We start from the raw sequence: 57,671 nt of genomic DNA on the forward strand, positions 1-57,671 counted from the left end.
ACAGCGACCTCAACGCTGCGCGTCTACCAATTCCGCCACGACCGCATATGTTAGTCAGCAAAACCCTTGAGGTAATTAAGTGGGCTTGCCTTGGTGCGGAAAGGGAGATAGCAAATTGGTATCCCCTGATCAAGGGCTCATTTCACTTATTTGACAGGAAAAATGCAAAGCAACGCCCCAACCGCGCAAATCCCCGAGTGGCGCACCACCTCGGAGTTGGTTTCCTACCCCGAAGCCCTTGCAGAAATGGAAGCCCGCGCAGAGGCCATTCATGCTGGCGAAGCCCATGAACTTGTTTGGTTTCTTGAACATCCGCCACTTTATACGGCCGGCACCAGTGCCCATGCCGAGGACCTTGTGGATCCGGATCGCTTTCCGGTCTATGACGCGGGCCGCGGCGGGCAATATACCTATCACGGACCGGGTCAGCGCACGGTTTATCTAATGCTCGACCTTAAGAATCGCGGTCGCGATGTCCGGGTCTATGTCCATAATCTCGAAGAATGGGTGATTCGCACCCTCGCCCTGCTGGGCGTTAAAGGCGAACGGCGCGATGGCCGTGTTGGCATATGGGTGGTGCGCGATGATGGCCGCGAAGACAAGATCGCCGCCATTGGCGTCCGGGTGCGCCGCTGGGTGACGTTCCATGGTATCGCGATCAATGTCGCCCCGGACCTGACGCATTTCGGTGGAATCGTGCCGTGTGGCATTTCCGACCATGGGGTCACCAGCCTGAAAGATCTGGGCGTCGATATTCCTATGGCGGAGCTTGATCGCCTGTTACAACAGACCTTTGGCGAAATCTTCTCGTAACCCCAATCCGGGCCTTCCGAATGAGTGACAAGTCGCAACCGGCCAAGGCAGACACCCTGCCAGCTAAAGGCAGATCCAAGGGCCATAAAATGCCCGAAAGCATTGCCGATGGCGGGATGGCCGATGCCGAACGCGACATTCTTGCCGAACTTGAAAAGGCGCTGGGCGAACATATCGCCCTTTTGCTGCGCTGGAACCGCAAGCTGGTTCTGGGGGATTCGCAGGCGTCATCTGACGCCGACGAAGACGATCATGATTGTGATTTCGGGGCGTGGTACGCGCTTAATCGCCATAACCGCCTGATTGACCAGCCCGCCATGCGCGCCCTGGCAACAACCCATCAGCAACTTCACGAGTCGGCGAAGCGGCTTTTAAGCGCACATGATGTCGATCACGAAGTCGATTCGGCCGAGTTCGACATGATGGCCCTGCGCGCAGAATCATTCTTTGCCCAGTTGCGCCGGCTTGAACGTGCGTTCCGAACCGCGCGATCAGATGTTGATCCACTGACAGGCACCTATAACCGTCAGACCATGATGGGCGATCTGAATGCCGAACGCGAACGTGCGATCCGCACCGGGGTCCCCACCGCGATCGCGCTGGTCGACCTTGATCACTTCAAATCGGTTAACGACACCTATGGCCATCAGGCCGGTGATCTCGTTTTGCAATCAGTCGCTGGCATCCTGCAATCGCATGTCCGCCCGTTTGACAAGGTGTATCGCTATGGCGGTGAGGAATTCCTCGTCTGCCTGCCCAATGCCGACATGAAGCAATGCGCACGCGTTCTCGAACGCCTGCGTCGCGTGATCGAGGCATCCCCGGTTGCCATCTCGGACGAAACGATATTGCCGGTCACCGCTTCCATCGGGGCGGCCCCGATGACCAAGAACCGCACGACCGAGCAAATCATCGAGAAAGCCGACAAGGCCCTATACGCCGCCAAGGAAGGCGGTCGCAACCGCGTGCGCGTCTGGCGCAATCCGGATGGCAAGACCGCGTCCGCGGCTACAAAACCCGGCAAGAACGCGACCTGAGGCGATCTGCGCCCGGGCACCAAAGGCGAAAGTGCCTCTACCCGCCGCAAGCCAGCCCAAATCAGGAAAAATTTTCCACAAATTCTTCCGCAGCGCAGCAACGATAATAGCCACCTGTTTTCAGATTGTTACGCCGCCAAAGTGCTTTTGTTCACTGCCAAGAACAAAAAATTCCGCATAAGCGAAATCTTGTCTTCACAAGTTGGCAACATATCTGCAAACTATAATAAGAAAAGGCAGCAGGGCTTTGCCTCCGCTCAAGACCGAGAGAGCAAGGCCAAGAGATAATCGCTGCCGACTTGGGAGGGAATTCGTTTAGACCCGAACGGAGGCCCATGAATGTCCAGTTCTATGGATTTCGCGCCTGGCGACCCGACCTTGATGCTGACCGTACTGCGCAGCGCCGAGGCAAATCTTGATCGCAGCATGTTGCTGCGCCGTGTCCTGTCCCTTTTCTGTACCGATGATTATGGCAATCAGGTTGCCATCCAAGACGGCCCTGACTTGCAGCGCCGCATCGACAATGCCATCGCCAATCTTCAACTGGCTGGCTTGATCCGCATGACGGCTGGCGAAGAATTGTCGATCACTTCGCTTGGCACCGCCATGATGATGGCCTACCCGCTTGGCATCGATGATGGTGTTCTGTGTTCGCTGCCGGCATTTCGCAACAACCTTTATGAAACCCATGCGCCGGTGGTTCAGGAACGCCACCTGCCGAACTCGGCCTATGGTTCCGGTTTCTCGGCCGGGATCGACGCCCACCGCCTGACCGAAAACCCCTATCCGTCTGATTGCCGCGATCATGAAGACTGGTTGATGGGATGGGATGAAGCCCTTGATCAGGCCAAACGCGAAGCGGAAACGCTGCTGAACTGATCGCCATGATCTGTTCACATTGCGCCTGAAGACTTGCGACCGGCAGACGGAATGCAATTTCCGATGCCGCGATTTGAATACCCGGCACTGCCGGTGATGCCGTGCTGCCTTGTGCAACGGCCGACACCTGCCCGTTTGATCCGCAACGATGGCAACACGCCATTGTCACTGCACATCACACACGGGCAACGGCTCCCTGCCCCCTGATCACAACCGTCCCCGATCACAACCGACAGACCAGCAAAGCACGACACGCGGTTTATCCGCATGGGATCGGCATCGGTATCGTCTTGTTTACTTAAATGATTGGGCCGCTATTTGACTTCGCTGTTGGACGGTTCATCAGATGCGAAGATTGAAACCACGTTATTTTCGCTGACCTCGGGGGCTTGGTCTTGCTCACCACTGATCGGCTTTTCACGCTTGTGTCCGTCATGCTGTTTGTCGGCGTTCTGACGTTCATGTTCAGTCAAGGTGCGTTCACCTCGCGTGCGCCCGTGCAGCAAGCGGTTCTGATCAGCCTTGCGGGCCTTTTCGTCGCGTTGCTTGCGTTTGCGTGCCTGCCGCAGATTTACCAGATCGCCCATATCAGCCTTCTGTTTTCTGGCTTCTGTTTTTCCGGCTGACCGGATCAGGCGAAATAGCCCGACCCGGCATGACCCGAAATAAAAAACGGGTGCTTCGATCTCCCGAAGCACCCGCTAGCCGTTCTTAAAATCCGTAGGTGTCCGACAGGACTTAGCGCACGAAGACGTGCACCTCGTTTGCCGAGACAGATGCGCTGGTCGCATCAGAAGCACGCACGCGCGAGCTTGGCATGCCCATATCGGTCAGCGACCGAAGAACTGCCTGCGCGTTGCGCTTGGATTTATTGGCATTCAGCGCAACCTGCGCCGGGGTACCACGATTCGGTGTCACCGCAACCACATCAAAGCTTGCCTGCGGGCGACGTTCAAGAACGCGGTTCACCGCGTTATACAACGCCTGCTCGTACTTGACGCTCGCCGTATCAAAACGGATCACGACAAGCGGACGGTCGCTTGGTGCGGCTGCCATACGCTGACCGCTTGATGCCGGTGCAGCCTGCGACTGGAAGACACGTTTGGAAAGGGAATCCCCGAAGATCTCGCCATTCTTGACAGCCAGGGCCAGCGCATTGAGGTTCGCGCGTTCTGTGCTGACATAAGACGTCTGACGGGCAAGGCTTTCGCTGATTTCGTTCAGAAGACGATCAATCAGCACCGTGGTGCGGTTGGTTTCGTCTTCAAGCAGGGCCAGCTGACGGTGGTCTTCGTCAACAGCGCCTGAAACCTGATAGGCCGAACGAACCGACTCAAGCAGGAAGGTCGACAGCGTGCTGTCGGCAGCAACCTTGTTGGCCAGCGAGTTCAGCGCGGCAATGTCATCATTCACACGATCCAGTTCGGACTGTGCGGTGTTCCACTGCTGCACCAGAACCGGGTTGCCCGGCGTGGTGCCGACCTGCAGACGGGCACTGATCGCGGCAACCGTGCCGTGATAGGCCTGCGAGTGCGCGACGGTCTGTCCACGCAGCTGCTGCAGTTCGTTGCTATGATTGCTCAAAGCGGATTTGAGACGGTTCAGCTCCTGCTGCATGTTCTCGACCTTGGTACCAACAAAGGTTCCGGTCTGAGATACCCCAGTCAGCGGTTCCGTGCTTGCAGCAACGTCATAGCTGGTGATGGCATCGGCACCAACAGGCTGATTGGCAACGACGTTTTGCTGCGTCGTTTCCTCTTCACCGGCAAGTGTCGGCCACAGGGCCTCAGAAGAAAAAGAACATCCCCCCAGCATCAGGGCGGTGCCGATTACGGCGAGGTAGGTTTTACGAACGGCCATTTCGATCTATTACCTAAGTAGAAATATGCGAATCTCCCTGGGCCTGCCTTTTTATCTAGGTGAAACAAGCCCCTGCTCCCCCGGGATTGAAAGCATCTTAGTCTACGACCACTTATGGAACAAGACGCATTTGCCCCTTTTTTGCCGAGTCTTGTCCTTATTCACTTCAAAGCGGACAAAGCCGGGCAAAACAGGGGCGTAGCAGTCAGGTAAACCGCGCCTTCGGAAAAAATGGCAAAAATTCAAATTTACTGCTTGCAATGGCATGCTCGTTTGCATAAGTTCCGCTCCGCCGACGGGGAGCAGTCCTTTGCAAACCGCCGGAAATTAAGGCAAGCGCCCGTAGCTCAGCTGGATAGAGCATCTGACTACGAATCAGAAGGCCGGAGGTTCGAATCCTTCCGGGCGCGCCAGTGAAAGGCTCGACGTCACCGCGTCGGGCCTTTACCATTTATACAAGCGTAAAAGCGCCCGTAGCTCAGCTGGATAGAGCATCTGACTACGAATCAGAAGGCCGGAGGTTCGAATCCTTCCGGGCGCGCCAGTCAAAGGCCCGACGTTACTGCGTCGGGCCTTTGTTCTTTCGCCCACCTGCTTTGCGCTTGCTTGGTCTGGCGCACAATCTTCAAACAAGCCCGATCAGAAAAAAGCCCGGCACACATTTGCACCGGGCTTCGTATCTTACATCGGGTATTTTATGTCGGTGTTTGCGGGCTTACATGCCCGGCATGATCACGGTATCGATCACGTGAATAACACCGTTGTCAGCCTCGATATCGGCATTGACCACAGTGGCTTCATCGACCATGACACCGTTCATGGCATTCACATCGATGCTGTCACCCTGGACACTGGCCACCATCATTTCCTTGCCTGCGATGTCACCCGACATCACTTTGCCCGGCACCACATGATAGGTCAGGATGGAAACAAGCTTGTCCTTGTTTTCCGGCTTCAGAAGGTCTTCAACGGTGCCTGCCGGCAGTTTGGCAAAGGCTTCGTCGGTCGGCGCAAAGACCGTAAACGGACCTTCGCCTTTAAGCGTATCGACAAGTCCGGCGGCCTGCACGGCCGCTACAAGCGTGTTGAACGAACCGGCGGCAACGGCGGTATCAACGATATCAGCTGCTTTGGCGGACATGGCGCCAAAGGTCAGGCTGGCAGCGGTCGCAACGGCAATGAGAGACGATTTGATCGCAGACATGGTCCTATCTCCTGTTAACCAACGTGGAATTTCAACGTCGAATTGTTGCTGTCACACGAAGGCATACGGCCCATCATCGCGTATCAGTTCAATCATATGATTGTGATAACAAAGGCGCATCCAATCACCTTTGCACAACGTACTACACCCTTGGCGCGTAGCCATCCGGTCGACAAAATCACTGCATCTTGTATCGCTGCGGTGTTATGGTCAGCTGATCACAAGGGCAAAGCCCGATAAGGGACCTAGGACGGAGCGCAACAATGAATGCCAACACCCGGATCACCATTTCCTGCGATGACCGCGTCGGTTTGATTTCCGATATCACCGGACGACTGTTTGATATCGGCACAAACCTTGGCCCAACCTCCTTTTCGCTCGACGGCGATGTTGCGAAGTTCGAAACCACTTGCGAACTTCCCGACGAATGCCCGATATCCGAATGCGAGGCTGTGCTGCGCGGACTTTCCCTTGGCAATGCCGACATCACCGTCGAAGCCATTGCCGCCACCCCGGAAATGACCACGGCACCGGGTGCCACCCATCTGATCGAATGTTCGGGGATTGATCAGCCGGGCCTGATCGCGCGCCTGTCGGAAATCTTTATCGAATATAACGCCAACATCGTCCGTCTGGCGGCATCGGCAACCGATGAAAAGGATGCACGGATTTACACCCTGCGCTTTGCCGTCGCCATTCCACCGGAACGCGCCGCCAACTGTCTGGCAACCCTCGCCAACACGGCAGGCTCGATGCGGCTTGTCTTCAAGTTTGACGAGCTTTAAATCACCACGCGATTACGGCCGGATTGCTTTGCCTGATAAAGCTTCTGGTCGGCACTTTTAAGGACTGCCCACGGGTCGGTGGTATCCTCATCGCGTTCGCACACCCCAACCGAGATGGTAACGGAAACGGATTTGTTTTTTTCCGGCGGAGTGATCTTGTTCTCTGCAATCCGTTTGCGCAGCGCATCAAGCGGCTCTGCTGCACGTTCGGCACTGCGTCCGGCAAACAGCACAGCAAATTCTTCGCCGCCATAACGGTATGCCTTCCCACCACCGCCGACGCGCGCAAGCTCCCGCGCCACCTTTTTCAAAACGATATCGCCAACATCATGACCATAGGTGTCGTTGAACTTCTTGAAGTGATCAACATCAAGCATCGCAATCGCATATTGATTGCCAAGTTCCGCCATCGCATGGCCCAGCGCGCGCCGCCCCGGCAGCCCGGTCAGATCATCGACAAACGCCATCCGCCAGGCTTCCTGCGCAAGCCCCGCCAGAACCACACCGGTTGCTGCCAGATATCCATATTGAATAATCCCGCTGCCCATCACGGTTGCCACATCAATGGCGATGATCGCCGCCGCAAAGCTGGTTTCAAGCGGCTTGTGCCGGATCAAAAGCAGGACCACCGCGATGACGGATATGATCATCGCCGGATGGGGCATTGCGCCCAAAATACCGGTGCTGACAAAAAAGCGCGTATCAAGCACGCGATGCAGGGCTGACCCGACATCGGGCTGCCCCGCCAGCATCAGCATGACAAAGATCTGCAATCCCAGAACCAGCATCCGGGCAATGCCCCGCGGGTTCAAAACACCGCGCTCGGCCGTAAAGCCCAGTAAAAGCAAATTGATCGGGATCAGATAAAGTGTGGCGATCCGCAGGAACGCCAATCCCTCGGCCGAAATGCCGGCCCCGTTACCCACCAAAAGCCAATAGCAAACCAGCAGCAACAACATGACAAAAACCGCGCGCCCGCGGTTAAACCACCAGCCAATCGCCCCGCCCAGAACGGCAAGCAAAAACGGCCCATATCGCACCAATCCCGAAAGTTCGGCTGGCACCAGTGTCGGTGAAACGGCCAGCACCAGGCACGCACCCAGAATGAGCGCAGGTGCCAGACCGGCAGAAACAACAATGGAATAAGCGCGACGCATGGGGCGTTCGATACTACCTGCTGATAGGGTCTAAGGGCCCGCAACCGATGGCGTTCCCGGTATCGCCGGTAATCTAACGACAGTCCGGTTAAGGGGCTATTGCTTTATCCGGCTTATCTCGAGTTTTTCTGATTTACGGGCCGCGTGCGCCAAAAGCACTAGAGACATAAGTGTTTTAAAACTTGCCACCATTCGCATCCGCACCCTAAATTACCCACAGGTTTACTGCGACGCACAATGATCGCAGACCACATAACTGTCACGGCGGCCACGGTACGATCCCGAAAACGGGACGCAAGAATACGCCACATGCTTCGCGCGATGATCAATTGATGATCCATCGCCTGCGACGCACTGATTGAAATGACAGGTTCTGGAGAAACGTTACCATGAGCTTCACCACACCGACCCCGGCCCCGGCACGCCTGAACCGGTCCGAACTTGCCGTTCCCGGCAGCCGGATCGAACTGTTTGAAAAGGCCGCGAAATCCAAGGCCGATGCCATTTTCCTTGATCTGGAAGACGCCGTTGCGCCCAGCGACAAGGAACAGGCCCGCAAAAACATCATCGAGGCCATCAACGATATCGACTGGGGCGACAAGGTCCTGTCGGTGCGCATCAACGGTCTTGATACCCATTACATGTATCGTGACGTCGTCGATGTTCTCGAACAGGCCGGTGACCGGCTTGACCTGATCATGATCCCCAAGGTCGGAACTGCTGCCGACGTTTACGCCCTTGATATGATGGCAACCCAGATCGAAACGGCCAAGGGCCGCAAAAAGCGCATCGGGTTTGAGCTGATCATTGAAACTGCCCTTGGCATGCAAAACATCCACGAAATTGCCGCGGGCTCCCCGCGCAATGAAAGCCTGCATTTCGGTGTCGCCGATTACGCCGCCTCGACCAAGGCGATGACAACCGGCATTGGCGGCCCGAACCCGCATTACGGCGTTTTGACCGACAAGGATGGCGACAATCCGCGCGATTATCACTGGGGTGACATGTGGCACTATGCCATTGCCCGCATGGTGGTCGCGGCCCGCGCCAATGGTCTGCGCCCGATTGATGGTCCGTTTGGGGATTTCTCTGATCCGGACGGCTATCGCGCGCAAGCCGCCCGCGCCATGGTTCTGGGCTGTGAGGGCAAATGGGCGATCCACCCAAGCCAGATCACCCTCGCCAACGAAGTCTATTCACCTTCTGATGCCGAAGTCACCAAGGCCAAACGCATCCTTGAAGCGATGGAAAAGGCCCAGTCCGAAGGGGCCGGTGCCGTGGCCCTTGATGGTCGTCTGATTGATATCGCATCCATCAAACAGGCCGAGGTTATGGTCCGTCAGGCCGAAGCCATCGCCGCGCGCGACGCGGGCTAAACGCCTTATATTCAGATCACATCAAAAGGGCCGGGATTTTCCCCGGCCCTTTTCACTATTATCTAGGATGCCAGTCGGCGTGATTGCCTGACCTGCCCGTGCAGGATTTCTTGGGGATCGCCATCACGCACCAGATGCATGTTGATGCCATCCGACCCACCACCGAGTTCCGGTTTCAGGCGCTGCTTGCCATCATAATGGCCACCATTTTGGGTGCGGTACGGGATTGGATCATCGGTGAACAAACCGGCAAGGCGTTGCTTGAACGCGGCCTCGATTTCTGCCCAGCCGTCTTCATCCATGCGATCGGTGCTGTAAACCGGAAATGGCGGCATGACGTCCATACCGGGATAGAAAAGCGCACCATGCTGGATCGGCCACAACACATTATCGATGCTGCCATTAACACCGCGGTCACTGTAATGCGGCAAATGTCCACCAATCGGCACAATCAACATCGCGCGGCGTCCGGCAAGCGTGCCCTCGCCATAGCGATCGCCCCAATGCGTCTCACTATGTTCGCCCACACCATAGGCAAAGCCATAGGCAAACACCCGATCAAACCAGCCTTTCAGGATGGCGGGCATGCCAAACCACCACATCGGAAAGCTGAACAACACCGCATCCGCCCACAAAAGCTTATCCTGTTCGGCGGCGATATCCGCCGTCTGAAAGCCGGACGCATAGGCATTTTTGGACTCTGCCACATAGATCAGCCGATCAGGATCGCGACGTTCGGTGAAATCGTGCGCATCAGCCAACGGTTTCCAACCCATGGCATAAAGATCAGAAACCTTTACGGCGTGGCCGTCAGCACGCAGCGTTTCAACCGCGACATCCTTTAATGCACTGGTCAGGGATGCGGGTTCGGGATGGGCATGGACAATCAAGACATTCGACATTGGGCCGTCCTTTCCAAAGGGGATCACGTTCGATGCGTGATCATGGCCTGATGTTCTGCTATCTTTGAAATTCAATAATTTTTGATCTGGTATAAATATGACAGATATCAGCAAGCTTGACCTGAACCTGCTGGTCACACTCGACACGCTGCTGGCCGAACGCAATGTTACGCATGCGGCAAGGCGCCTGAACCTTAGCCAGCCAGCGATTTCAACACGGCTGACGCGCCTGCGTGATTTGCTGGGCGATCCGTTATTGCTGCCCGCACAGCGCGGCATGATCCCGACCGAACGCGCACTGGAACTCCAGGAACCGCTGCATCAGGCACTGGAAAGCGTTCGCCGGGTCGTTGCCGAAAACAGTCCGTTTGATCCATCAACAGTCACCGCCACCATCGCCATTGCCGCCAGTGACTATGTGCAATACGCGATCCTGATGCCGCTTCTCGAAGTCTTGCGGCGTGATGCGCCGGGGATCAAGGTCGCCTGGCGCACGATCAACACATCCATGCTCGATACCCAGATGGCGCGCGGTGATGTCAGCCTGGCACTCTCAACCCCTGAAACCGCGCCCGAAACACTTCGAATGCGCAAAATCTATCGCGAGGAATATGTCGCAATCGCCAGATGCGATCATCCGGCAATCAGCAAGCCACTTGATCTCGACAGCTTTTGCGCACTTGACCATGTCGTCGTGTCCCCCGAAGGCGGCGGATTTAAGGGGCCAGCCGATGATGCCATTGCGGCACTTGGACGCAAACGCAACGTTGCCCTGTCTGCGCCGGGTTTTCTAGTTGTTCCCGAAATCGTCGCACGCAGCGATATGATCGCCCTTGTGCCCAGGCGGGTTGCCCACGGTCGCAGCGGTCAGATCCAGATATTTGATCCCCCGATGCCTGTTACCGGTTTTGACATGGCGCTAATCTGGCATGACCGCACCACCACCCATCCCCTGTATCGCTGGCTCCGCGATCAGATCACAGCATTGATCGCAGATGCCTCCGGAGATTAACCACCAGATCCCGACAATAAAAAAGGCTGGCCCGCGACATTCCCGCGGGCCAGCCCTTAATTCAGATGCCTGTTATTCTATGGCACTGCAATCAGTCGGCAATGCCGTCAAAGATGATCTTGCCAATGGCCTTGCCACTTTCCAGCAACGCATGCGCTTTCTGCAGGCTTTCCGGTGAAAGCGCGCCAAAGCTTTCATTCGCCGTATTGGTAATGGTGCCCTCATCAACCAACTGGGCCACCGTCGCCAGAAGCTTGTGCTGTGCAATCATGTCAGCCGTCTGGAACATCGAACGGGTAAACATGAACTCGTAGGAGAAGCTGGCAGACTTGGCTTTCAGAAGATCCACATTGTGATTTTCCTGGGCCTCGGTGATCGTCACGATCCGGCCCTGCGGCGCAATGACAGTCGCCATCACATCAAAATACTGATCGGTTTCCGACGTGCAGAAAATGTAATCGACATTGGCAACATCAATCGTCGCCAGTTCTTCATCCAGCGGATTGCGATGGTTGATCACCTGATCCGCGCCAAGCTTTTTGACCCACGCCGTGGTTTCCGGGCGCGATGCGGTCGTGATGACTTTCAGACCGGCAAGCTTGGCCAACTGAATGGCAATCGATCCAACACCACCGGCCCCGCCAATGATCAGGATCGTTTTATTTGCATTGGCGTCAACCGCCTTGCGATCAATCATAAGACGATCAAACATCGCTTCCCACGCTGTAATCGTCGTCAATGGCAGGGCGGCTGCGGCGGCGAAATCAAGTGACTTCGGCTTGGGCGCGACAATGCGTTCATCAACAAGTTGCAGCTGGGCATTGGACCCCGAACGGGTCACATCCCCGGCATACCAGACTTCATCGCCCGGACGGAACAGGGTGACGTCTTCGCCAACAGCCTCGACAACACCGGCCGCATCCCAACCAAGCACCTTGAAGGCACCGTCATCCTGCTTGCCCTTGCGGACTTTGAAATCGACCGGGTTCACCGCAACGCCCTTTACCCGAACAAGGATATCATGACCCTCGGCAACCGGGGCGTCGGTTTCGATCTGGGTGAACAGGCCGTCGGTTTCGACCGGGGCAGATTTATAAATACCAATGGCTTTCATCTTTGGCATTTCCTTCCATCAAAGGTTTGATTTGTGAATGGCCAAGTTTTAACGCATAATCCTCTTTGAAATAAGTACGCACAATTTCAGCATATAGTATCAATTTGTATACTATTGCGGATTTCCGGGAATTACAGACACATTCCCTGAACCGGTCCTTGCTGATTTGGAGGTTAAAGATGAATAGCTGCCCACCCAACAGAAGCCCAGGCTGCCCGGTTGAAGGTGCGCTTGATATGATTGGCGGCAAGTGGAAAGGCGTTGTGATGTTCCATCTGCTTGATGGCACGAAACGCTTTAACGAGCTGCGCCGTCTGATGCCCGGCGTCACCCAGCGCATGCTGACCCGCCAGCTCCGCGAACTTGAAACCGATGGGCTTGTACATCGTGAAGTCTATGCCGAAGTTCCGCCGCGCGTTGAATACAGCCTGACCCAAAAGGGTGAAACGCTGCGCGGCATTATTCTGGCCCTCAAGGACTGGGGCGAAACCCATGTTCCGTATTATGCGATGTCAAAACGCCCGATGCCCGAAAGTGAACCCGCCTGATCAGATTTGCCGCAAGTCACGTGCCATTTTCCAGAATGTCGTTCTGTCATATCCGTCATGAACACCTTCGCCGGCAATCACAAACCCGCGTGATTTGAAAAACCCGATATTGTCTTCAAGTTCGATACGAACACTAAGCCGCATATGCTGCTTGCCGCGATCACGCGCAAACGCACAGGCGGCCTCGACCAATGCCTTGCCGATACCAGATCCCTTGACCGCCGGGTCAACCGAAAGCTTGTAAAGATAGGCGTCCTTGCCGACATCCTCGATCCAGATTTGGCCGATGATGTTGCCATTGCCATCCCGGGCGACAAACAGTGTGTCGCGCGCAAAACGCCATTGCAGTTCGGAAACCGAAACCGACTTGGCCGAGCTTGGCGGATCGACAATATCGTCCTGAAAGGCAAAGGCCGCCAAAAGAATTTCAACAAGCCGCTCGAACGAAACGTCGTCCGGGGCGTTGATGTGTGTGATCTCGATACTGGACGTCATGGGGTTCCACGTGCAAACTATCAGACGTAATGAATGTATGAACACTACGCCATAATTATTACGTAAACGGAAAATATGGACTGTTCATAGCTCCGCCCTTGACGTGGCGGGTCGATATACTATGTTCCGCCCCATTGTTTCCCAGTCGGATATGATGCCCTGATGCATAACTTCCTCGATTTTGAAAAGCCGATCGCCGAACTTGAAGGCAAGATCGAAGAGCTCCGTCATTTGACGGGCAGTGACGAAGTCAACATCGCAGACGAGGTTTCCCGCCTGCAGGAAAAGCTGACCAAGCTTTTGCAAGGCACCTATGGCAAGCTGACCCCCTGGCAGAAAACCCAGGTGGCGCGCCATCCTGATCGTCCGCATTTCACCGACTATATCGCCAACCTGTTTGACGATTTCACCCCGCTTTCCGGTGACCGCCAGTTTGGCGAAGACGCCGCAATCATCGGTGGTTTCGGTCGTTTGCAGGGCCGCACGGTGATGGTGATCGGCCATGAAAAAGGCCGCGATACCGAAACCCGTGTGAAACACAATTTCGGCTCCGCCCGCCCCGAAGGCTATCGCAAGGCGATCCGCCTGATGCGCATGGCCGAGCGTTTCAACATTCCGGTTGTCACCCTTGTTGATACTGCTGGCGCCTTCCCGGGTGCCGATGCCGAGGCGCGCGGCCAGTCCGAAGCCATCGCACGGTCGATCGAAGCCTGCCTTGATATCAAAGTGCCGCTGGTATCGGTCATCATCGGCGAAGGTGGATCGGGTGGTGCGATTGCGCTTGCGGTTGCCAACAACGTTCTGATGCTTGAAAACTCGATTTATTCGGTGATCTCGCCAGAAGGTTGCGCATCCATTCTGTGGCGTTCTGGCGACGAAGCCAAAACTGCCGCCGAGGCGCTCCGTCTTACCGCACAGGATCTGTTGCAGCTTGGCGTGATTGACGAAATCGTGCCAGAGCCGCTTGGTGGCGCACAGCGCGATGCCAAGGAAGCCTGCAAACGGGTTGGCAAAGCGATCATCAAGGCACTTGAAAGCATGGATGACGTCGAAGGTGGCGTGCTCAAGGCGCGCCGTCGTGACAAGTTCCTTGAAATGGGCCGCAAGGGCCTGAACTGATTTTCCATTCAGGGCGCAGACCATCATCAATGATGCTGCGCCCTGTTGTCATTTTCCGGCGCAGTCTGTCCGTCGGTTATATCCGGCAAAATGAAGCGCCCTTTTCCGGCCTGGTCGGGAGGCACCATGAATTTTCTTCGCCGGATCGTTGAATCCAATCGATTTCAAAATTTCATCACCGCCGTCATTGCGATTAACGCCATCATCCTCGGGCTTGAAACATCCCCGACCGTGATGAATGCGGCGGGGTCGGTGCTGCATGTGCTCGATCAGGTGGCGGTGGCGATTTTTGTCATCGAACTGGTGATGAAACTTGCGCTCTATCGACTGGCCTTTTTCAAGCGCGCCTGGAATGTCTTTGATTTCACGATTGTTGCCATCACCCTGATGCCGGCAGGCCAGGGCGTCTCGGTCCTGCGTGCGCTGCGTATCCTGCGTGCCTTCCGCCTGATTTCGACCGTGCCGTCCATGCGCAAGGTGGTCGAAGCCCTGATGCGCGCCATTCCCGGCATGATTTCCGTCCTGACACTTCTGTCGCTGGTGTTTTATGTCTCGGCCGTGATGGCGACCAAGCTGTTTGGCGAAGGCTTCCCCGACTGGTTTGGCACGATTGGTGAATCACTTTATTCGCTGTTCCAGATCATGACGCTGGAAAGCTGGTCGATGGGCATTGTCCGCCCGGTGATGGAGTCTTACCCGCTGGCGTGGCTTTTCTTCGTGCCGTTCATTCTGGTAACGACATTTGCCGTCCTGAACCTGTTTATCGCAATTGTGGTTGATGCGATGTCGACACATGTCGATGTTGAAGAAACCCAGACCCGTGATGTGATCGAACTCGATCATCAGGAAATCATGACCGAACTGCGCGCTCTGCGTAGTGAAATGAGCAAACTTGCCAACGCCCGGAACGACCATCCACAAGACGTCCCATCCGATCAAAACAAGACATCGACACCATCCTGAACAGTCGGTCAGGCCAGGCTTGCCGGGAAAATTGAGCGGTTACTCATAAAAAGGGGGTGGTTAAACGCCCCGAACCTCGTCTAATCTTTCGACAAATATCGGGAGATCGGGGAATGAAGCTAACGTTTGCGGGGACAGGATCGGCCTTTTGTATGGCCGCTGACAATTTTCAGAGCAACATGGTTCTGGAAACGACCCCGTCGGGCAATGACCAACCACAGCGCCTGCTGATTGACTGCGGTTCAGACGCGCGCCACTCGCTGCGCAACATTGGTCATATGCCAAACGACATTCATGGTGTCTATGTCAGCCATCTGCATTCGGACCATATCGGTGGGCTCGAATGGATGGCGCTTGCCAATTATTTCGTCTTCGAAGGGCACCGGGCGGAACTGTTTGCGGTCGACGAACTGCTGGAACCGCTGTGGGAGCACTCATTGCGCGGCGGCCTTGAAATCAGCGATCACGGAAACAGCAAACTGTCGTCCTATTTCGATGTGGTCCCGCTTTCCACCAAGAACGGATTTGACTGGCATGGCATGCATTTCGATGTCATCCCGGTTGCCCATGTCGTGACACCGGAAAGCACGATGTATTCCTATGCCCTGTTTGGTCACGGCCAGAACAAGTCCTTCTTCCTGACAACAGATGCGATTTTCAATCCCGAAGATCATATGCCGTTCTACAAAAAGGCCGACATCATCTTTCAGGATTGCGAACTCGGCCCCCGTCATTCCGGGGTCCATGCCCATTACGACCAACTTGTGACCCTGCCTGCCGAGATCAAGGCGAAGATGTGGCTCTATCACTATCAGGCTTATGATAAACCCGACGCCGTGGCGGACGGTTTCTGCGGGTTCATTGAACCGGAACAAAGTTTTGATCTTGGTTGATCAGACAACCGGCGCATAACCTGCACACTGGGATCAGGATCTATGGGCCCTGACCCTGCCCAAATATAAAAACGAGCAAACGGAACAAAAAATGTTCCACAACCACAAAACGGGACGTGCGAATGCCCAAATCGGTTTTTGCCTATATATGGCGTCATAGCCGCCTCCAGCAGATCATGCTGACATTGGTCACGCTGGCCTCTTTCCCGTTTCTTTATTACTCGCTTGATCTGCCCAAGCAGATCGTCAACGAGGCCATCGGTGGTGCCGGTGCGCCCTATGACATCCTTGGCATCGATCTGACCCAGATCGAGTATCTGTTCGCCCTCTCGGGCATTTTTCTGGCCCTCGTCTTCGTTAATGGCGGCTTCAAATACTTCATCAACGTCTATCAGGGCGTGATGGCAGAACGCATGCTGCGTCGCATGCGCTACGAGCTTTTTGATCGTGTTCTGCGCTTCCCACTGCCGCATTTCCGCAAAACCAGCCAGGGCGAAATCGTTTCCATGATCACCGCCGAAGCCGAACCGCTCGGCGGCTTCTTTGGCGAGGCCTATGCCCTGCCGCTTTATCAGGGCGGCATTCTGATCACGATTTCGGCCTTTATCTTTATTCAGGACCCTTTGATGGGGCTGGCAGCGATCGCGTTTTATCCGTTGCAGGGCTATCTGATCCCGAAACTGCAACGCCGCGTTAACCTGCTTGGCAAACAGCGCGTTCAGAACGTGCGCCGCATGTCCGAACATATCGGCGAGACGGTTGGTGGTGCGACCGATATCCGCGCCAATGAAACACAAGGGTTCGAACTGACCCACTTCACCCAGCGACTTGGCCGGATCTTCGAGATCCGCAAGGAAATCTATTTCCGCAAATTCTTCATCAAGTTCCTCAATAACTTCATCGCCCAGATCACCCCGTTCTTCTTCTACTCCATCGGTGGCTATCTGGTGATTACCGGTGACCTGAGCTTCGGTGCGCTGGTCGCGGCCCTTGCCGCCTACAAGGACATGTCGGCACCGTGGAAAGAGCTTCTTGCCTATTATCAGCGCCTTGCCGATGCCAACATCAAATACGAACAGCTGCACGAACAGTTCGAGCTGCCTGATCTTGCACCGGAACACGAACTGATTGCACCGGTTTCGCCAAAACTGGCCGGCCCGCTGGATGTCAGTGCCCTGTCATGGACGGATGAAGACGGCACCCGTGTGGTGGAAAATGTTTCGTTTAACATGGGATTGCCGGGCAAGGCCCTTTTGACCGGCGCATCAGACAGTGGCAAATCGCAACTTGCCCGTCTGATTGCCCACATCATGACCCCGACGGGCGGGCGCATTCAGTTTGCCGATTTTGATGCCACCACCCTTCCGGCTGCGGTGGTCGGGCAACGTCTGGCCTATGTCGGGGCAGATGCGTATCTGTTTAATGGCAGTATTTCCGATAACCTGTTCTATGGCCTGAAACACCGCCCCGTCCTTCTGGAACAGGATAACGATAATCCCGCACCTGACAGCGATGCGGACGCCAAAGCCTATCCCGATCCCAAATTTGTCGATGTCGTCGAACTTGCCGATCCCGCCGACCTGCCCTGGAAGCTGACGCGCGAAATGTATGACGAGATCAAGATGTCGGGCAACATCCCCTATGATCCGTCTGCCGAGTGGATCGATTATGTCGGACCGGGATTTGAATCGCGCGAAGACATGCAAAAGGAACTGATGCGCCTGCTTGAGGTGGTCGGCCTTGATCGTGATATTTATCGCATTGGCCTGTTGCGCCGCATCAGCCCTGAAGAACGCCCGAACCTTGTTCAATCGGTACTCGATGTCCGTCCGCGCCTTAAGGAAATTCTGGCCGAACGTCAGCTGTCCGACCTTGTCGAACCGTATGATTTCGACAAATACAACGACAACGCGCCGGTCGGCGTGAACATCCTGTTCGGCACACCATCGCGCACCGAATTCAAGCGGATGGACTTCCTGTCGCATCCCTATATCCAGAAAAGCCTGCGCGAAAGTGGCCTGTATGAAAAGATGATCAAGATGGGGCGTGAAACGCTTGATCTGATGATCGAACTGTTTACCGGCCTGCCCCCGGGGCATGAATTCTTTGACCGTTACAGCTTTGTCTCGGCCGATGAAATGCCCGAGGTGAAAAACATCCTGAAACGCACCGACGGTGTGCGTGTCGATGACATGCGCAAAGAGGACCAGTTGCGTCTTCTCGACGTTGCCATGCAACTGACCCCGGCCCGCCACCGCCTGCGCGTGATCGATGATGATTTCCGCGAACTTGTTCTTCAGGCCCGGCCCAAGTTCCGCGAAAACATGCCCGATGATCTGGCAGGCTATATCGACTTCTTCGAGGCGGATGGCTACGCATCAGCAGCACCGATCCTTGATAACTTGCTGTTTGGTCGCTTTGCCTATGGCCGTGCAAATTCCGAGGAACGCGTTGGCGAGGTCCTGTTTGAAATCGCCCATGAAGGTGGCCTTTACGAAGGACTGGTGTCACTTGGCCTTGAAAGCCAGGTCGGCGTTGGCGGCAGCCGCATGTCCCAGACATTGCGTCAGAAAATCGCCCTTGTCCGTGCGCTGATCAAGAACCCGGACCTTCTGGTCGTCGACGAAGGTCTTTCGGCGCTGGACCGCGAAACCCGCGAAAGCATCATCAACTACCTGACGGGTGAAAGTGACCATACCAGTCTGGTTTGGGTCGATGACGATGACCATGCCGGCGAAAAATTCGATACCTTGCTCTATATGTCGAACGGCAAACTGGTCAAACGCAAAAGCGTTGCCGATGACAGTGAAACAACAACCGAAGAAACCGAAGACGAAGCCGCAGCCGCACTGGCCGCAGGCGACATCGATCAGGAAGTCCGGTTGCTGCGCACGATCCCGCTATTCGCCGGCCTCGATCCCAGTGTCGTCAAGCTGCTGGCCTTTACCAGCCCGCGCCTGACCTTCAAACACGGCGAGGTTCTCGTCAAACAGGGGGATCCGGGTGATGCCGCCTTTATCGTCATTTCCGGGCGCGGTGAAATCTGGCTGACCACCGATGAACACCAGACGCTCAAATTGCGTGACGTTCATGCCAAGGAAGTCATTGGCGAAATCGCCCTGCTTGTCGATGCACCGCGTTCGGCAACCATCCGTGCGGTCGAAGACATGACGGTTCTGAAACTCGACAAGACCGAATTCCTTGGTCTTGTCCGACAGGACCAGGCTGTTTCCAATCAGTTGATCCGTGTTCTTGCCCAACGGCTTGATCAAACCACCAAACAGCTGACCAACCGCAACAACGACAAGAACTGACAAAGCGAACGGACGGAGCTTCCCCATGGGGCTCCGTCCATCCTTCTTTTGCCTGACCTTATGAACTGCGCCTTATGAACAAAATCGCCTCCATACTTCTTGCCGTATTGCTTGGCGTCATCATGCTGGGCGGCTTTATCGCCCTTGTCGGCGGCAGTGTTATCGGCGCACTGGCCTTTGTCATTGGCATCCCGGTCGCCTTCCCGATGACGACAAGCGTCGTGATCTTGTTTTTTGCCGCCATCATCATCCGAACCCTTATTGAAAAGCGCCGCCAGAAACGCGAAATGCGTAAATATCTCGATCAGTCAGAAGACTGATTTTCTGCGCGTTTTGGCGCTCAGCAGAAAAAACATTCGCTTTTTGCCACTCCGCGCCAAAAAAAACGCATCAAATGGCGCCGAGTTCGGTCACCTCCTCTGATCGCCTGTTGATACCTTCCTCTCAGTTCAATGACATGCTTCGCGCAAACCGCGCCAAGCTTAAGGAAGGAGGCCACCATGACGGCACAATCAAAGGAACAGCGTTGCGTTTCGCTCAGCCAGCTTTCCGATCTGCGTTTGCTGCGCGAACATGCCTATATTGATGGTCGCTGGTGCTCGGCTGACAACCTTCAGGTGATCGAAGTCACCAACCCGTTCGATGGCAGCTTCATCGGCACCGTTCCGAACATGGGTGTTCACGAAACCCGCAAGGCCATCGCGGCTGCCCGCGAAGCCTTCCCGGCATGGGCCGCCCTTCTGCCCCAGGAACGCAGTGCCGCTTTGCGTCGCTGGCATGATCTTCTGATTGAAAACAAGGAAGACCTCGCCCTTCTGATGACCCTTGAACAGGGCAAGCCGATCAACGAAGCCCGCGGCGAGATCGATTACGCCGCAAGCTTCATCGAATTTTACGCCGAAGAAGCCAAGCGGGTGAATGTTGAAAACATCACATCCCACCTGCCGGGCCGCAACATGACCATCAAGCGTGAGCCGATTGGCGTCACCGCTGCGGTCACACCATGGAACTTCCCGTGTGCGATGATCACGCGCAAGGCCGCCGCCGCCCTGGCAGCCGGTTGCACCATGATCGTCCGTCCGGCCACCGAAACACCGTTTTCGGCAACCGCACTGGCCGAACTGGCTGAACGTGCGGGCATCCCGGCGGGCGTGTTTAACATCGTTACTGGCGATCCGAACCCGGTCGTGGGCGAGCTGTGCGGTCATCACGATGTGCGCGCACTGTCCTTTACCGGCTCGACCGAGGTTGGCCGCCTTCTGCTGTCGCAAGGCGCTCAGACGATCAAGAAAATGTCGATGGAACTCGGCGGCCATGCCCCGTTCATCGTCTTTGATGATGTCGACCTGGACGAGGCAGTTGCCCACGCGGTGAACGCCAAATTCGCCACCAGTGGTCAGGACTGCCTGGCGGCCAACCGCATCTTTGTTCAGCGCGACATCTATGACGACTTCCTTGATAAATATGCCAAGGCCATCGCCGATCTGCGGGTTGGCAACGGCATCGAGGAATATGTCGAAATCGGGCCGCTGATGCATGACCGTGCGGTTGCCAAATGCGAAGAACATGTTGCCGATGCGCGCGCCAAGGGTGCCCGTGTTGTGACCGGTGGCAAGAAAATGGGCGGGCTGTTCTTTGCCCCGACCCTGCTTGCCGATGTCACCGAAGACATGAAGATCTTTTCCGAAGAAACCTTCGGCCCGGTGGCACCCGTCATGGCGTTCGATACCGAAGACGAAGTCGTCGCCAAGGCCAATGACAGCGAATACGGCCTTGCCGCCTATCTGCTGACCAAGGACAACGACCGTGCCGCACGTGTTTCGAACGCCCTTGAATACGGCATGGTTGCGCTGAACTGCGTGAAAATCACCGGTGCACCGATCCCGTTTGGCGGCGTCAAGCAATCTGGCCTCGGCCGCGAAGGATCGCGCCACGGCCTCGAAGAATTTACCGAACTGAAATACGTCTGCGCTGCTTACAAAGCCTAGGTTTTAACCTTGGTGCGCGCAAAAGACATCAACCGCATTCACATGGGAGAATTCAAATGAATGTCATCAAAAACACCACTGCTGACCTGCAGGAAATGGATCGGGCGCATTTCATGCACCCCTCGACCCACATGCGTCAGCACGCCGCCGGTGAAACCCCCAACCGCATCATCAATGGCGGCAAGGGCATCTATATCCACGACACCGAAGGCCGCGAAAGCCTTGATGCGTTCGCCGGTCTGTATTGTGTAAACGTTGGTTATGGCCGCACCGAAATTGCCGATGCGATCTATGCGCAGGCAAAGGAACTGGCCTATTACCACACCTATGTCGGGCACGGGAACGAGCCGGTCATTCGTCTGTCGGATCGCATCATCAAAAGCGCGCCCGAAGGCATGCAGCGCGTCTATTACGGCATGTCCGGATCGGACGCGAACGAAACCAACATCAAACTGATCTGGTACTACAACAACATCCGCGGCCTGCCGCAGAAAAAGAAAATCATCTCGCGTTGGCGTGGCTATCACGGCTCGGGCATCATGACCGGCAGCCTGACCGGCCTTGCTGCCTTCCACAACGCATTTGATCTGCCGCGTGCACCTATTCTGCACACCACCTGCCCGCACCATTACTGGAATGCAGAGGCCGGTGAAACCGAGGCAGAGTTCGCCAAACGCTGCGCCAATGATCTGGAAAAAATGATCCTGCGCGAAGGTCCGGAAACCGTTGCCGCCTTCATCGGCGAGCCGGTCATGGGCACGGGCGGCATCATTACCCCACCAGTTGGCTATTGGGAAGCCATCCAGGCTGTCCTGAACAAGTATGATGTTCTGCTGGTTGCCGACGAAGTCGTAACCGCCTTTGGCCGTACCGGGTCCTATTTCGGATCGCTTCACTATGGCATCAAGCCGGACCTGATCACGATTGCCAAGGGCGTCTCATCTGGCTACCTGCCGCTGTCAGGTGTGATCATTGGCGAACGCGTTTGGAAAGTGCTGGAACAGGGTTCCGATCAGATGGGCCCGATCGGCCATGGCTGGACCTATTCCGCCCATCCTGTTTGCGCGGCGGCTGCCAACGCAAACCTTGATATTGTCGATGGTGAAAACCTGACCGGCAACTCGGCGGAAACCGGTGGCTACTTCCAGCAGCGCATGCATGAAACCTTTGACAACCATCCGCTGGTTGGCGAGGCGCGTGGCGTTGGCCTGATGGCCGCACTTGAGTTTGTCGCGGATAAAACCAAGAAGGAACGTTTCGATCCGAATGCGAAAATCGGTCCGCGCGTATCAGCCGCCTGCCTTGAGCGTGGCATGATTGCACGTGCCATGCCGCACGGTGACATCCTTGGCTTTGCTCCGCCGCTTTGCATCACCAAGGCCGAAGTCGACAAAGTCATCGACATCGCCAAACAGGCTGTTGATGCGGTCGCAGACGAAGTTGCTGCTGGCAAATAAGCCAGACTGATATCACTGCGACATCACAAATACCCGCCGCGTCAAACCTTCTTCCCGACGCGGCGGTGCACAGGGGCCGGGCCCATGACCGGCCCCCGTTTTATTTCCACGCGACGGTGATCTCACTGCCACGATCTCACTGCCACCGGGCGCAAACCCTTGGTTACTGGCAGGTCGTCGCAAACTTCCCGGCAGTATCTTTCTTGGACGTCACCGTGCAAGCAGCGGTGACGCTGCCCGATGCATTTATGATCTGAAGTTGGATCTCGGCATTGCCGCCATCTGCTGACGGCCACCAGATCGAACCGGCACCGTCAGAACCAAACAGGTTCAGATAAGGTGCCGCACCCGCATTGGTCACACCGGCAACAACCGTGGCATTTCCGGAATTACTCAGCGCATCCTTTACCGTCACCTTGGCTGAGTCAGGGGATGTTTCGGCCCATTCACTCGACGAGATCGGCACGCCATTGGGATTGTAAACCTCCGCCTTTGGCGACGACACAAGCGTTCCGAGCGCCATCACGGCAAACATGATTGCCGGGAAGATCGCGTCACGGACAGTTTGAAGCAGGTTGAGCATATTCACAGCCAGTTCCTTTCACGTCAGTTTCATCACCACAGTCCGCTTATCGGAAAGGGCACGTATGAGACGCAGAAACGCTGATGTTGTGAGCATCACCGGGATCACAGACCGACCGTTCAAGACAAACAAAAACCCCCGCAAGCAGCGCCTGCGGGGGTTTGCGATATCTTATGAAATCGGGAAGTCCCGATTACATGTCGGTACCAAACTCTTCACGAAGCGAGTTCAGCACTTCTTCGGTGTCACCACCGACTTCCTCAACAAGGCTTGCGCCAACGCCTTTGGAAGCTTCCTTGAAGACCGAACGCTGTTCGTCATTCAGACGGATCACTTCGATTTCCGGCTTGGCTTCCTTGATGCGTGCCAGGGCTTCGTCATTGGCCTTTTTCTGGGCTTCATAGATGAAGTCATCCAGTTCGGCCTTTACTTCCGCCAGCATCTCTTTGCGTTCATCCGACAGACCGTCATAGAACGCCGCGTTTGAAACCACGGTGGTGGTGTATTGCTGCTGACCGGCATAGATCAGATGGTCGGTCACTTCGTAGAATTTGGCACTTTCAACGAAGAAGATCGGGTTGACCTGTGCATCAATCACGCTGGTCTGAAGACCGGAATAAACTTCACCCCACGGCAGCGCGACCGGATCAGCACCGAAAGATTCATAAGTTTCGATCAGGATCGGCGAGGTCATGACACGGAATTTCACACCATCGAAATCAGCCGGTTTTTCGACCGGTTTCTTGGTGGTCCAGACCATTTCGCCTTCCGGGTACATGGTATAAAGCTTCAGCCCCTTGGACTCGAAGTCCTTGGACAGACCTTCGTAAATGGTCGGGCTCGAAGACAGAACCTTCTTGTTCACCTCGTTATCCTGCGACAGCAGGTAGGGAACACCAAAGACCTGAATTTCCGGAACGAAAGTCCCCAGGTGACCCGGCGATGCGTTCGAAAACTGAACAGCACCGGCTGCGGTCAGCTCGGTAATGTCGTTCTCGGTGCCAAGCTGGCCATAGGTGTAAATGGTCACATTTACGTCGCCATCGGTCTTTTCTTCGACCAGGCGTTTGAATTCCTGAGCGTAAAGGTCCTGAACATCACCCGGGCTTTCTTCGTGGGCGAATTTCCATTCCTCGGCGTGGGCAGCGGTCCCTGCGACGGCAAACAGTGCAGCCGCCGATAGGGTCGCTTTAAGGAGTTTGTTCAGACTCATATCGAAGTCTCCCGTGTTATCGCGCTCAACGATCGGCGCCAACGCTTGTGAAGGCACTCGGATCGGAACGCTTAATTTCAACATCACTGTGATGAACGCCCAAAGTTTTGAAATGTTCCTACATCAGGTCAATGTTAGTTTTGTCTCATGACAAATTAGTCTGAACACCTACACAGAACAGGTCCGCCATGTTACGCTGGCCAAAACATCAGGGTGGAAAGACAATCATGTGGTTACCTGACATCGACCTCAGCGGCGAAACAGGCCCGAAATACAAGGCACTGGTCGAAGCAATCATTACCGATATTGAATCAGGCAGATTGCGCCACGATGTCCGCATGCCAACACACCGTGAACTGGCCTATCGCCTGAAAGTCAGCGTCCAGACCGTAAGCGCCGCCTACAAGGAAGTCGAACGACAGGGCTATTTGCGCTCCGAACGACGCCGCGGCACCTTCGTGCAGGCCCGCCTGACCGACCGGGCATCGTCCTTTATCCTCGATAGTCGCCAACCCGATCTGGTTGATCTTTCGATTGTGCGTGCGGCCTATACCGATTTTCACAATGACCTGTCGCGCCAAATGCACGCCAAACTGGCCGAAGAACCCCACCACGGCTGGATGGAAAGCTGCCGGCCGGTTGCCGGGTTTGATTATCACCGCGACATCGGACGCAACTGGCTTTCCGGCATGGGGGTCGATGTTGAAATCCCCAACCTTCTGATTACCAATGGCGCGGCACAAGGCGTCTTTACCGCCCTTTCAACCGTCATTCAGCCCGATGACGTCGTCCTGACCGAAAGCCTGACCGATCACGGCGTGATCGGCTCGGCCAGCATCCTGCGCTTCAAGCTGGGCGCGCTGCCGACCGATGATGAAGGCATCCTGCCCGATGCGTTTGAGCAAGAATGCCGCACGCGTCAAATCCGGGCCCTTGTCGTCACCCCGATCTTTACCAACCCGACCAACTGCCTGATGGGGTTGGAACGGCGCAAACGCATCGCCGAAATTGCCGAACATTACGGCGTCTACGTCATCGAGGACGATGTCTATCGCCCGCTGCTCGAAGAAAACCTGCCGCCAATCACAAGCTTTTTGCCCAAGCTTGGCTTTCATGTCTCAAGCCTGACCAAGGCGGTCATGCCGGGCCTTCGAACCGGCTTTCTGGCTGTTCCCGCGCATTTGTCGATTCGTGCCAGCAGCGTTTTACGCGTCACCGGATGGATGGGGACTCCATTGATGGCAGAGATCGGCGCACGCTGGATTGCCGATGGCACCGTCGATCAGGCGGTAACCGTCCAACGTGCGCTGATGCGCGAACGCCAGGCACTGGTGGCCGATATTCTCGGCGATGCGGTTGTGCGCCATCACCCGACATCGCTGTCGGCCTGGGTGCGCATTCCCGAACATTGGCAGGAAGAATGGTTTGCCTCCGAACTGCGCAAAAACGGCGTAGCTGTCACGATTTCCGACCCGTTCATGACCGTCAAGGTCCCCAGGCCAAACGCCATGCGGATCTGTCTTGGCGGCGCCCCGGATACGCCAACGGTTCAGCATGCCCTGATGCAAATTCGCCATACCATGGATCAGATGCCCGGCGTTCACGCCTTCGACGTGATGTATTGATTTTGTGTCATGACAAAAATCTGATTGAACCATCACAAAGCGTTTTTATTCTGACTGAACCGGCGTGAAGCGAACGACAATCCGTGTGGGAGGGAACCAACATCCGCACACAGCGTTCCACAAAAATGTCTCGCACACGCATCAAGGAGGTTCTATGTCAGGTGCAAACGGGGAGGCCCCCGCTCCGAGTGGCGGGGCGTTGGGGATTTTAAGAAAACTCGACCACGGCTTGTCCGTCGTCGAACGACAGCTCCTCGGATGGAGCATCATCATCATGGCGGTGAACACCGTCGCCAATGTGATCATGCGCCTGGGGTTCAGTTCGAGCATCTTCTTTTCCGAAGAGCTCAATCAGTTTCTGATCATTCTTGTGACATTTGTCGGCATCAGCGAGGCCGCCCGCATGGGGCGCCATATCCGCATGTCGGCCTTTACCGATATGCTCGGCCCGCGCGCCAGCAAGGTCATGATGATCTTCATTACGCTTGGCACGGCCTCTTTGCTGTTCCTTCTGGCCTGGTATTCGGTTGATTATGTTTCGTCGCTGATCACATCGAACCGGCTGACCCCGGCCTTGCGCATCCCCTATTACCTGACCGTTCTGATCGTGCCGTTTGGCCTGTGCGTAACCGGCATCCAGTTTGTTCTGGCAGCGTTGACCAACATCCTCAAACCGGGGACGCACCTGTCCTATCAGGTCGAGGATACGTTTGACGACGCCGACGAGCATCATCTGTAAGGGGGAATGGAAAAATGGATTTAGGAACAACAATCCTTCTGGTGATGCTGGGGCTTCTGGTGCTGGGCTTCCCGATGATGGTGCCGCTTGCAACCGCCAGCGTGGTTGCCTTCCTGTTTTACATGCCCATTCCCGAACGCATCCTCATACAGCAGATGGTCACGGGCATCTCGCCGGTCGCCCTGATCGCGGTGCCGATGTTTATCTTTGCCGCCGATATCGTGACAAAGGGCCATACGGCCAACCGGCTGATTGACCTTGCCATGACCTTTGTCGGCCATGTGCGCGGTGGCCTTGCGGTTACCACCGCGCTTGGTTGCACCATGTTTGGTGCGGTGTCGGGCTCGACACAGGCCACCGTGGTTGCCATGGGCGGTCCGCTGCGTCCCAAGATGCTCAAGGCCGGCTACGAAGACAAATTCGCCATGGCGCTGATCATCAATGCCAGTGACATCGCGTTTCTGATCCCGCCATCGATTGGCATGATCGTGTTTGGTGTGGTTGGCAAAGTCTCGATCGGCGAACTGTTCCTGGCTGGTATCGGCCCGGGCATTCTCATTCTGATCATGTTCTCGCTGTACTGCATGTACTACGCCAAAAAGAACGACATCCCGACCATCCCGCGCATGACCTGGGCTGAACGCGGCAAGGCCGTAATCAATGCCGGTCCGGCCATCATGTTCCCGGTTCTGATCGTCGGTGGCATTTATCTGGGCTGGGTCAGCCCGACCGAGGTTGCGGCTGTTGCGGTCGTCTATGCCATCATCCTTGAAGTGCTGATCTTCAAGTCGGTCAAATGGTCCGAGTTGCTGGCGATTGCCCGTTCAACCGGTCTGATCACGGCGGTCGTGTTCATTCTGGTCGGTGCAGGCACGACATTCTCGTTCGTGATTTCCTTTGCCCAGATCCCGCAACACGTGATTGGCGCATTGGGGCTTGAAGGGGCGAACTCCTATGTCATTCTGGCCGCGATCTGCATTGCCTTCTTTATCGGCTGCATGTTCGTTGACCCGATTGTTGTCATTCTGGTTCTGACCCCGATCTTCATGCCGCTTGTCAACGCGGCGGGGCTGGACCCGGTGCTTGTCGGTACGCTGGTGACGCTTCAGGTTGCCATTGGCTCTGCCACGCCACCGTTCGGGTGTGACATCTTTACAGCCATCGCAATCTTCAGGCGACCTTATGCCGAGGTGATCAGTGGAACACCGCCCTTCATCATCATGCTGCTGCTTGCGGCCGTGATCCTGATCTTTGTTCCGCAGATCGCCCTGTTCCTGCCAGAGCTTGCCTTCCGCTGATCAAGTTCTGGCCCGTAAATTCCGGCTGCGACCGGAAGCATATTTGAAAATTTGAAACTGGGTCGTCCTGATTAAATCGGGACGACCCGCTTCTGGAGTTCAGGATGATTTCCGTATCCCGTGCGGTTACGCCAGAGCCGGCAGACGTGCCCTATTCCCCTGATCCGGTCGGACCGGCAGGGCGGATTGGCCTGATCACGCTGGCAACAGACTTTAATAGCGAGGATGACCTGCGCGCCATCCTGCCAGGCGACGTGCGCCTGTTCACCACGCGCATCGAAAACGCCAACCCGGTCACGGTCGCAAACCTGCAATCGATGGCGGCTGACCTGCCACGCGCGGCCAAAACGCTGTTGCCGGGATATGGCGTTGATGTTGCCATTTTCGGCTGCACGTCTGGCACCGCCGTGACCGGGTCGGACAAAATCGCCGAACTGATCAATCAAGGCATGCCCGGCACCAAGGTCACCAATCCGCTTTTGGCCAGTGAATTGGCCCTGCGTGCGGTCGGTGCACAAAAAATTGCCATCCTGACCCCGTATCTTGCCGATGTAACCCAGTCGGTTGCCGACGGTTTTCAAGAACGTGGGTTTGATGTTACCCGTGTGATGGGCTTTGGTCTTGATAACGACTTTGACATGACCGCCCTGCCGCCCAAGGCACTGCTGGAAGGTGCCCTTAAGGTCGACACGCCTGATGCCGATGCGGTGTTTATTTCCTGCACCGCGATCCGGTCGGCTGAAATCATTGCTGAGGCCGAACACCGTCTCAAAAAGCCGGTCATCACCAGCAATCAGGCCCTGATCTGGCATGCCTTGAACCTGATTGGGTACAAAAATCCGATCACAGGGTTCGGAACCCTGTTTGATCATGCCCCGCAACCAACGAACCAAGTCGAGGTCCCATGAAAGACCCCATCACATTTGCTGATGTTCTTTCTGCCCGCAAAACCATTGCGGGTCATGTGATCCACACACCCTTGCGCCCGTCCGCCGCCCTGTCTGATCGCATCGGAAGCCCCGTCTGGCTGAAATGCGAACAACAACAATATACCGGCAGCTTCAAGCTGCGCGGTGCCGCCAACGCGGTGCTGCGCCTCCGTGACGAGGAAAAGGCCAAGGGTGTCGTTGGCGTATCAACAGGCAACTATGGTCGTGCACTGGCCTTTGCCGCGCGCAATGCCGGGGTGCGATCGATCATTTGCATGTCCGAACTGGTGCCGCAAAACAAGGTTGATGGCATCCGGGCACTCGGTGCCGAAGTCCGCATCATTGGCCAGTCACAGGACGAAGCCCAGCGCGAAGTCGACCGGCTGGTCGAACAGGATGGCATGATCATGCTGCCGCCCTTTGACCATGCCGATGTCATTGCCGGCCAAGGCACCCTTGGCCTTGAAATCGTCGAAGCCCTTCCCGACGTGGATACCTTGCTGGTTCCCCTGTCGGGCGGCGGGTTGCTGGCCGGTGTGGCCCTGGTCGCCAAATCGGTCAATCCGATGATCCGGGTTGTTGGCATTACTATGGAACGTGGCTGTGCCATGATCACAAGCCTTCAGGAAGGCAAACCGACGTCGGTCAAGGAATTGCCGACACTGGCCGACAGCCTCGGCGGTGGCATTGGTGAAAACAACCAGTACACGTTCGATATGTGCGGCGATCTGACCGACGATTTCGTTCTGGTCAACGAAGCCCAGATCGCCGATGGCATCCGTGCGGCCTACCATGATGACCAACAAGTTGTCGAAGGGGCCGGTGCCGTGGGCATTGCCGCCCTGCGTGCCGGTCTGGTCGACAATCCCGGCCGCACCGTGGTGCTGACGACGGGGTGCAATATCGACATGGACCTGCACAAACGCATTGTTGGCGGCGAAGACGTCGACCTGATGGCGGAGTAACAAACCATGCCGACAATCAGAATTCTGACCGAAACAGACCTGCGCAAGGTCATTGATCTCGATATGGATGCCATCAACTGTGTCGAAGGTGCGTTCAAGGCGCTTGCCACGAAAGACGTCCGCATGCCGCCGATCCTGCGTCTGGATATCGATGAGTTTAATGGCGAGGTCGATGTCAAAACCGCCTATGTGCCGGGCATCGACAGCTTCGCCATCAAAATCAGCCCGGGCTTCTTTGACAATCCCAAACTCGGCCTGCCATCGGTCAACGGATTGATGAACCTGTTTTCATCCAAAACCGGCCTGCTGGAGGCCGTCTTGCTTGATAACGGCTATCTGACCGATGTGCGCACCGCGGCCGCTGGTGGCGTGGCGGCCAAACATCTGGCCCGCGAAGACGCCAAACATGCCGCCATCTTTGGTGCCGGCGTGCAGGCCCACTTGCAGCTTAAGGCACTGACACTCGTGCGCGATATCACCTCGGCGACGATCTGGGCACGCGACATCACCAAGGCCGAGGCGTGCGCGAAAAAGGCATCGCTTGAACTGGGCATTCCGGTTACCGCGACGACCGATGGCAAGGACGCCGCAAGCACGGCGGACATCATCGTCACAACGACCCCTGCACGCGAACCGGTTCTGATGGCCGATTGGGTCAAACCCGGAACGCATGTGACCGCGATGGGGTCCGATGCCGAACACAAAAACGAAATTGATCCTGCCCTGATCGGGCAGGCCGACCTTTATGTCAGCGACAGTCAGGCACAGACACGCATTCTTGGCGAACTGCATCACGCCATTGATGCCGGTGTGGTGTCCTCTGACGCGACATTCCCCGAACTCGGCCAAATCATTGCCCAATCCTTGACCGGCAGGACAAGTGCGGGTCAGACTACGGTCTGTGATTTGACCGGAACCGGTGTGCAAGACACCGCAATCGCCACCCTCGCCCGCAGCCGCTGCGAAGCAGCATCTGCCGGAACCGAGGTCATCTCGTAACAACAAAAGGAAAATGGGTCAGGTAGCTGAAACCCCGCCTTTATCTGGAGGCCTGCGATGAGCCAGGTAGAATTGAATTTCACGCGTGAGGAATATGCCGAGCGCCTGGAGAAAACCAAAAAAGCCATGGTGGAAAAGGGGCTCGATCTTTTGATCGTGACCGATCCGTCAAATATGGCCTGGCTAACCGGCTATGACGGCTGGTCGTTCTATGTCCATCAATGCGTACTGGTTCCAATCGAAGACGACCCGATCTGGTTCGGGCGTTCGCAGGATGCCAACGGGGCAAAACGCACGGTCTATATGCCGCATGACCGCATCATTCCCTATGCGGATTACTATGTGCAATCGACCACCCATCACCCGATGGACTACCTTGCCGAGGTGATCGAATATCGCGGCTGGGCATCGCGCCGCATTGGTGTGGAAATGGACAACTACTATTTCTCCGCCAAGGCCTTCCTGCAACTCCAGACCCATCTGCCAAATGCCAAGTTTTCCGATGCCACGGCCCTTGTGAACTGGCAGCGCGCGGTCAAATCCGAGACCGAGATTTTCTATATGCGGCAAGCCGCCCGCATTGTTGAAAACATGCATGAACGCATCTTCGAGATCGTCGAACCGGGCATGAAAAAGAACGAACTGGTCGCGGAAATCTTCCGTACCGGGATCGCCGGTGTTGACGGCATTGGGGGCGACTATCCGGCGATTGTACCGCTTCTGCCATCGGGCGCAGATGCCGGTGCGCCGCATCTGACCTGGGATGAAAAACCCGTTCCGGGCAATGCCGGGACTTTCTTTGAAATTGCCGGCTGTTACCGCCGCTATCATGCGCCGCTGTCGCGAACGATTTTCCTTGGTGAACCCGATCAACGTTTCCTTGATGCTGAAAGCGCCCTGATCGAAGGCCTTCAGGCCGGGCTTGAAGCCGCCAAACCGGGCAATGTCTGCGAAGACATCGCGATTGCCTTCTTTGGGGTCTTGCAGAAATTCGGCATCGAAAAAGACAGCCGCTGTGGCTATCCGATCGGGCTTTCCTATCCGCCGGACTGGGGCGAACGCACCATGAGCCTGCGTCCCGGTGACCGCACGGTTCTTGAACCGGGCATGACCTTCCACTTCATGCCGGGCCTGTGGTTCGATGACTGGGGGATCGAGATCACCGAAAGCATGATGATCACCGAAACCGGGTCAAAAACCCTGACCAGCTATCCACGACAGCTGTTTGTCAAAAACTGACCCTGAAAAACCGTTCCGCACGCCATGACATCGCGACATTTGCGCGGGTCATGGTGTGCGCGACCCGACGCCACAGCCTGACGACGACGGTCGCGAAGTCAGGCTTTTTAAGGATACGACCATGACAAAACCATCGCCCATCAGCCCGACGATCCCGCTTGATCAGGATGGCATTCACCACGGTTTTTTAAAGCTTCCCTATTCGCGTGATGATTCCGCGTGGGGGGCCGTGATGATCCCGATCACCGTGGTCCGCAATGGCAATGGCCCCACCGCCCTTCTGACCGGCGGCAACCATGGCGACGAATATGAAGGCCTTGTATCGCTGTTCAAACTGGCAGAATCCCTCTCCGCTGGTGAAATAACCGGTCGGGTGATCATTCTGCCGGCCATGAACTATCCGGCATTTCGCAGTGCATCGCGGACATCCCCGATTGATGCGGGCAACATGAACCGCTCCTTCCCGGGCAAACCCGATGGCACGGTCACCCAAAAGATCGCCGATTATATCTTCCGTTATCTCGTGCCCGAGGCCGATATCGTTCTTGATATCCATTCCGGCGGCAAGACGCTTGATTTCATCCCGTTCGCAGCCGCCCACGTCCTGCCCGACAAGGAACAGGAAGCACGCTGTGTCGCGGCCATGAAGGCATTCGGTGCGCCCTATTCGATGATGATGCTCGAACTTGATGCGGTTGGCATGTTTGACACCGTGGTCGAAGAAGCTGGCAAAACCTTTGTCACCACCGAACTGGGTGGCGGCGGTTCAACCACGGCCGAACGTGTCGCGATTGCGGACCGTGGTGTGCGCAACATCCTTATTCATGCCGGTATCCTCAAGGGTGAAATTGAACCGAGCCCGACCGGAACAACCATGCTTGATATGCCAGATGACCGTTGCTTTGTCGCATCCGAGGCATCCGGCCTGTATGAGCCGTGTGTTGATCTGGGCGACATGGTCAAGGAAGGCGATCTGATCGCGCGTATTTATGATGTCGAACGCACCGGCACCCCGCCGCGCGAATATTATGCCCCACGCGCGGGCATCGTTTCGTGCCGCCATTTCCAGGGCCTGATCAAAACGGGTGACTGTTTGATTGTGATTGCCGAGGTACTCTGACCATGGTCCGGCTTGATGAGCTCGATCTGAAAATCCTCAAAACCCTGCAACGCGAAGGGCGCATCACCAAGGTCAAACTGGCCGAGGCGGTGAACCTTTCGCCAAGCCCGTGCTGGGAACGGCTTAAACGCCTCGAAGACCTTGGGGTTATTTCGGGGTATCACGCCCATATCAATCTGGAAAAACTGGTCAAACCGACACTGGTCCTGACCGAAGTCACCCTGCGTCATCACCAGCATGATGATTTCCAGATTTTCGAACGCGCCGTGCAAGACATCCCCGAAATCGTCGAATGCTATGCGCTTGGCGGCGGGGTGGATTACATGCTCAAGGTGCTGTGTCATGACGTTGATGCCTATCAACGCCTGATCGACCAGCTTTTGGTGTCCAATATCGGGATCGACCGCTATTTCACCTATATCGTCACCAAAAAGGTCAAAACCACCTCAATCACCCCGATTGAAAATCTGGTCGAGCCCCCCGAACGCAAATAAAACCGGACCAGTGGGCAGGATCGCATTCCTGCCCCGTCTGCGTCCGCGCTCCGAAAAAACGGTATGATTGTTCATATTAACAATTAACGTTTAAGGCGAATTCGCGGCTAATTGCGGACCAATTCGCCGTAATTACCGATAAAATCGCCGTAAATTTGCCCGCACGTCTGCGTAACCTTTCTGTCAAAATACACGGAGGTTATGCGTGCCTGATACTGGTCAATACGAAGAGTCCAACACCACCAATACCGGTGATCGCCTGTTTCTCACAGCTTCTGTGATCGGAATTGCCGCGATCAGCTTTGGGCTTGGCGCGTTTGTGGTACTGGCGGAAGTCCCGCCCTACCAATCTCTGAAAAATGCCTGGCGTGCCGGAACAGCACTTTGGGAACAACGTACCAAATATACCGATGTCGAACGGCTTGATTTCTGGTCACCGGCCCGCACCGATGAAGTCGGTGTCACCATCCACGACCAGGACAAGGCACAGGATGGCCTGACACTTTATTCATCGGGCGATGGGCCGCATGCGGTTCTGATCGATATGGATGGCAACATTGTCCATGAATGGCGGATGCCGTTCAGCGCCATTCACGATGAAACATCGCCGATCCCCAATCCGCAAAAAGATGAATTCATGCATTGGCATACGGCCAAGATGGCGCCGGATGGCAATCTGATTGTCCAATATACCGCGGCTGGTGACACGCCCTATGGCTATGGCATGGCCAAGATTGATCGCAATTCAAAACCGATCTGGAAATATCTTGGCACCGCGCATCATGATTTTTCCATCGCTGATGATGGCCGTGTCTATGCGCTGACACAGGAATTCCGCTTCAACACCTATCCCAACCGCAAACAACTCAGGCCGCCGCGCCTTGATGATTTTGCCGTGATCCTGTCGCCTGACGGCAAGGAGATCAAGCGCGTCTCGATCCTTGATGCGTTGATCAAGTCCAACTATGCCAACATGGTTGATTTCGCCCCCTATTTCGCCAATGAAGACATCCTTCATACCAACACGATCCAGTTGATCGACGACAAAACGGCCGCCAACTTTGCCTATGGCAAGGCGGGTGATGTTGTTCTGTCCTTCCGCGATCTTGGCATCATTGCCGTGCTGGATATGGATGCCGAAAAGATCACCTGGGCCACCCGTGGGCCGTGGCTGGGCCAACATGACCCGGATGTTCTGCCCAATGGCGAAATCCTTTTGTTCGATAATCAGGGACAGTTTGCCGATCCCGATGCCGGGTTCTCGCGCATTCTGCAAATCGATCCGCAGACAAATGCCATCACCTGGCAATACAAGGGCAACGCCGATCAGAAGTTTGACAGCAACATTCGCGCTGATCAGCAACGTCTGGCCAATGGCAATACACTGATTACGGAATCAAGTGGCGGTCGTCTGCTGGAAGTCACTGACAGCGGCGAAATCGTTTGGGAATTCCACAACCCGATCCGCCGCGATGATCCCGACAATCCCGGCAAGAAACTCGTCCCCGTCGTTTCACAGGCCGAACGCATCAGCGATGCGCGTGCCGACCTGTTTCGCACTACCGCCCCCGCCTCAAATACAGGCACCTCCAACGCAGGAGAAGCACAATGAAACCGCAAATGAACAGCTCGATAATTCCGGCATCTAAAGCCAACAAATCCCAGACGTTTCTGACCATTGGCACTGTAACGCTTGCGGGCGCGATGATGCTGATTGCCTTTCCCGCCCAGGCTTATGTCGGGCCGGGTGCCGGACTTAGCCTGCTATCCGCCTTGTGGGCGGTTTTGGCGGCAATCGTCGTTGCAGTCGGTTTTGTTTTGATGTGGCCGCTTCGCAAGATGATGCGCAAACGCAAGGCCAACCGCGCGGCAAAGCCTGCGACCGCCAACGCCTCAGAACATCAAAATTCCTGATTGGGCAGGCAGATGAACTCATACCGGATGATCCGCCATGGGACTATTTGCCATGGGAATATTTGATTGGCCCGCCCCGGCATTTGCCGCCCTTGATGACCTGATGGCCACGGCCATCGGTCCATTTGGCCGGGTGCTGATCTGGGCGTTGATCTGTGCGGGCGTTTCCATGGTTTTATATCGCCTGATCTCGCCGCAAACCCGCATCAAGCAGGTAAAGGCCGAAGTCAAGGCAGCCCAGCGCGCCATGTCCGATGACGACGGCGAGGATTTCGGACAAGGCATGCAACTTGCCAAGGCACAGCTTGCCAAATCCTTCAAACTGGTCGGCTTTGTCATTGGCCCGGCGGTTGTGGCATCCCTTCCCGCCCTTGCCCTGATTGTCTGGCTGGACGGGCAATACGGATATAGCTGCCCGCCGCCCGGCGAACCGGTTCAGATCGATGTAGAACCCAAGGATACCGAGATCGAACAGATCGGCGGCAATCCTGATGCGGTCACCGGCGCCTGCCCGATTGTCCAGATCCCCGGACATATCGAAGGACACAGCCATATCGTCGAGGCAGCAGCCCCCATTCCGGTCATGCATCACAAAGTCTGGTGGAACAGCCTGATCGGCAATCCGGCAGGTTATTTGCCCGATGACACCCCGGTCACACAGCTTCGCTTTGCCCTGCAAAGTCAGGAAATCCTATCTGCCGGTCCGGACTGGGCCCGCGGGTGGGAACTGACATTCTTCGTAAGCCTGTTGCTGGGGTCACTTGCCATCAAGAAAGGGTTTCGGATCGAATGACCAATGCGACCGCGAAACAGGCATCAAACAGCAATGCGTTTCATGTCTCTGGCTGGGATCACTGGCTAAGCGGGCTGGTATCGCGCCACCCGCAACACTGGATCCGGCTGGGCAATTTCGAAACCAAGCTGGCCGCCGACGCCATCGAAGATATCAAGATCGAAAAGCCGATCTTTGTCGCCGGCCTTGCCCGATCGGGCAGCACCATTTTGCTCGAAACACTGGCCGGTCACGCGGATGCGGCAACCCATCGCTATCGCGATTACCCGCCTGTTTTCACGCCCTGGCTGTGGAACCGCTTTGTCGATCTGGCACCCGGCAAGAAAAATGTCGCGGTCGAACGCACCCATGCAGATGGCATCAATGTCACCCCCGAAAGCCCCGAAGCGTTCGAGGAAATGATCTGGATGGCCTTTTTCAACAATCTGCATGAAATCGGCAAAAGCAACGTTCTTGATGGCCATATCAGCAACCCGGCCTTTGAACAGTTTTACCGCGATCACATTCGCAAACTGATCCATGTGCGGGGTGGCCAACGTTATGTTTCCAAGGCCAATTATCTGGTCACACGCATGGAATATCTGCTGTCGATTTTTCCCGATGCCCGGTTTGTCTTACCGGTGCGCGATCCGGTTTGGCATATCGCATCCCTGATAAAACAGCATAAACTGTTCTGCGCGGGCGAAGCCGACAACCCGCGCGCCATCGCCCATATGCAGCGCGTCGGGCATTACGAATTCGGGCTGGACCGCCGCCCGATCAATACCGGCGATTTGCACGAAACCTTCGCGATCATGAAGCTCTGGACCAATGGCGATGAAATCGAAGGCTGGGCGCGGTACTGGTCCAACCTGCATCATTATCTGGCCGACCGGATGATCGTGAACAAGGATCTGGCAAAGGCGACACTGGTCGTGCGCTATGAAGATCTGGTCGCCGACCCTGCCAAACAACTCGCATCCCTGTTTGACCATGTCGAACTGAATGATGCCGGGCCCCTGATTGATCGCGTCGCGCCGACCATCCATGCGCCGGACTATTACCGGCCGAAATTCGATGATGCTGAAATTGCCCTGATCCGCGACATCACAAAGATCGCCGCCAAACGCTTTGGCTATGAATAGGTATCTGTCTGATACCGCCTGACCCGGCCCGCGCGAACGCCGACAAATAAAAAAGCGGGACAGGATCATCATCATCCTGTCCCGCAAGTTTGCTTGCATCTTCAGGGGTTCTCCCCGTCAGATCAGTGTTTGTCTTCCTTGTTGCCCATGGCGACATGCCACATATCCCACCCGGCAAGACCCACCGTCAGTGCTACGATCAACGCAAGGTCAAAGCGGGTGACATAGCCCACAAGAATGCCGACAAATCCGACAAGCACAGCAAAGGACAGAAGTGCCATGGCACGGTTCAAAAGACTGTTTTCCATTATGCGTTCTCCTGACTGCTGAGATGTGATTTCAACCAGTTGGCGGTCCGCATCAAACGCGCATCATCGCCAATGCGACCAACAAGCTGCACGCCCATCGGCATCCCGCCTTCTGACCACAAAAGCGGGATGGTCACGGCAGGCGTTCCGCAGAACGTCCACAACCCGTTAAAGATCGGGTTGCCGGTGGTCTGATGGTTGGCCGGTGCCGGGCCCGTGGCCGCAGGCGTGATGATCGCATCACAGCGATTGAACACTTCGTCTAGCCCGGCATTCAGGACCTTGCGCCAGTCAAGGGCCGCCAGATAATCGCGCGCCTTGACGTCATTGCCCTTGTCGATGGCCTCGAGGATTTCCGGCGACAGGTGATCACGGCCACGCTTTTCATAACCGTAATAATCCTTGGCCATTTCGGCAAAGTTGATCCGGGCCCGCAGGGCATTTGCATCTTCAAATGCCTTGGGCAACGGGGCCTCGAAACATTGATCGCCCAGCATTTCGGTAATTTCGCGAAACGCCATGATGGTTTCCTTGTCCGCGACCTCGTCAAATTGCGGCGGACGGACAAAGGCAAACATCGGCGTGACCAAAGGATCGCTTTTGGCGATATCGACCAGTCTTGGTGTCGGGCTCGGTTCTGTTGCCGGGTCCCCTGCGTCATATCCAAACAGGCTTTCGGCCACCATCGCCGCCCCGGTGATCGAATTGGCGAAAACACCAATTGTATCAAGGCTCGGGCTTTGGCTGAGAACGCCGGTCCGGGCAATCGCACCAAAGGTCGGCTTGAACCCGACAACCCCGCAAAACGATGCCGGTCGAATAACCGATCCACCGGTTTGCGTCCCCACGGCAAGCGGCACCATGGCTGCTGCCACCGCCGCTGCCGACCCGGCCGATGATCCACCGGGTGTATGATCCGGGTTATGCGGGTTGCGCGTTTTGGACGGATGCATAAAGGCAAGCTCGGTCGAAACCGTCTTGCCCATAATGATGGCACCGGCTGCCTTAAGCCGTGATACCAGAACCGCGTCTTCTTCCGGCACCCGCCCCTTATCAAGGACGGTGCCGTTTTCAGTCGGGATCTTGGCGGTATCAATCACGTCTTTAAGGCCGACAGGAAGCCCGTGCAACGGACCAATCGGCGCACCGGATTGACGCCGCGCATCAAGGGCACGGGCCTGGGCAATCGCATGATCGCTATCAAGCCATGCCCATGCCTGAACCTGTGGCTCGATCTCGGCAATGCGCGCCAGGCAGGCTTCGACATATTCGACCGCGCGCACCGCCCCGCTGGCAAGGCGGTCGCGCAGTTCGACAACTTCAAGTGTCAGTAGCGGGTTGATATTACTCATCTCATCCCTCCCTTAACGTGCGCCATAGAACAGATCTGGCAAATGGAACACGATTTGCGGGAAGGCGTACATCAGAACCATGCTGACAATCACCATGAACAGGAATGGCATGATCCCCTTGAAGATATCGGTCAACAATATCCCGCTGGGCGCCACCCCCTTAAGGTAATAGGCCGACATCGCCATGGGCGGGGTCAGGAACGAGGTCTGCAGGTTCAGCGCCACCAGAATACCAAAGAACAGCGGATCGATATCAAACAGCGGCAGAAGCGGCAGGAAGATCGGAACGAAGATGATGATGATCTCCGACCATTCCAGCGGCCAGCCCAGAAGGAAGATGATCAACTGCGCGAGCAACAGGAACTGAAGCGGTGTCAGGTCCAGACCACCGACAAACTCGGCAATCACATGTTCACCACCAAGATAAGAGAACACCGACGAGAACGTATAGGACCCAACAAACAGCCAGCACACCATCGCCGAAGTCCGCACCGTCAGATAAACCGATTCGCGCAGGCGATCAAAGGTCAGCGCCCGATAGGCCGCCGCCAGCAACATCCCGCCAAGCGCACCGATCGATGCCGCCTCGGTCGGGGTCGCAAGACCAAACAGGATCGATCCCAGAACCGCCAAAATCAGGAAGGCCAGCGGGAAGAACGATGTCGCCAGCATCCAAAGAACTTTCGGCAACGGCACTTCCGGAATTTCATCGCTGGTCGGACGCGGTGCTGCCTTTGGCTGCAACATTGCACGCCCCATGACGTACAAAAGATACAAACCAACAAGGGTCAGGCCCGGCAACAGCGCACCGGCATAAAGCCGCACGATCGAAACACCCGACGCCGCGGCATAAACAATCAGCATGATCGACGGCGGGATCAGAATGCCCAGCGTACCGCCAGCACAAATGATGCCCGACGCAAAGCTTTTGTCATAGCGCGCCTTAAGCATCGCAGGCAGCGCCAGCATCCCCATGAGTGTCACTACCGCACCGACAATGCCGGTTGCGGTTGCAAACAGCGCACAGGTAATCAGAGCGGCAACACCAAGCGATCCGGGAATATTACGCGCCGCAATATTAAGGGTGCCAAACAGCCGGTTCACGATATTGGCGCGTTCAACGATATAGCCCATAAACAGGAACAACGGCACGGCGGTCAGAACTTCGTTCGACATCACCGTGTATGTCTGGTTGATGAACAAATCGAATATTCGGTTGTTAAACGCCCCTTCGAACCACGTTATCACCGAGGTCAGGGTTTCGCTGTCCTCAGCCAGCCGGTTAAAGGCCCGCCACATGCGGCCTGCATCGAAATAAGCGTAATATCCAAACCCGATGCCAAGCGCCATCAGGGTAAAGGCAACCGGGAAACCGAGGAATACCAGTATAATAAAGATGCCCAGCATCATCAGGGCGACATGTGCGTCAATCACGTTGGCTGCTCCGTTCGGGGGCGTGTATCGCGTATGGCTCAGCGTTCTGGTTGATCTTGATCGTCATGGGATCAGTCTTCCTTGGCCACTTTTTGCTTCATCAGCAATTCTTCGGTTTCCTGAACATCATCATCGGCATTGCGCCAGTACCCTTCACGGATACACAAAATGCAGCGCATCACCTGTGCGATGCCCTGGATGAACAGAAGAATGCCGGCTGCGACAATCACTGCCTTGAATTGAAAGATCGGAACACCCGCCGGGCTGTTCACGCTTACTTCCCCATAGCCCCATGAACGGGCGGCATATTTCCAGCCCGACAGGATCAGGGCGGTCACACCCGGGAAGAAGAAGAAGATATAAAGAACCAGATCCACCTTGGCCTGGGTTGTGGGTTTCCACAGACGATAAAGGAAATCGCCGCGGACATGCCCGCCACGAGACAGGGTATAGGCCCCACCCATCATGAACAATGTGCCATACATGATAAATGACACATCAAGCGACCATGTGGTTGGCGCATTAAATAGGTATCGCGATGCCACCTCATAGCTCATGCCAAGCGTCATGAGGATAATCAACCAGCCAAAGGCCTTGCCAAACCAGGCCGAAAGCTTGTCCGCGAATTCAATAAATCCAATCATGAAATCCTGTCCGTTCGCGTATTGACTGCTCCGCCAGCCAAAAGATCAGGCCAACGGAGCAGTCAGGATCATCAAAACACTGAAATCCGAAACAGGGATCAGAGTTTCAGTTTGCCCGGGAAGTAGTGTTCATAAGCGAGCTGATAATCAGGCGAGTTCATCAGTTCATAGAAGGTCACACGTTCGACCCAGGCACGCTGGCTGTCGAGAACCCGTTTCATGAACGGATCTTCTTCAAGTGTCGGGATCAGTTTGTCCCAGGCTTCAAGCTGTGCAGCCAGGATCTCTTTCGAGGTCCGGTGAACTTCTACGCCCTCATCCTGCAGTTTCTGCAGATCCGAGGAATAGTTGTCCATCGCAAGCGCCGTGTTCGAAGTCGACGCCGCCTCGACAGAGTGACGCAGGATCGCCTGCAGATCCGGCTCAAGGTCTTCCATCAGGGATTTGTTGAACAGGAACTCAAAGCTTTCCGATGCCTGATGGTACGAAGACAGATAGTAGTTCTTCGCAACATCCTGTGCGCCAAAGCGCATGTCAGACGACGGGTTGTTGAATTCGAACGCGTCGATCACGCCACGTTCCATCGCCGGCACAATCTCGCCGCCCGGAAGCTGTGCGACCGACATGCCCATCGACTGCAGAAGGTCTGCTGCCAGACCCACCGTGCGGTATTTGAAGCCTTCGATATCGGCAACGGTGTTGACCTGCTCCTTGAACCAGCCGAACGGCTGTGCCGGCATCGGGAAGCCAAGAAGACCAACCACATCCAGACCCATCACATCCTGGGTCAGTTCGCGATAGAACTCTTCACCACCGCCAGCATAGAACCAGCTCAGCATGGTGGTTGCGGAACCACCAAACACCGGACCGGTACCAAACAGCGATGCCGCCTTGTTCTTGCCGTACCAGTAAACCGGCACGGAATGGGCGATATCAATCACGCCGTCATTGACGCCATCAAGAACCTGGAAGGCAGCAACAACAGCACCCGCCGGCAGAAGGTCGATTTTCAGACGACCACCCGACATGGCTTCAACGCGATCAACATACTGCTGGGCAAAGGTCATCCAGATGTCGGATGACGGCCAGGAAGTCTGCATCTTAAGAACCATCGGCGCTGGCTGCGCGTGGACAGCAGGTGCGGCAAACATCCCGGTTGCTGCAGCACCACCCGCCACAACCCCGGTCGCCCCTTTGGTCAGGAACGAACGACGGGATACTTCCTTGGACTTCACGTCTTCAGATTTGGTTTTCATTTCCATTTTTCCTCCCAGATATACCGTTGTTTGCCGTCCACCATTGGCGGGAAACAATCGGTAACTGTCAGCCTTCAAAAGCCCCTGATCTTGATATCCAAGATCCTTTTTGATGCGCTTGGTCCGTTCCGGGACCGCAAAAACGGCGCGCATTTTGTTATTGTTAAAGACTTCAACAAACTGGACGCAGGCAGTCTTCCCGCCTTCTACGCCACCCGGTCGCCGGGTTCTTTCCCTTGAAAATAGGCATCAAGGTTATCAAGTGCGCGAAACCCCATGGCATCACGCGTTTCTTCGGTAGCAGACCCTATATGTGGTAACAGAAAGACGTTATTCAACGCGCTAATCCGTTGATTTCCACCGGGTTCGTTGCAAAACACATCAAGGCCCGCTGCAAACAGCTTTCCGCTTTGAAGGGCGGCCACAAGCGCATCCTCATCGACCAGATTGCCACGCGCTGTATTCACAAGGATCGCGCGGTCAGGCAGCATCGCAATTGTCTTGCTGTTGATGATGCCTTTTGTTTCTGGCGTTGACGGGCAATGCAGTGACAGCACGTCGGAATGGGCAAACAGGTCTTCGACCGTCTCGTGGAAAATTGCGCCCTTGGCCATATGATCGGGCAATGGTTTGCGGTTGTGGTAATGCACTTCCATGCCAAATCCGCGCGCCCGTTCGGCCGCGACCTGACCAACCCGGCCCATGCCCAGAACACCAAACCGCTTGCCGGTGACCTGACGCCCGACCATAAAGGCCGGCGACCAGAAATCCCACTTCCCGGCCCGCACCATCGCATCGCCTTCGGCCCCGCGACGCGCCGCACCCAGCATGCACAGCATGGCAATCTCGGCGGTGGCATCCGACAGCACATCGGGCGTGTTGGTCACAACAATCCCGGCATCCTTGGCCGCAGCCAGATCAACGTGATCCACCCCGACAGAATGATTGGCAATGATCTTGAGGCTTTTGGGCAGTTCGGCAATGACATCAGCAGAAAAATGCTCGGAATGGCACGGCAGGACAGCATCGACCTGCTGGCACTTTTCAATGAGCTCTTCACGCGTGAACACGCGATCTTCGGCATTGGTCAGAACCTGATAGTCCCGCGCGGCGCGTGCCTGAACGGCATCACGCAATCGTCGCGTTATCAGAAGCTTTGGCTTCTCGGGCATGCGGACGCTCCCGGTGATTTCCCTGAAAGTAGTCTTATTTTTTATGAACCTAGGAAACACCTTTACGGAAAATCCAGCAATAGGGGATCAACCAAGAGGCAAGTCTTTTTCACTTCGTGGAAAACCAAAAGGCGCGCGAAAGCCATAATATTCACGCCATTGGATATTCAAGCCGTTGATTTCAAATCCTAAAATTCAGAACAGCCGGTTATTTTGGAGTTCGTCCAGAAACAAACAATGTAAAGCAGTTCACACCCCCGTTTCACCAGCTGCAAAATCTCCACCAAAACAAAAAAAGAGCCGCAACCAATAAGGCTGCGGCTCAATGCCGACAGAGCGCCGGACGGGAAGAACACGTTTCAATGGTGAATTCGCGCACACGGAAATCCCCAGATTTCCCGATTGCGCGAAATGATCACATTTTGACCCAAACGGCCCCGTCCCGACCGGAACGCACGACGGCTTCGACAAATTTCATGCCCTCAAGACCTTCCTTGACGCCGGGCACCAACATGGCGGCGGCATCGGCCTTTCCATTGGTCAGATGCGCAACCAACTGATCGGCGAAATCGGTATAAAGGTTTGCAAAGCCTTCAAGATACCCTTCCGGATGGCCCGGGGGTACGCGCACACCATGAAGACCTTCGGCTCCGATGCCGGCCCCACCGCGGGTCAGCAATTCCGGACGTCCGTCAAGCGGGCGGAAATGCATGTGGTTTGGATGTTCCTGCGCCCATTCAAGGCCGCCCTTGTCGCCATAGATCCGCAGGCGAAGGCCGTTTTCATGGCCAATCGCCACCTGGCTTGCCCACAGCATGCCGCGCGCACCATTTTCATAGCGCATCAGGATCTGCACATTGTCGTCAAGCTTGCGGCCCTCAACAATGGCATCAACATCGGCACAAAGTTCGCTCGGCGTCATGCCAGACACAAAGTTCGCAAGGTTATGGGCATGGGTGCCGATATCGCCAAGTGCCCCGCCCATCCCGGCCTTGGCCGGATCGGCACGCCAGTTGGCCTGCTTGTTATCGGTATCCTCGACCTTGGTTGCCATCCAGCCTTGCGGATATTCGACCTGCACCAGCCGGATATTGCCAAGCTTGCCATCGGCCACCATCTGGCGCGCCTCGCGCACCATCGGATAGGCGGTGTAATTGTGGGTCAGGGCAAACAGCAGTCCGGTTTCCTTGACCTTGGCTGCGATTTTTTCGGCCTCATCGACGGTCATGCAAAGCGGCTTGTCGCAAATCACGTGAATACCGGCATCCAGCATCGCCATCGCGGCTGGGAAATGCAGGTGGTTGGGTGTGACAATCGCACAGACATCAATGCCGTCTTCACGCGCAGCTTCCTGTTTGGCCATGTCTTCAAAACTGGCATAGCTGCGATCACTATCGATAAACAGTTCTGCTGCCGAGGCCGCTGCGACATCGGGCTTGGATGAAAGCGCACCTGCCACCAGTTCATAGCGATCATCCAGTCGTGCCGCGATGCGATGAACGGCCCCGATGAAGGCCCCCTGCCCGCCGCCAACCATGCCCAGGCGCAAACGACGGCCAAGCGATGTTTGTTTGCTCATATCTGCCTCCAAAGTCGAAATGGACGAGTATTGCCCGTGATGCTGCTAGTCGATGCCAAGGATGCGGCGATTGGCCGCCTCGTCCGTGCCACCGTCGGCAAAGTCATCAAAGGCTTTCTCTGTCACACGAATGATGTGGTTTTTAATGAATTCGGCCCCTTCGCGGGCACCGTCTTCGGGATGTTTGAGCGCGCATTCCCATTCGAGCACAGCCCAGCCATCAAAATCAATCGCCGCAAGCTTCGAGAAGATGGCACCAAAATCAACCTGCCCGTCGCCAAGCGACCTGAACCGGCCCGTACGATCGACCCAGCCCTGATACCCGGAATAGACACCCTGTCGGCCGGTTGGATTGAACTCGGCATCCTTGACATGGAACATCCGGATGCGATCAGCGTAAATATCGATGAAATCAAGGTAATCAAGCTGCTGAAGCACGAAGTGGCTCGGATCATACAGGATGTTGGCACGCGGATGATTTTTCACCCGTTCCAAAAACATCTCGAACGTCGCCCCGTCAAACAGGTCCTCGCCCGGATGGATTTCATAGCAAACATCAACGCCCGCCTCGTCGGCGGCATTCAGGATCGGTGTCCAGCGCTTGGCAAGTTCGTCAAACGCGGTTTCGATCAATCCGGCCGGACGTTGCGGCCACGGATAAACAAACGGCCAGGCCAGTGCGCCGGAAAATGTTGCATGGGCGTTGATTCCCATATGTTGCGAAGCCTTGATCGCGGCCTTGACCTGTTTGACCGCCCATTCCTGTCGCGCCTTTGGATTGCCGCGCACTTCTGGCACGGCAAAACCGTCAAACATCTCGTCATAGGCGGGATGGACCGCCACAAGCTGGCCCTGAAGATGGGTTGAAAGTTCGGTCACCTGCACGCCGTGCCCGGCAAGTTTACCGATCACTTCATCACAGTAATCCTTGCTTTCGGCGGCCTTTTCGACATCAAACAGGCGCTTGTCCCAGCTTGGAATCTGAACACCTTTATAGCCGAGTGACGCCGCCCAGCGACCAATCGCGTCAAGACTGTCGAACGGGGCTTCGTCGCCGGCAAATTGCGCCAGAAAGATCGCCGGTCCCTTAAGCGTTTTCATCTCAGACCTCTTTAACTGCGTTCTGGTGGAAATCAGTGGAATTCAGTGGAAATCAGGCTGCGTCGGGCGGCGACCGCCCGACGCAATTGTGCTTGTCCCAACCAAAGTTCGTTTAGAACGGGCTGTCCGGGAAATAGAAGTTCTCGGCATTTTCCTGGGTAACAACGGTCGCACCCAGGATATAGCGACCTTCAACCGGCGCATTGGAGGTGAACTTCATAACGGTCACATCCATCGCAGTTGCGATCATTGCCGGCGGATACAGAACATCAATCGGGGTCAGTTCATCGCCATCCATCACGCGTTTGATGATGTCTTTCATGCCAGCACCGCCAACGATGAACATTTCATCAGTACGATCAGCCTGTTTGACGGCCTCGATCACGCCAAGCGCGATGTCGTCATCCTGTGCCCAGACCGCGTTGATTTCCGGGAAGCGTGACAGGAAGTCCTGCATCACTTCATAGCCGTCATCACGGTTCCAGTTGGCATGTTTCATATCAAGGATTTCGATGTTCGAACCGTCAAGCGCTTCGACAAACGCGTCCACACGCTCGGTATCAATCGTGGTCGGAATGCCGCGCAGAACAACAATCTTGCCTTCGTCATTGAGGCGTTCACGGATGTACTCGCCCGAAACACGGCCAAGTTCCGGGTTGTTGCCCGCAACATAAACGTCTTCGATGCCCGGAAGCGAAAGACCACGGTCAACCACGGTGACAAACTTGCCCGCCTGTTTGACCTGCTGGACCGGAACGGTCAGCGGATCAGATTCAAACGGCAAGACGACCAACGCGTCGATATTCTGAACCGACACCAGATCTTCAAGATCGTTTGCCTGTTCGGTTGCACCATTCGCGCTGACCACAATGACATCGATATTGGGATAGGTTGCCTCAATACGCTTTTCAGCCTGTTCGGCATGCCAGTTCAGGCCACCTGCCCAACCATGGGTCGCTGCCGGGATCGAAACCCCGATCTTGATCTTTTCCTGTGCGATTGCACCGGTTGATGCCAAACCAAGGCCCAGAACACAGGCGGCCCCCAGATATTTTGTAAACGTTTTCATCAACGTTTCCTCCTGATCAAAAAAATGATGCGTTTTCACATTCTTCCCGGACGTTGATCGCCGGTTATTTGCTCTTTTTGCGTCGCCAGTCCCCGCGCTGCAGGAATACCGCAACGATGATGATCAGACCCTGAACTGCTCCGTTCAGATAGTTACTGATCGCATCCGTCAAATTCAGAATATTGCCAATCGTGGTCAGCATGATCGCGCCGATCACCGTGCCCCAGATCCGGCCATAACCACCCTTAAGCATCGTGCCACCAATGATCACGGCAGCAATCGCTTCAAGTTCCCAAAGCACCCCGGTCGAGCTTGAGGCCGACCCAAGACGCGGCACATAAATGATGGTCGCAACCGATACGCACAGCCCCTGAATGACATAGGTCAGGGTCTTCACACGGTCGACATGGATTGCCGAATAACGCGCAACCTGCTCGTTCGAACCAATCGCAAAGCATTTCCGCCCGAACGGCGTCATGTTCAGCAAAACATAGCCCGCAACCGCCACAGCAAAGAACACAAGTACCGGCACAGGAATGCCCAGAATGTCGCCGTAATAGACCGGGCGATAAACACCGCGCACATCAAAATCAAGCGACAGGGTCCCGCCATCGGCCATATAGGTCACAAGCGACCGGTAAATCCCCATGGTGCCAAGTGTGACGATGAACGCTTCGATCTTGCCCTTGGTACTGACCAGGCCATTGACGGCCCCGGCCGCAATCCCCAGCAAGACTGACAACACCACACCGATCAAAACCGTCTCGATCCCGGCCCCCAGCGTTGCGACGAGCGTATTCATCACAACAATCATCGCACCCGAAATAAACGCCGCCATGGAGCCGACCGAAAGATCAATCCCGCCCGCGGTGATCACAAAGGTCGCGCCCACCGCGATAATGCCGATAAAGGCCGCACGGGTGAAAATATTCGAAAGGTTGCCGCCGCTCAGGAACGCGTCATTAATACCCGTGCCCAAAACAAACAGGCCAACGAGGGCCAAAAACGGACCCAAGGCTTTGAAATCGATATTGAAACCACTCGAAGTCGAAGCTTCAGAGCGCTCAAGGCTACTCATGAACAGACACTCCCTGCTTGCCTGAAATTCCTGTCGCGTGCCGCATGATTTCATGCTCGTTGCGGTCGTTTCCTTCGAGAATGCCGGTGATACGCCCCGCCGCCATGACCGCGATGCGATCAGACAGGCCAAGCATTTCCGGCATTTCAGACGACAGGAGAATGACGGATTTACCGCGTTTGGTAAGATCGCCGATGAAATGATAAATCTGGCTTTTGGTGCCGATATCGATGCCGCGCGTCGGCTCGTCGATGATCACGACTTCCGGGTCGGTTTCCATGACTTTCGCCAGCAAAAGCTTCTGCTGATTGCCGCCGGAAAAATCACCGACCTTGGCTTTCGGATCGGCCGCGCGAATGTCAAAGGCCTCGATCGCGTTTGCCAGTGCGGCTTCTTCGGCCTTGCGATTGAGGATCACGGTCCCGAATTTCTCAAGTGCCAGCAAAGTCAGGTTGGGCCGCATATCCATATTCAGCAACAACCCGCTACCCTTGCGATCCTTGGTCAGATAGGCAATGCCGCATTTCTTGGCATCTTGCAGGCTGTGGATCGAGACCGGCTCGCCATTGCGTTCGATCTCGCCAGATGACCTGTCGCGCAGGCCAATGATGGCCTCCATCAAGGCTGTCCGCCCGGCCCCGACAATCCCGGCAAAGCCCAGAACCTCACCCCGACGCAGATCAAAGCTGGCGTCACGCACCTGTCCGTCAACCGATACATTGCGAACAGACATGGCGACATCATGGGCCTCAACCGGCGCGCGGTCGGGGAACATTTGTTTGATGTCCCGCCCCACCATCAGGCGCGCCATGTCGTCTTTTTCAACATCAGTCACCGGCTCGGTCGTGATCAGGCGCCCGTCGCGCAAAACCGTGACGCGGTCGGCAATCGCCTTGATCTCGTCGAGCTTGTGGGAAATGTAAAGGATCGCGACACCTTGTTCGCGCAGGCGGCGGATCTGATCAAACAGGATATCAACCTCGCGCCCGGTCAAGACCGCGGTTGGTTCATCAAGGATCAGGATATCGGCATTTTTCGAAAGTGCCTTGGCGATTTCGACCATCTGACGGTCGGAAACCGCAAGATCCTTGATGCGCGTGCGCGGATCGACATCGCATTGCAATTGATCCAGAAGCTTTTTGGCTTCCGCGCGCATCGCCGCCTTATCAAGGAACCAGCCCCGCTTGATCTCGCGGCCAAGGAAAATGTTTTCTTCGACGGTCAGTTGCTCGGCCAGGTTCAGTTCCTGATGGATCAGGATGACACCATGATTTTCGGCAACTTCACTGTCTTCAAACGTGACTTCACTCTGATCAAGACTAAGCGCGCCACTGGTCGGCTGATGATAACCAGACAGGATTTTCACTAAAGTCGATTTGCCCGCACCATTTTCGCCCAAAAGCGCATGCACTTCCCCTGCATGCAGATCGATGGAAACATCGAAAAGCACCTGTGCCGGGCCAAATGACTTGCAAATCTCCCGACCGGACAGCCGCACGCGCGCCTGCTGATCGGGATTAACGGCGTGAACAGCCGCATCCGTCATGAATATATCCTCCCTAGCGTCGCATTTCTTGCGATCAACTGCTTATTAAGGCCTGTGTAAACGTTTTCATTTTCGATGTAAACCTTTACATTTTGCTCGGAGTGATCAAAATCACCTGCCAATCCGGGCGTCGAATGCCGCTGGACAGCCTGCAACCGGCGGAGTAGGAAGAAGAATGACTGAAAAAATCGCGACGATTGAAGATGTTGCCCGCCAGGCAGGGGTGTCTATTGCCACTGTCAGCCGGGCCTTGCACAAACCCAATGTGGTTTCCGAAACCACACGCGAAAGAGTGCAAACTGCCATCGCCGCGACCGGTTACACCGCCAATGTCATGGCCCGGAACCTGCGTCTGAACCGTTCGGGGATGATTCTTTTGCTGGTGCCCGATATCGGAAACCCTTTCTTTTCGGCGATTCTGTCCGGCATTGAAAAGGGTGCCAGCCAGGCGGGCTACAACGTCCTGATTGGTGACACGCAAAACGATCCCGAACGCGAAGCAACCTATGCCGCCTATCTGCGCAGCAATCAGGCCGACGCCATGATCCTGCTCAATGGCAGGCTTCCGGCACCGCTTGCCAAGGCCCCGGCAAACGCCACACCACCCGTGGTGATTGCCTGCGAACGCATTCCGGGATGTGCGCTGCCAACCGTCATCATTGATAATGACGAGGCATCCTTTGTTGCGACCAACCATCTGATTGATCTCGGCCATACCCGCATCGCCCATGTCAGTGGCCCGACGGGCAATATCCTGACCACGGATCGCGTGACCGGATATCGTCGCGCCCTGAAATCAGCGGGTATCACCCACGAGCCAGGCCTGATTTATCGCGGCGATTTTTCCATCGATTCCGGCATTGCCGCCGGCCGTGCGCTTTTGGCCGATCCAAAGACCCGACCAACGGCCGTGTGTTGCGCCAGTGACGGCATGGCGATCGGGGTGATTGTCGCGGCCAAGGAAGTCGGGCTTCGCATCCCGCACGACCTCTCGGTTGTCGGCTTTGACGATATTCCGCATGCCGCGGCCTATGACCCGCCAATTACCACCGTGCGCCAGCCCCGCCGCCGTCTGGGCGAACAGGCGATTGCCTTGCTTCTCGATCGGCTGGGATCAAAAACGCCGCCGTCGCACGGCGAAACCGGCCCGGTGATCATCCCGACCGAACTGATCGTCCGGCAAAGTACGGGTCCCTGCCCGTCATCGTAATCAGCCGAAATGAAGTCGCGACCGGTTCAGGCACTGGCAATCTTTTGCCACTCGCCCATGACGGAACGCGCGTTTCCTTCATGATCCTCGCCGGATTTGGCAATTTCAGAGGCAAAGATTTCAAACCGGATACCATTGGGATCGCGCATAAATAACCGGCGCGACTTGCCGTCATCCTCGCTGTGATAGACCACCTTGTGCTGGAACAGATGGTTTTGCCAGGCGATCACATCGCGCGGCGCAGAACAGCGCAACCCGATATGAAACACGTCATCGGGCATGTTTGGGTCATCGGGATAGGGCCCGGTATCGGCCGGCCAGTCAAAGAAGGACAGGCGCGTACCATCGGGCAGCGCATAGGTAATCAGCAAATAATCGGATTTCCACGACGGGCTATAGCCACTTTCCGCGTGGACCAGTGTTGCGCCCACCACTTTGGAATAAAAATGGTCGGTCGCCTCAAGATCGCGGGTCGGAAATGCAAGATGGTCGACACTTACAGGTGCAGGTGACATGGGGCCTCCTCCGTCTGAATGTATCCGTGTTACGGGTGCGACACCATGATGGTAATCATGAATGCGCCCCATGATCAACAGATGGGGCAATGGCCCTTCGAAATCAATGCGATTGCCCCTTGATCAAACCGTCATGAAACCACAACATGCACAGAGGCGCGAAATCGCCTAATAAAGGCGACATTGCAGTATTGACCGCCCCTGCCCCCGCTGCTATTGGGACGCAGCAAAACGCATTTGGCAAACCCGAAGGATGGAGGCATCTGATGAATGAATACAGTTTATCTGTCTCCGTCTATTGGATGACGCACCGTCAGGCTGACCACTAGAAAAGCCGGTTGCCCCCACCAATTTGGTGATTTTGCCCAAACCCGGAACCTGACAGCGTGATCGCGCGTTCCGAGTTCACCCGCATTCCCCGTGACATAGTTGTAGAGAGCCGTCCATGCCCGCAACGCCCTATTATCTGATCGACAAGTCCAAGCTTAAAAGCAACATGGAAAAGATCGCCTATGTGCGCGAACATTCCGGTGCCAAGGCGTTGCTTGCGCTGAAATGCTTTGCGACCTGGTCGGTGTTTGACTTCATGTCGGACTACATGGACGGCACGACGTCTTCGTCGCTCTATGAAGTCAAGCTGGGCCGCCAGAAATTCGGCAAGGAAACGCACGCCTACAGTGTTGCCTATTCCGATGATGAAATCGCCGAGGTGATCGAAAACGCCGACAAGATCATTTTCAATTCCATCAGCCAGCTGACCCGCTTTGCCGATCAGGCATCCGGCATTGTGCGCGGGCTTCGCCTGAACCCGCAGGTCTCGACCTCAAGCTTCGATCTGGCCGATCCGGCGCGTCCGTTTTCGCGCCTTGGCGAATGGGACGTTTCAAAGGTCGAAGCGGTGATGGATCAGATTTCTGGCTTCATGATCCACAATAACTGCGAAAACGCCGACTTTGATCTGTTTGATCGCATGCTGACCGACATCGAAGACAAATTCGGGTCGCTGCTGTCGCGCGTGGAATGGGTCAGCCTCGGCGGCGGCATTCACTTCACCGGCGATAACTATCCGCTCGATAAATTCTGCGCGCGCCTTAAGGCATTCTCCGAAAAATTCGCCGTGCAGGTGTATCTGGAGCCCGGCGAAGCCTCGATCACCAACAGCACCACCCTTGAGGTCACGGTGCTTGATACCCTGTTTAACGGCAAAAACCTTGCCATCGTCGATAGCTCGATCGAAGCCCACATGCTCGATCTTCTGATCTATCGCGAAAATGCCAAGGTCCTGCCAAACACGGGCGATCACCCCTACATGATTTGCGGCAAGTCCTGCCTTGCCGGCGACGTATTTGGCGAATTTGATTTCGAAAACGAGATCAAGGTCGGCGACCGTATCTCCATTCAGGATGCGGCCGGCTACACCATGGTGAAAAAGAACTGGTTTAACGGGGTCGGCATGCCGTCCATCGTGATCCGGGAACTCGACGGAACAGAGCGCATCGTGCGTGAGTTCAGTTTTGACGACTACGTTTCGAGCCTTTCGTAAAACACGAAAGCGCAGTTTTCATAGCGAACCGGGGAAGTGTTTCCCCACCTCTCAAAACAGGGGAGTTTTTGGCCCGACATGAAAAAGAATGTTCTGATTATCGGCGCAGGTGGCGTCGCCCAGGTCGTTGCACATAAATGCGCACAGCATAATGACGTGCTTGGCGATATTCATATCGCATCACGCACAGCATCCAAATGCCAAGCCATTATCGACAGCATCCATGAAAAAAAGGCGCTCAGGAACCAAGGCGTTCTTGAAGGCCACGCACTCGATGCAACCGATGTGGACGCAACCGCAGCCCTGATCGAAAAAACCGGCGTCAAAATCGTCATTAATGTCGGCTCTGCCTTTATCAACATGCCGGTCATGTCGGCCTGTATCAAAACCGGTGTCGCCTATCTCGATACCGCCATCCATGAAGAGCAGGACAAAATCTGCGAAACCCCGCCATGGTATGCCAACTATGAATGGAAGCGCCGCGAAGAATGCGAAGCCGCGGGCGTAACCGCGATCCTTGGCGTCGGTTTCGATCCGGGTGTGGTGAACGCCTATGCCAAACTGGCGGTCGAAGATTACTTCGACAAGATTGACTCGATTGACATCATCGACATCAATGCTGGCAGCCACGGCAAATACTTTGCCACCAACTTCGACCCGGAAATCAACTTCCGCGAATTCACCGGCACGGTTTATTCCTGGCAGGACAGCAAGTGGCAGTCGAACAAGATGTTCGAGATCAAAAAGATCTGGGACATGCCAGTCGTCGGCGAAAGCCAGACCTTCATGACCGGCCATGACGAAGTCCATTCCCTGTCGCAGAACCTTGACGTGCCAAATGTGCGCTTCTGGATGGGCTTTGGCGATCACTACGTCAATGTCTTCACGGTGCTGAACAATATCGGCCTGCTGTCCGAAAAACCGGTCACCACGGCCGAGGGCCTCGAAGTCGTACCGCTGAAGGTCGTCAAGGCCTGCCTGCCGGACCCAAGCTCGCTCGCCCCGGACTATACCGGCAAGACCTGCATCGGTGATCTGGTCAAGGGCACGAAGGACGGCAAGGAAACCGAAGTCCTGATCTATAACGTCGCCGACCACAAGGACGCCTACAACGAAGTCGGAAGTCAGGGCATTTCCTACACCGCTGGTGTGCCGCCAGTCGCCGCTGCGATGCTGATCGCCACCGGTGAATGGGATGTGAAAAAGATGGCAAACGTCGAAGAACTGCCATCCAAACCGTTCCTGAATTTGCTCAACGGCATGGGGCTCCCGACCCGTATCAAGGACGCCAACGGCGACCGCGCGCTCGACTTCTCATAAGCGCCCCTCACAAAATACAAACGAAATGGCGGGCAGACATTGCCCGCCATTTTCGTTTTATCGATCCATCTGTTTTGATGAAACCGTCATCCCCGCGCAGGCGGGGATCTCCGGCCACTCGAACCGCTATAGATTTAAGACATCAGCAGCGCTCCGCCCGGAATGACGATGCGCAACACCCCCGCCTCAGGCGCGTCGCCAACTGACAATCACACCACACATCACCAAAACGGCTCCAAACCCTGCCACGGCGGCAAAGCCAAACCCGGCATAGATCGGTCCCATGATCATCGGCCCGGCAAACACCGCCGAATAGGTCACCGCACTATTCAGCCCCATCACCGCCCCGCGCGCATCAGACGCCTGACGGTTAAGCGACACCACCATCGCATTCAGGCCAAGCTGGTTTAACATCCCCCAAATCGCGGTTCCCGCAAACGCACTGATCTGGCTTTGCAGGGTCAATCCCCAACTGGCATAGCTTGTCGCAATCGCGATCAACACCAAACACAGATACCCACGGGTAATCTTGGGCGATACCACACCCAGAACAAATCCCATGGCGCCAAATCCGATGCCATAAGCCATGACAAACATGCCGCTGCCTTGCGCTGTCAGGCCAAAGGCCGTGCGCACGCCATCCCCGAAAAAGGCAAACGATCCGTAAAAAGCGGTCATGTAAACCAGCATCACCGCCAACAATTGCCGCACACCCGGCAGCCGAAATGCCCGCAAGGGCGATGTCCGCGTGCTCATCCCGCCGCGCACATCCGACAGCAACATCACCAGAATACCGGCCACCAGGACCGACAGCCCGGCCATCAGGAAATAAACCATTCGCCAGCCAAATTGCTCGGTAATGAACGCTGCGGCGGGGACCGCCACCACCAGGGATAACGCCCACCCGGTCAAAACCACACCAAGCCGCGCGGCCTCGCGCCCCTTGGGGGCTGTGGCCGTCACCGTGGCATAGGATCCTGGCAACAAAACACCAACCGCCACCCCGGCCAGTGCCTGCGACAGACACAGCCACATCCAATGCTGGCTGAGCCCGCTTGAAACCTGCGCCGCCGCCAGTAAAAGGGCCGCACCGCCCAAAACACGCCCGACCGACATCCGGTCAATCATCCCGGCCAGCGTCAGCGCCGATAGGGCCGTCGACGCCCCGAACGCCGAAATCGCCCAGGCCACATGATAGGTCTGCGTCGAAAGCCCGGCTGCCACTTCTGACAGGATCGGGCTTAAAACAAACGAATTCGACCCGACAAGCAACACCGCGCCAAGCAGGGCCAGAACCTTTACTTGCGCAATGGCATTCGGATTAATCTCGGCATTTTGGTCTGTCATAACGCCATGTGATATGATTTGCCCTGTTTTAGGCAAGGAAATTCAATACTTAGCAGATAAAAACGAGCCCTGACTTCAACGCTCGCCTGAAACTATTGCTCTCACAGGTCCCTCGGTTCCGGGTATCTTTCAGCCTTGAAACATGGTAGAACAAAATAGAAACAAATTTCAGAAAACCCTTTCCAAATCCGCTGGGTTTCTTTATGACATATTGTCAATAATTGACACAGAGGGCGCAGCCATGGAACTCCCTTACCGTACCGAATTTGCAGAACTTGTAGATCACGCTGGCCTCGGCATCGAGAGTATCGCGGAATTGCTTGGAACAAGTGAACGCACAGTGCGACGGTATATCAAGGGAGAAGGCAAACGCATCGACCCCCTCAAGCTTGAAAAACTGCGCGAGATTGCAAACGCACAATGTAACCCTGACCGCGTTGAGGGTTTCCGTTTTATCGATCTTTTTGCAGGCATTGGCGGAATCCGCATACCGTTCGAGGAAATCGGCGGTCGCTGCGTATTTACAGCAGAATGGGACCGTTTCAGCCGGGAAACATACAAGGCAAACTTTCCTGAACCTGCTGACAGCGATCACATTTCCGCACAGGATGTTCGTCCCTGGTCGGACAAACCGGAACAGATTCCTGCCCATGACGTTCTGCTCGCAGGCTTTCCCTGCCAGCCATTCTCTATCGCCGGTGTCAGCAAAAAAAACTCGCTTGGACGCCCGCATGGTTTTATGTGCGATACGCAAGGCACACTGTTCTATGATCTGGCCAAGATTATCGATCACCATCGCCCCCCGGTTTTCCTCCTGGAAAACGTAAAGAACCTGCAGGGGCACGACGGTGGCAAGACGTTTGCGACAATTATGAATGTTCTGGAAAATGAACTGGGTTATCGGGTTTCCTGTCGGGTGATCAGTTCCGCGCCGTGGGTACCCCAGAAGCGGGAACGCATTTTCATTGTTGGTTTCAGGGATGACAGCATTGAATTTGATTTCGACAAGCTTTTCGTACCTGAAGGGGACGGACCAAAACTGGGCTCGATTCTCGACAATGAAGTTGACCCCAAATACACCCTTACGGAGCATATGTGGAATTACCTGCAGGGCTATAAAGAAAAACACCGCAGCGCAGGTAACGGCTTTGGCTATTCTCTTTTCGGCCCGGGTGATGTCGCAAGAACCCTGTCAGCCCGCTATTACAAGGATGGGTCGGAGATCCTCATTGAACAAAAGGGAAAT

General features: G+C 55.7%; 53 protein-coding genes and 2 tRNA genes (1 of these 55 cut by a window edge). 33 read left to right on the top strand and 22 right to left on the bottom strand.

Annotation, left to right across the window (positions count from 1 at the left end):
• Window positions 1-162 precede the first annotated feature (162 nt).
• The 3 genes from lipB to B2T33_RS15740 all read left to right on the top strand — a co-directional run bounded on the left by lipB (window position 163) and on the right by B2T33_RS15740 (window position 2,729).
• The gene (gene lipB / locus B2T33_RS15730; protein ID WP_286792539.1) at window positions 163-813 is read left to right on the top strand and encodes a lipoyl(octanoyl) transferase LipB; all 651 of its coding nucleotides are present in this window, start codon (window positions 163-165) and stop codon (window positions 811-813) included.
• Window positions 814-833: 20 nt separating this feature from the next.
• Window positions 834-1,850, top strand: coding sequence for a diguanylate cyclase (locus B2T33_RS15735; RefSeq protein ID WP_286792540.1), 1,017 nt, complete (start codon window positions 834-836; stop codon window positions 1,848-1,850).
• A 339-nt stretch (window positions 1,851-2,189) separates the two neighbouring features.
• Window positions 2,190-2,729 (top strand): hypothetical protein, encoded by a 540-nt coding sequence (locus tag B2T33_RS15740; RefSeq protein WP_286792541.1) that lies wholly within the window; start codon window positions 2,190-2,192, stop codon window positions 2,727-2,729.
• A 314-nt stretch (window positions 2,730-3,043) separates the two neighbouring features.
• Here B2T33_RS15740 and B2T33_RS15745 read toward each other — a convergent pair whose 3' ends face one another.
• Window positions 3,044-3,316: a DUF4169 family protein gene (locus B2T33_RS15745; RefSeq protein ID WP_286792543.1), complete on the bottom strand. Its 273-nt coding sequence runs from the start codon at window positions 3,314-3,316 to the stop codon at window positions 3,044-3,046.
• Window positions 3,317-3,467: 151 nt separating this feature from the next.
• Window positions 3,468-4,589, bottom strand: a complete 1,122-nt coding sequence (locus B2T33_RS15750) for a hypothetical protein (RefSeq protein WP_008890060.1) — start codon at window positions 4,587-4,589, stop codon at window positions 3,468-3,470.
• Window positions 4,590-4,925: 336 nt separating this feature from the next.
• Here B2T33_RS15750 and B2T33_RS15755 point away from each other — a divergent pair.
• Together B2T33_RS15755 and B2T33_RS15760 are read left to right on the top strand one after the other, a co-directional pair.
• Window positions 4,926-5,002, top strand: a tRNA-Arg gene (locus B2T33_RS15755).
• A gap of 54 nt (window positions 5,003-5,056) precedes the next feature.
• Window positions 5,057-5,133, top strand: a tRNA-Arg gene (locus B2T33_RS15760).
• Between the two features lie 171 nt (window positions 5,134-5,304).
• Here the strand turns inward: B2T33_RS15760 and B2T33_RS15765 are convergent.
• Entirely contained in the window at window positions 5,305-5,793 is a 489-nt protein-coding gene (locus B2T33_RS15765) for a fasciclin domain-containing protein (RefSeq protein ID WP_008890059.1), read from the bottom strand.
• Window positions 5,794-6,056: 263 nt separating this feature from the next.
• Between B2T33_RS15765 and B2T33_RS15770 the strand changes: the two genes are divergently transcribed.
• On the top strand, window positions 6,057-6,578 hold the full coding sequence (locus tag B2T33_RS15770; protein ID WP_197146755.1) for a glycine cleavage system protein R: 522 nt from the start codon (window positions 6,057-6,059) through the stop codon (window positions 6,576-6,578).
• Here the strand turns inward: B2T33_RS15770 and B2T33_RS15775 are convergent.
• On the bottom strand, window positions 6,575-7,735 hold the full coding sequence (locus B2T33_RS15775; RefSeq protein WP_286792544.1) for a GGDEF domain-containing protein: 1,161 nt from the start codon (window positions 7,733-7,735) through the stop codon (window positions 6,575-6,577). The two genes, B2T33_RS15770 and B2T33_RS15775, sit on opposite strands and share 4 nt — an antisense overlap.
• 389 nt (window positions 7,736-8,124) lie before the next feature.
• Between B2T33_RS15775 and B2T33_RS15780 the strand changes: the two genes are divergently transcribed.
• Window positions 8,125-9,111 carry an HpcH/HpaI aldolase/citrate lyase family protein gene (locus B2T33_RS15780; RefSeq protein ID WP_286792545.1) on the top strand — a complete coding sequence of 329 codons (987 nt, stop codon included), beginning with the start codon at window positions 8,125-8,127 and terminating at the stop codon, window positions 9,109-9,111.
• Between the two features lie 62 nt (window positions 9,112-9,173).
• Here B2T33_RS15780 and B2T33_RS15785 read toward each other — a convergent pair whose 3' ends face one another.
• A complete protein-coding gene (locus B2T33_RS15785) occupies window positions 9,174-10,013 on the bottom strand; it encodes an NAD(P)H-dependent oxidoreductase (protein WP_286792546.1) in 840 nt (279 codons plus the stop codon).
• A gap of 97 nt (window positions 10,014-10,110) precedes the next feature.
• On the opposite strand from B2T33_RS15785, the gene B2T33_RS15790 reads away from it, so the two are divergent.
• On the top strand, window positions 10,111-11,025 hold the full coding sequence (locus tag B2T33_RS15790; protein WP_286792547.1) for a LysR family transcriptional regulator: 915 nt from the start codon (window positions 10,111-10,113) through the stop codon (window positions 11,023-11,025).
• A gap of 91 nt (window positions 11,026-11,116) precedes the next feature.
• On the opposite strand, the gene B2T33_RS15795 is transcribed toward B2T33_RS15790, so the two are convergent.
• On the bottom strand, window positions 11,117-12,139 hold the full coding sequence (locus B2T33_RS15795) for a zinc-binding alcohol dehydrogenase family protein (protein WP_286792548.1): 1,023 nt from the start codon (window positions 12,137-12,139) through the stop codon (window positions 11,117-11,119).
• A gap of 179 nt (window positions 12,140-12,318) precedes the next feature.
• Between B2T33_RS15795 and B2T33_RS15800 the strand changes: the two genes are divergently transcribed.
• Window positions 12,319-12,687, top strand: a complete 369-nt coding sequence (locus B2T33_RS15800; protein ID WP_063087007.1) for a winged helix-turn-helix transcriptional regulator — start codon at window positions 12,319-12,321, stop codon at window positions 12,685-12,687.
• On the opposite strand, the gene B2T33_RS15805 is transcribed toward B2T33_RS15800, so the two are convergent.
• Complete coding sequence (locus tag B2T33_RS15805) at window positions 12,688-13,182, bottom strand: GNAT family N-acetyltransferase (protein ID WP_286792549.1); 495 nt, start codon at window positions 13,180-13,182, stop codon at window positions 12,688-12,690.
• 162 nt (window positions 13,183-13,344) lie between these two features.
• Between B2T33_RS15805 and B2T33_RS15810 the strand changes: the two genes are divergently transcribed.
• The 7 genes from B2T33_RS15810 to B2T33_RS15840 all read left to right on the top strand — a co-directional run bounded on the left by B2T33_RS15810 (window position 13,345) and on the right by B2T33_RS15840 (window position 22,916).
• Window positions 13,345-14,301 carry an acetyl-CoA carboxylase carboxyltransferase subunit alpha gene (locus B2T33_RS15810; protein WP_008890050.1) on the top strand — a complete coding sequence of 319 codons (957 nt, stop codon included), beginning with the start codon at window positions 13,345-13,347 and terminating at the stop codon, window positions 14,299-14,301.
• Between the two features lie 126 nt (window positions 14,302-14,427).
• The gene (locus B2T33_RS15815; protein ID WP_008890049.1) at window positions 14,428-15,264 is read left to right on the top strand and encodes an ion transporter; all 837 of its coding nucleotides are present in this window, start codon (window positions 14,428-14,430) and stop codon (window positions 15,262-15,264) included.
• 113 nt (window positions 15,265-15,377) lie between these two features.
• Window positions 15,378-16,157 (top strand): MBL fold metallo-hydrolase, encoded by a 780-nt coding sequence (locus tag B2T33_RS15820; RefSeq protein ID WP_040823107.1) that lies wholly within the window; start codon window positions 15,378-15,380, stop codon window positions 16,155-16,157.
• A 122-nt stretch (window positions 16,158-16,279) separates the two neighbouring features.
• Window positions 16,280-19,471 carry an ABC transporter transmembrane domain-containing protein gene (locus tag B2T33_RS15825; RefSeq protein WP_064782466.1) on the top strand — a complete coding sequence of 1,064 codons (3,192 nt, stop codon included), beginning with the start codon at window positions 16,280-16,282 and terminating at the stop codon, window positions 19,469-19,471.
• A gap of 74 nt (window positions 19,472-19,545) precedes the next feature.
• The gene (locus B2T33_RS15830) at window positions 19,546-19,791 is read left to right on the top strand and encodes a hypothetical protein (RefSeq protein WP_286792550.1); all 246 of its coding nucleotides are present in this window, start codon (window positions 19,546-19,548) and stop codon (window positions 19,789-19,791) included.
• 180 nt (window positions 19,792-19,971) lie between these two features.
• Complete coding sequence (locus tag B2T33_RS15835; protein ID WP_286792551.1) at window positions 19,972-21,459, top strand: NAD-dependent succinate-semialdehyde dehydrogenase; 1,488 nt, start codon at window positions 19,972-19,974, stop codon at window positions 21,457-21,459.
• 56 nt (window positions 21,460-21,515) lie between these two features.
• Entirely contained in the window at window positions 21,516-22,916 is a 1,401-nt protein-coding gene (locus B2T33_RS15840) for an aspartate aminotransferase family protein (protein ID WP_286792552.1), read from the top strand.
• Window positions 22,917-23,079: 163 nt separating this feature from the next.
• Here the strand turns inward: B2T33_RS15840 and B2T33_RS15845 are convergent, their stop codons facing one another.
• A complete protein-coding gene (locus B2T33_RS15845) occupies window positions 23,080-23,505 on the bottom strand; it encodes a hypothetical protein (protein ID WP_129542771.1) in 426 nt (141 codons plus the stop codon).
• Window positions 23,506-23,692: 187 nt separating this feature from the next.
• Window positions 23,693-24,712 carry a TRAP transporter substrate-binding protein DctP gene (gene dctP, locus B2T33_RS15850; RefSeq protein WP_008890042.1) on the bottom strand — a complete coding sequence of 340 codons (1,020 nt, stop codon included), beginning with the start codon at window positions 24,710-24,712 and terminating at the stop codon, window positions 23,693-23,695.
• Window positions 24,713-24,939: 227 nt separating this feature from the next.
• On the opposite strand from dctP, the gene B2T33_RS15855 reads away from it, so the two are divergent.
• The 13 genes from B2T33_RS15855 (at window position 24,940) to B2T33_RS15915 (ending at window position 37,951) form a co-directional block, all read left to right on the top strand.
• On the top strand, window positions 24,940-26,337 hold the full coding sequence (locus tag B2T33_RS15855) for a PLP-dependent aminotransferase family protein (RefSeq protein ID WP_286792555.1): 1,398 nt from the start codon (window positions 24,940-24,942) through the stop codon (window positions 26,335-26,337).
• 154 nt (window positions 26,338-26,491) lie between these two features.
• Entirely contained in the window at window positions 26,492-27,076 is a 585-nt protein-coding gene (locus B2T33_RS15860; RefSeq protein ID WP_064789014.1) for a TRAP transporter small permease, read from the top strand.
• A 14-nt stretch (window positions 27,077-27,090) separates the two neighbouring features.
• Entirely contained in the window at window positions 27,091-28,374 is a 1,284-nt protein-coding gene (locus B2T33_RS15865; protein WP_008890039.1) for a TRAP transporter large permease, read from the top strand.
• 104 nt (window positions 28,375-28,478) lie between these two features.
• Window positions 28,479-29,282 (top strand): maleate cis-trans isomerase family protein, encoded by an 804-nt coding sequence (locus B2T33_RS15870; protein ID WP_197146742.1) that lies wholly within the window; start codon window positions 28,479-28,481, stop codon window positions 29,280-29,282.
• A complete protein-coding gene (gene eutB / locus B2T33_RS15875; RefSeq protein ID WP_286792556.1) occupies window positions 29,279-30,268 on the top strand; it encodes a hydroxyectoine utilization dehydratase EutB in 990 nt (329 codons plus the stop codon). Before B2T33_RS15870 ends, eutB begins: the two co-directional genes overlap by 4 nt.
• A 6-nt stretch (window positions 30,269-30,274) precedes the next feature.
• Window positions 30,275-31,267 (top strand): ectoine utilization protein EutC, encoded by a 993-nt coding sequence (eutC, locus tag B2T33_RS15880; RefSeq protein ID WP_197146740.1) that lies wholly within the window; start codon window positions 30,275-30,277, stop codon window positions 31,265-31,267.
• A 57-nt stretch (window positions 31,268-31,324) separates the two neighbouring features.
• On the top strand, window positions 31,325-32,506 hold the full coding sequence (gene doeA, locus B2T33_RS15885) for an ectoine hydrolase DoeA (protein WP_063086986.1): 1,182 nt from the start codon (window positions 31,325-31,327) through the stop codon (window positions 32,504-32,506).
• Window positions 32,507-32,627: 121 nt separating this feature from the next.
• Window positions 32,628-33,626 (top strand): N(2)-acetyl-L-2,4-diaminobutanoate deacetylase DoeB, encoded by a 999-nt coding sequence (doeB, locus tag B2T33_RS15890; RefSeq protein ID WP_286792558.1) that lies wholly within the window; start codon window positions 32,628-32,630, stop codon window positions 33,624-33,626.
• Window positions 33,627-33,628: 2 nt separating this feature from the next.
• A complete protein-coding gene (locus B2T33_RS15895) occupies window positions 33,629-34,120 on the top strand; it encodes an Lrp/AsnC family transcriptional regulator (RefSeq protein WP_286792559.1) in 492 nt (163 codons plus the stop codon).
• Window positions 34,121-34,325: 205 nt separating this feature from the next.
• Entirely contained in the window at window positions 34,326-35,732 is a 1,407-nt protein-coding gene (locus B2T33_RS15900) for an arylsulfotransferase family protein (RefSeq protein ID WP_286792561.1), read from the top strand.
• Window positions 35,729-36,034: a hypothetical protein gene (locus tag B2T33_RS15905; RefSeq protein WP_286792562.1), complete on the top strand. Its 306-nt coding sequence runs from the start codon at window positions 35,729-35,731 to the stop codon at window positions 36,032-36,034. The genes B2T33_RS15900 and B2T33_RS15905 overlap by 4 nt, the downstream gene beginning before the upstream one ends.
• Before the next feature lie 37 nt (window positions 36,035-36,071).
• Window positions 36,072-36,827, top strand: coding sequence for a hypothetical protein (locus B2T33_RS15910; protein ID WP_286792563.1), 756 nt, complete (start codon window positions 36,072-36,074; stop codon window positions 36,825-36,827).
• On the top strand, window positions 36,824-37,951 hold the full coding sequence (locus B2T33_RS15915) for a sulfotransferase family protein (protein WP_286792564.1): 1,128 nt from the start codon (window positions 36,824-36,826) through the stop codon (window positions 37,949-37,951). Before B2T33_RS15910 ends, B2T33_RS15915 begins: the two co-directional genes overlap by 4 nt.
• A gap of 122 nt (window positions 37,952-38,073) precedes the next feature.
• Here the strand turns inward: B2T33_RS15915 and B2T33_RS15920 are convergent, their stop codons facing one another.
• The 11 genes from B2T33_RS15920 to B2T33_RS15970 all read right to left on the bottom strand — a co-directional run bounded on the left by B2T33_RS15920 (window position 38,074) and on the right by B2T33_RS15970 (window position 50,490).
• On the bottom strand, window positions 38,074-38,259 hold the full coding sequence (locus tag B2T33_RS15920) for a hypothetical protein (protein ID WP_008890028.1): 186 nt from the start codon (window positions 38,257-38,259) through the stop codon (window positions 38,074-38,076).
• Window positions 38,259-39,611 carry an amidase gene (locus tag B2T33_RS15925; protein WP_197146736.1) on the bottom strand — a complete coding sequence of 451 codons (1,353 nt, stop codon included), beginning with the start codon at window positions 39,609-39,611 and terminating at the stop codon, window positions 38,259-38,261. The genes B2T33_RS15920 and B2T33_RS15925 overlap by 1 nt, the downstream gene beginning before the upstream one ends.
• 12 nt (window positions 39,612-39,623) lie before the next feature.
• The gene (locus tag B2T33_RS15930) at window positions 39,624-41,045 is read right to left on the bottom strand and encodes a TRAP transporter large permease (RefSeq protein WP_286792566.1); all 1,422 of its coding nucleotides are present in this window, start codon (window positions 41,043-41,045) and stop codon (window positions 39,624-39,626) included.
• Window positions 41,046-41,116: 71 nt separating this feature from the next.
• A complete protein-coding gene (locus B2T33_RS15935; RefSeq protein ID WP_008890025.1) occupies window positions 41,117-41,689 on the bottom strand; it encodes a TRAP transporter small permease subunit in 573 nt (190 codons plus the stop codon).
• A 98-nt stretch (window positions 41,690-41,787) separates the two neighbouring features.
• The gene (locus B2T33_RS15940; protein ID WP_040823277.1) at window positions 41,788-42,945 is read right to left on the bottom strand and encodes a TRAP transporter substrate-binding protein; all 1,158 of its coding nucleotides are present in this window, start codon (window positions 42,943-42,945) and stop codon (window positions 41,788-41,790) included.
• A 206-nt stretch (window positions 42,946-43,151) separates the two neighbouring features.
• The gene (locus B2T33_RS15945) at window positions 43,152-44,117 is read right to left on the bottom strand and encodes a 2-hydroxyacid dehydrogenase (protein ID WP_008890023.1); all 966 of its coding nucleotides are present in this window, start codon (window positions 44,115-44,117) and stop codon (window positions 43,152-43,154) included.
• A 415-nt stretch (window positions 44,118-44,532) separates the two neighbouring features.
• Window positions 44,533-45,696 carry a Gfo/Idh/MocA family protein gene (locus B2T33_RS15950; RefSeq protein ID WP_008890022.1) on the bottom strand — a complete coding sequence of 388 codons (1,164 nt, stop codon included), beginning with the start codon at window positions 45,694-45,696 and terminating at the stop codon, window positions 44,533-44,535.
• A 45-nt stretch (window positions 45,697-45,741) separates the two neighbouring features.
• Window positions 45,742-46,797 carry a sugar phosphate isomerase/epimerase family protein gene (locus B2T33_RS15955; protein WP_286792568.1) on the bottom strand — a complete coding sequence of 352 codons (1,056 nt, stop codon included), beginning with the start codon at window positions 46,795-46,797 and terminating at the stop codon, window positions 45,742-45,744.
• Between the two features lie 112 nt (window positions 46,798-46,909).
• A complete protein-coding gene (locus B2T33_RS15960) occupies window positions 46,910-47,866 on the bottom strand; it encodes an ABC transporter substrate-binding protein (RefSeq protein WP_040823275.1) in 957 nt (318 codons plus the stop codon).
• A gap of 64 nt (window positions 47,867-47,930) precedes the next feature.
• Window positions 47,931-48,944: an ABC transporter permease gene (locus B2T33_RS15965; protein ID WP_008890019.1), complete on the bottom strand. Its 1,014-nt coding sequence runs from the start codon at window positions 48,942-48,944 to the stop codon at window positions 47,931-47,933.
• Entirely contained in the window at window positions 48,937-50,490 is a 1,554-nt protein-coding gene (locus B2T33_RS15970; RefSeq protein WP_286792569.1) for a sugar ABC transporter ATP-binding protein, read from the bottom strand. Before B2T33_RS15970 ends, B2T33_RS15965 begins: the two co-directional genes overlap by 8 nt.
• Window positions 50,491-50,665: 175 nt before the next feature.
• On the opposite strand from B2T33_RS15970, the gene B2T33_RS15975 reads away from it, so the two are divergent.
• A complete protein-coding gene (locus tag B2T33_RS15975; protein ID WP_286792570.1) occupies window positions 50,666-51,700 on the top strand; it encodes a LacI family DNA-binding transcriptional regulator in 1,035 nt (344 codons plus the stop codon).
• Between the two features lie 26 nt (window positions 51,701-51,726).
• On the opposite strand, the gene B2T33_RS15980 is transcribed toward B2T33_RS15975, so the two are convergent.
• The gene (locus B2T33_RS15980; RefSeq protein ID WP_063086976.1) at window positions 51,727-52,215 is read right to left on the bottom strand and encodes a VOC family protein; all 489 of its coding nucleotides are present in this window, start codon (window positions 52,213-52,215) and stop codon (window positions 51,727-51,729) included.
• A gap of 445 nt (window positions 52,216-52,660) precedes the next feature.
• On the opposite strand from B2T33_RS15980, the gene nspC reads away from it, so the two are divergent.
• Both nspC and B2T33_RS15990 read left to right on the top strand, forming a co-directional pair.
• Window positions 52,661-53,758 (top strand): carboxynorspermidine decarboxylase, encoded by a 1,098-nt coding sequence (gene nspC, locus B2T33_RS15985; RefSeq protein WP_286792571.1) that lies wholly within the window; start codon window positions 52,661-52,663, stop codon window positions 53,756-53,758.
• A 78-nt stretch (window positions 53,759-53,836) separates the two neighbouring features.
• Window positions 53,837-55,078, top strand: a complete 1,242-nt coding sequence (locus tag B2T33_RS15990; protein ID WP_286792572.1) for a saccharopine dehydrogenase family protein — start codon at window positions 53,837-53,839, stop codon at window positions 55,076-55,078.
• Between the two features lie 186 nt (window positions 55,079-55,264).
• Here the strand turns inward: B2T33_RS15990 and B2T33_RS15995 are convergent, their stop codons facing one another.
• Window positions 55,265-56,425, bottom strand: coding sequence for an MFS transporter (locus B2T33_RS15995; protein WP_286792573.1), 1,161 nt, complete (start codon window positions 56,423-56,425; stop codon window positions 55,265-55,267).
• A gap of 241 nt (window positions 56,426-56,666) precedes the next feature.
• On the opposite strand from B2T33_RS15995, the gene dcm reads away from it, so the two are divergent.
• On the top strand, window positions 56,667-57,671 hold the 5' portion of the coding sequence (gene dcm, locus B2T33_RS16000) for a DNA (cytosine-5-)-methyltransferase (protein WP_286792574.1). 261 nt of this gene lie beyond the right edge of the window; only the first 1,005 of its 1,266 coding nucleotides appear in the window; its start codon is at window positions 56,667-56,669; the stop codon falls past the right edge of the window.

Source organism: Thalassospira sp. UBA4513 (genome assembly GCF_002388495.1).
In the GTDB taxonomy this organism is placed as follows: domain Bacteria; phylum Pseudomonadota; class Alphaproteobacteria; order Rhodospirillales; family Thalassospiraceae; genus Thalassospira; species Thalassospira tepidiphila.

Bases quoted from the DNA above. Each gene is read 5' to 3' on its own strand.
- B2T33_RS15800 (WP_063087007.1), top strand. From the start codon at position 12,319: ATGAATAGCTGCCCACCCAACAGAAGCCCAGGCTGCCCGGTTGAAGGT.
- B2T33_RS15830 (WP_286792550.1), top strand. From the start codon at position 19,546: ATGAACAAAATCGCCTCCATACTTCTTGCCGTATTGCTTGGCGTCATC.
- B2T33_RS15775 (WP_286792544.1), bottom strand. From the start codon at position 7,735: ATGCGTCGCGCTTATTCCATTGTTGTTTCTGCCGGTCTGGCACCTGCG.
- B2T33_RS15905 (WP_286792562.1), top strand. From the start codon at position 35,729: ATGAAACCGCAAATGAACAGCTCGATAATTCCGGCATCTAAAGCCAAC.
- B2T33_RS15995 (WP_286792573.1), bottom strand. From the start codon at position 56,425: ATGACAGACCAAAATGCCGAGATTAATCCGAATGCCATTGCGCAAGTA.
- B2T33_RS15925 (WP_197146736.1), bottom strand. From the start codon at position 39,611: ATGAGTAATATCAACCCGCTACTGACACTTGAAGTTGTCGAACTGCGC.
- B2T33_RS15790 (WP_286792547.1), top strand. From the start codon at position 10,111: ATGACAGATATCAGCAAGCTTGACCTGAACCTGCTGGTCACACTCGAC.
- doeA (WP_063086986.1), top strand. From the start codon at position 31,325: ATGAGCCAGGTAGAATTGAATTTCACGCGTGAGGAATATGCCGAGCGC.
- dctP (WP_008890042.1), bottom strand. From the start codon at position 24,712: ATGAGTCTGAACAAACTCCTTAAAGCGACCCTATCGGCGGCTGCACTG.
- B2T33_RS15795 (WP_286792548.1), bottom strand. From the start codon at position 12,139: ATGAAAGCCATTGGTATTTATAAATCTGCCCCGGTCGAAACCGACGGC.
- B2T33_RS15860 (WP_064789014.1), top strand. From the start codon at position 26,492: ATGTCAGGTGCAAACGGGGAGGCCCCCGCTCCGAGTGGCGGGGCGTTG.
- B2T33_RS15980 (WP_063086976.1), bottom strand. From the start codon at position 52,215: ATGTCACCTGCACCTGTAAGTGTCGACCATCTTGCATTTCCGACCCGC.
- doeB (WP_286792558.1), top strand. From the start codon at position 32,628: ATGACAAAACCATCGCCCATCAGCCCGACGATCCCGCTTGATCAGGAT.
- B2T33_RS15945 (WP_008890023.1), bottom strand. From the start codon at position 44,117: ATGCCCGAGAAGCCAAAGCTTCTGATAACGCGACGATTGCGTGATGCC.
- B2T33_RS15865 (WP_008890039.1), top strand. From the start codon at position 27,091: ATGGATTTAGGAACAACAATCCTTCTGGTGATGCTGGGGCTTCTGGTG.
- B2T33_RS15815 (WP_008890049.1), top strand. From the start codon at position 14,428: ATGAATTTTCTTCGCCGGATCGTTGAATCCAATCGATTTCAAAATTTC.
- B2T33_RS15835 (WP_286792551.1), top strand. From the start codon at position 19,972: ATGACGGCACAATCAAAGGAACAGCGTTGCGTTTCGCTCAGCCAGCTT.
- nspC (WP_286792571.1), top strand. From the start codon at position 52,661: ATGCCCGCAACGCCCTATTATCTGATCGACAAGTCCAAGCTTAAAAGC.
- B2T33_RS15805 (WP_286792549.1), bottom strand. From the start codon at position 13,182: ATGACGTCCAGTATCGAGATCACACACATCAACGCCCCGGACGACGTT.
- B2T33_RS15965 (WP_008890019.1), bottom strand. From the start codon at position 48,944: ATGAGTAGCCTTGAGCGCTCTGAAGCTTCGACTTCGAGTGGTTTCAAT.
- eutC (WP_197146740.1), top strand. From the start codon at position 30,275: ATGCCGACAATCAGAATTCTGACCGAAACAGACCTGCGCAAGGTCATT.
- B2T33_RS15810 (WP_008890050.1), top strand. From the start codon at position 13,345: ATGCATAACTTCCTCGATTTTGAAAAGCCGATCGCCGAACTTGAAGGC.
- B2T33_RS15955 (WP_286792568.1), bottom strand. From the start codon at position 46,797: ATGAAAACGCTTAAGGGACCGGCGATCTTTCTGGCGCAATTTGCCGGC.
- B2T33_RS15895 (WP_286792559.1), top strand. From the start codon at position 33,629: ATGGTCCGGCTTGATGAGCTCGATCTGAAAATCCTCAAAACCCTGCAA.
- B2T33_RS15770 (WP_197146755.1), top strand. From the start codon at position 6,057: ATGAATGCCAACACCCGGATCACCATTTCCTGCGATGACCGCGTCGGT.
- B2T33_RS15975 (WP_286792570.1), top strand. From the start codon at position 50,666: ATGACTGAAAAAATCGCGACGATTGAAGATGTTGCCCGCCAGGCAGGG.
- B2T33_RS15855 (WP_286792555.1), top strand. From the start codon at position 24,940: ATGTGGTTACCTGACATCGACCTCAGCGGCGAAACAGGCCCGAAATAC.
- B2T33_RS15785 (WP_286792546.1), bottom strand. From the start codon at position 10,013: ATGTCGAATGTCTTGATTGTCCATGCCCATCCCGAACCCGCATCCCTG.
- B2T33_RS15765 (WP_008890059.1), bottom strand. From the start codon at position 5,793: ATGTCTGCGATCAAATCGTCTCTCATTGCCGTTGCGACCGCTGCCAGC.
- B2T33_RS15970 (WP_286792569.1), bottom strand. From the start codon at position 50,490: ATGACGGATGCGGCTGTTCACGCCGTTAATCCCGATCAGCAGGCGCGC.
- lipB (WP_286792539.1), top strand. From the start codon at position 163: ATGCAAAGCAACGCCCCAACCGCGCAAATCCCCGAGTGGCGCACCACC.
- B2T33_RS15745 (WP_286792543.1), bottom strand. From the start codon at position 3,316: ATGGGCGATCTGGTAAATCTGCGGCAGGCACGCAAACGCAAGCAACGC.
- B2T33_RS15950 (WP_008890022.1), bottom strand. From the start codon at position 45,696: ATGAGCAAACAAACATCGCTTGGCCGTCGTTTGCGCCTGGGCATGGTT.
- B2T33_RS15990 (WP_286792572.1), top strand. From the start codon at position 53,837: ATGAAAAAGAATGTTCTGATTATCGGCGCAGGTGGCGTCGCCCAGGTC.
- B2T33_RS15935 (WP_008890025.1), bottom strand. From the start codon at position 41,689: ATGATTGGATTTATTGAATTCGCGGACAAGCTTTCGGCCTGGTTTGGC.
- B2T33_RS15740 (WP_286792541.1), top strand. From the start codon at position 2,190: ATGTCCAGTTCTATGGATTTCGCGCCTGGCGACCCGACCTTGATGCTG.
- B2T33_RS15750 (WP_008890060.1), bottom strand. From the start codon at position 4,589: ATGGCCGTTCGTAAAACCTACCTCGCCGTAATCGGCACCGCCCTGATG.
- B2T33_RS15920 (WP_008890028.1), bottom strand. From the start codon at position 38,259: ATGGAAAACAGTCTTTTGAACCGTGCCATGGCACTTCTGTCCTTTGCT.
- B2T33_RS15780 (WP_286792545.1), top strand. From the start codon at position 8,125: ATGAGCTTCACCACACCGACCCCGGCCCCGGCACGCCTGAACCGGTCC.
- B2T33_RS15870 (WP_197146742.1), top strand. From the start codon at position 28,479: ATGATTTCCGTATCCCGTGCGGTTACGCCAGAGCCGGCAGACGTGCCC.
- B2T33_RS15840 (WP_286792552.1), top strand. From the start codon at position 21,516: ATGAATGTCATCAAAAACACCACTGCTGACCTGCAGGAAATGGATCGG.
- B2T33_RS15825 (WP_064782466.1), top strand. From the start codon at position 16,280: ATGCCCAAATCGGTTTTTGCCTATATATGGCGTCATAGCCGCCTCCAG.
- eutB (WP_286792556.1), top strand. From the start codon at position 29,279: ATGAAAGACCCCATCACATTTGCTGATGTTCTTTCTGCCCGCAAAACC.
- B2T33_RS15960 (WP_040823275.1), bottom strand. From the start codon at position 47,866: ATGAAAACGTTTACAAAATATCTGGGGGCCGCCTGTGTTCTGGGCCTT.
- B2T33_RS15820 (WP_040823107.1), top strand. From the start codon at position 15,378: ATGAAGCTAACGTTTGCGGGGACAGGATCGGCCTTTTGTATGGCCGCT.
- B2T33_RS15915 (WP_286792564.1), top strand. From the start codon at position 36,824: ATGACCAATGCGACCGCGAAACAGGCATCAAACAGCAATGCGTTTCAT.
- B2T33_RS15735 (WP_286792540.1), top strand. From the start codon at position 834: ATGAGTGACAAGTCGCAACCGGCCAAGGCAGACACCCTGCCAGCTAAA.
- B2T33_RS15910 (WP_286792563.1), top strand. From the start codon at position 36,072: ATGGGACTATTTGCCATGGGAATATTTGATTGGCCCGCCCCGGCATTT.
- B2T33_RS15940 (WP_040823277.1), bottom strand. From the start codon at position 42,945: ATGAAAACCAAATCTGAAGACGTGAAGTCCAAGGAAGTATCCCGTCGT.